Consider the following 43207-nt stretch of genomic DNA (forward strand, 5'->3'; position numbering starts at 1 on the left):
TCAGCACGTTCAACCACATGAATGAGTCATTCAGGGCTTGCGCCGTGGTGATCCACTATCAATACCGGGCGCTGCTCCGACCGCCGCACTCCGGGTGGCGCAGCGGGCGTTGCGACGGACGGCCCGAGTTGGCCGATCTCGCCCAGGAGAGCGTTTTCGCAGGTACCGTCCGCATGTGCGCCTCCCTTGGACCCGTGCGCCCCGCGCCGCGCTCGCGAGCGCCTCCACCGTGCTGGTGGCCGCGCTCGCCGGACTCGTGCTCTCGTTCGTGGTGACGGCGGCGATCAGCCACACCGTCGCGAGCGGCTCGGCGGCGGTCGCCTACCAGACCGGTCGGGGCTGCCCGATGATCGTCACGCCCACCGTCGACGGTGCCCGACTGCGCCCGGCCGAGGTCGAGCAGGCGGTGCGGACGAGCACGGAAGCCGCTGCGCGCAACGGTTTCGACGGTGCCCTCGCGGGTCGCTACGCGGCGGTGGCGCGGACGGACTTCAACGGCAGGACGCCGTGGCTGCGCCTCGGCCACCGCGAGGGCGCCGCCGACCACGTCAAGGTCATCGCCGGGGGCGAGCGCTCCGGGCTGTGGCTGCCGAGGAGCGTCGCGGAGGCGGGCGCGGTGAAGCTCGGCGACCGGGGGCGCGGCGGTCTGCTGCCCCCGGTGACGGCGATCTTCGAGGACATCGCGGCGCCGAGCGGGGACTGGTGGTGCAGCGAGGAGCGCTACGTCGTCGCCAATCCGCTCGCGGGCGAGGGCACGACGGCCCCGCTGGGCTTGCTGCCCGACCGCGCCGAGTTCGACCAGCTCATGGCGAAGCTCTCCACCAGCTACACGCTCACGCTGCGCTTCCCGCACCAGCTCCCGGCGACGCTGACCGAGGCGCACGAGCTGTCCGCGCGCTCGACCGCGCTGCTGAACGACTTGTCCGCGCTGGGCGGCAGGTTCACCAAGACCGACCTGCTGCGCCGGGGCATCGAGCTGGCGGAGCAGGCGAGGACCAGCGTGCTGCTCGCGGTGCTCCCGCTGACGGCCGTCACCGTGCTGGTGGGCATGGTCGCGGTCGGCGCGGTCGCGCTCCAGTGGTGCCAGCGCCGCCGCGCCGAGGTCCGCCTGCTGTGGGTGCGCGGCGTCTCCCCCGCTGCCTTGGGCGGCAAGGCCGTGCTGGAACTGGTCGTGCCGTTCGTGCTCGGCGGCGCGGCCGGGGTCGGCGTCGGCAGGCTCGCGCTGCCGCTGTTCGCACCGAGCACCGCGTTGGAGCCCGGCACGTTCGGCCTCGTCGCCGCCGTCGTCGCGGCGGTGCTCGCGGTCGCGCTGCTCGTGGTCGGCGCCACCGCGGCCGTGCACGTGCGCCACACCTACCAGTCCAAGCCGCGAGAACGCCGCGTGCTGCGCTGGATTCCTTGGGAGCTGGGCACTTCCGCGCTCGCCGTGTGGTCGTGGACGCGGCTGCTCGACGGCGCGCTGACCGTGCAGCGGGGGGAGGTGCTGCCGCGCATCGACCCGATCGCGCTGGCCTTCCCGCTGCTCGTGGTGCTGACGGCGGCCGGGCTGATCTCGCGGGTGCTCGGCGTGTCCCTCGGCGCTTCGCACCGGCTCGACGTCTGGTCCTGGCCAGCGGTGCAGCTCGCGGTGCGGCGACTGGCGATCTCCAGGACGACCGCGACCGGCGTGCTGACCGTCGCCGCGCTGGCGGTCGGCACGGTCGCGGTCGGCTACGGCGTCGCGAGCGCGCAGCAGAACGCCCTCGACGACAAGTCCGGCATGATCGTCGGCGCGAACACCGCCGTGCAGCTGCCGGTCGGGGTCGCCGAGGGCAAGATCAAGCTCCCTGCCGAGCTGAGCGCCACGACCACGCTCGTCGGTGACGCGCCCGGCCTGGTCAACGGCGAGCAGGTGAAAATCCTCGTGGTCGACCGCGCGAGCTTCGACCGCGTCGCGTGGTCGTTGTCGTCGGTCGACGCCAGCGAAGCGCTCGCCGAGCTCGGGCCGCGCGACGCCTCCGGCACAGCACCCGCGCTCCGCGTCGGCAAGTCACCCGACGGCCAGTTGGAGCCGGTGAACGGCGTGAAACTGCGCACCGTCGCATCCGTGCCGCAGTTCCCCGGCTTCGGCGTCGACCGGGGCTACGTGATCGCGCGCGAGGCCCTGCCGAACGCCTACGACGCGGCGGCGTGGCGGTTGTGGAGCACGTCCACCGACATCAACCAGCTCACCGCGCAGCTCACGGCGGGCGGGGTCCGCTACTTCAACCCGCAGAGCCGCACCAAGGTGATCGACGCGCTGCCGTTCTACGTCGTCAGCTGGACGTTCTCCTTCATCACCGCGCTCGGAGCGGTCCTCGCCGTGCTGGCGGCCTGCTCGCTGCTGCTCTCCGTCGAGGTGCGGCGGCGGCAGAACGCCTTGTTCAGCGCGCTGGCGACGCGCATGGGGCTGCGCCGGAGAACCCTGGTGTCCAGCCATCTCGTGGAGCTGGGCGTGATCGCGGCGCTGGCCACGGTGGTGGGAACGGCGACCGGTGTGGTCAGCGCGGCCCTGTCGGCGGCGCGGCTGGACCCCGCTCCCCGGCTGGCGCCCTTCCCCGCCGTCCCGAACCCGGCCTCGTTCGTGCTGCTGACCACGCTCGCCGCCGCGGTGGTCGTGGTGCTCGCGGGCGCGGTCGCGGTGCGGGCGGCCCGAACCGCACGAGCCGGGGAGCTGCTGCGTGGCTGAGACAGTTCTGGAACTGAGCGGCGTCCGGGTCGACTACCCGACACCGTCCGGCCCGGTGACCGCCGTGGCCGACGTCGACCTGGCGGTGCCCAAGCGCGGGCTGACCGTGCTCGCCGGGCCGTCCGGCTCCGGCAAGTCCACGTTGCTGCGGCTGCTCGGCATGGTGGAACAGCCGACCGAGGGCACGGTGTCCTTCGGCGGTGAGCCGGTGACCGGTCTCGCCCACCGCAGACTGCGCCAGCTGCGCCGCGACCGGGTGGTGATGATCTTCCAGAACCCGCCGGACAACCTGTTCGACTACCTGACGGTCGGCGAGAACCTGCGTGCGGCCGCCCAGCTGGCCGGACGTTCCTCGGCGCCGCCGGACCTGTTGGAGCGCCTGGGGTTGCCGGGCACCGAGGACTGGCGGATCAGCGCGCTCTCCGGCGGCCAGCAGCAGCGGCTGGCGTTCGCGTGCGCGCTGGCGACCGGTGCCGAGGTGGTGCTCGCCGACGAGCCGACCTCGCAGCTGGACGCGCGCTCGGCGACGCTGGTGCTGGAAACCCTCGCCGAGCTGGCAACCTGGGATGTGACCGTGGTGGCCGCTTCGCACGACGACCGCCTGATCGAGCTCGGCGAGCCGGTGGTGCGCCTGCGCGACGGAAGGGTCCAACGATGAGCGCGGTTCTCAGAGCGCACGCCGTTCGCCGGTCCTTCGGCGAGGTCGAGGTGCTGACCGGCGTGGACTTGGAGGTCCGCTCCGGTGAGTTCGTGACGCTGGCCGGCCCGTCCGGCTCCGGCAAGAGCGCGTTGTTCGCGGTGCTGAGCGGCTTCGACAGCGCGGACTCCGGCGAGGTGCTGCTGCTCGGCGAGCGGATGTCCACGCACCCCGCGTGGCAGGACTGCGCGGTGCTGCCGCAGGTGATGGGCCTCGCCGACGAGCTGACCGTCGCGGAGAACGTGGCGCTGCCGCTGCGCCTTCGCGGCGAGGAGCCGACCGCGCGCGTCCAGGAACTGCTCGACGAGCTCGGGATCGGCGCGCTGGGCGATCGCTACCCGACCGAGCTGTCCTTCGGGCAGCGGCAGCGCGCCGCGCTCGCCCGGGCCCTCGCGCCGCGCCCGCGCCTGCTGCTGGCCGACGAGCCGACCGCTCACCTCGACCACGCGACCGTGCCCGTGGTGCTCGGCCTGCTCAAGCGCGCGGCCGACGAGGGCACCGCGGTGCTGGTGGCCACCCACGACGACGAGGTCCACGAGGCGGCGCACCGGCGGCTCCGCCTGGTCGAGGGCCGCGTCCGCGCCGCGTGAGCGGACACCGCGGACACCGCGGGCGAACCGACCCGGAACGCCACCCCGGACGGCACCGACACCGGTACCGCCGGGCACCGGGACCCACCCCAACCTGTCCACAGTGGACGGTCTGGCCGCACCGGCCGTCCCCACTGCGAGGGACTTCCCGACGATCACAGCCAGTGATCACCCCGCGAATACCCGACGAACAATGCCGCTTCTCCGGAAACCTTTCCTCGCGGGCGCGGTCGAACAGCTTCGCGACCGTTCACCGAATAGGGCGACGCACGCCTCCGCGACCGCTCGTTCCCTTTCGCCAACCAACGTGAACCGCGCTCACGCTCGCGCTTCGACCGGGGCCGGTTCCGCACTGTGACCGGGATAACGCCCTTATCCGAAAGGTGGCCGGAGGCCGCGAAAAGGAATCGAAACGTTTCCCGGCGCGATTGCCCGGAACGGGGGACACACACGGCGTGGCGACGCCGTCACGGCCCGCCAACGCGCATTCGTGACGAAGATCGCATCGACATCAAGGACATGCGATCGCCGGAACTCTGCGTTAGCCTTCCCAGGTTCCGGTTAGACCAATAGGGGGACCCCATGGATCAGGCAGCAGCCACACCGATCTACGACGAGCTGGTCGACGAGATCTTCAAGGGCATCACCGAGACCGTCAGCACCGAGACCGCCGAGGCCACCGCCGCCGAGGACGAGGTCGAGTCCTCCGGGCACCGCCACCGCGAAGCGTCCTGACGCCTGCCTGAGAAGCACTCGAAACGCCCAGTCTCCGCGCCGCGCGCCTCGATAGAATCGACGTGATGCGCGCCCGAGACCGCTTCCGCCCGCTGCGGCTGGTCCTGTTCACGCTCGCGGTGCCGATCATCGGGGTGAGCGTGCTGCTGGCCGACGGCCGCGCCCCCACCGCCCCCGGTCCGCCCGCCGAGGCCCCGCACGCCGTGGTGGCACTCGGCGACAGCTCGATGTCCGGCGAGGGCGTCGGCGACTACGAGCCGGGCACCAACGGCGAGAACGGCAACTGGTGCCACCGCTCCAACCGGGCGCTGGTCCACCACACCGCCATGACCAGGGCGATCACCACCATCAACCTCGCCTGCTCCGGTGCCGTGGCGCGCGACGTCGGCCTGACCGACGCCACCCACCACACCGAGCGCTCCCAGGCGCGGCGCCTCGCCGAGCTGGCCCGCCGGTACCGGGTCACCACCGTGGTCGTGCAGATGGGCGCCAACGACGACCCCGGCTTCGCCCGCACCGTGACCGACTGCGCCGGGGCGTGGCTGCTCGGGCGCGTCACCGGGTGCGCGGCGAACCTCACCGAGGAGTGGCCCAGGCGGGTCGAGCGCATGGTGCCCAAGGTCAGCGCCGCGCTCGCCGACATCCGCACCGTGATGCGCGAGGCCGGTTACCGGGACTCCGCGTACTCGCTGGTCGTGCAGTCCTACGCCGCGCCGGTCGGCCCCGACGTGCAGACGAGCCTGCAGAGCCTCGCGGGCTGCCCGTTCCGCCTCGAAGACCTGACGTGGGTGCGCACCAAGGCCGTCCACCAGCTCTCCGACGGCCTGCGCCGCGCCGCCGACACCGCGGGCGCCCGCTTCCTCGACCTCGCCGGGGCGGGCACCGGCCACGAGGCGTGCACGTCGGCGGTGGAGGACCGCTCGGAGTGGTTCACCCGGTTGACGGTGAACTGGGGGGATCTGCGGCACGACGACCGCGCGCGGCACGCGATGCAGGAGTCCTTCCACCCCAACGGCAGCGGCCACGAGCAGATCGGCCGGTGTCTGGGCCGCTTCCTGAGGACGCCCGAGCGCTTCGGCGCGTGCGTGCCCACCGCCGCAGGGGACCTCGACCTCCTCACCGGCGCGGCCGCGCTCAAACCCCCCTCCCGCTGATCCCCGCCCCGTGCGTTTGCCTCACTGACGCCTCGCGCACGGGGTTCTGGCGCACCGCGGCCACGACTACGGTCATGATCATGGAGCCGTTGGTCAGCGTTGTGGTGCCGACGAAGGACCGCCCGGCGTGCCTGGCCGCGGCGCTGGAAAGCGTTGCGGCGCAGACGCTCTGCGATCCGGGCTCGGCGCACCGGGTCGAGGTCGTGGTGGTCAACGACGGCGGGGCGAGCGTCGAGGACGTCGTGGCCGACGCCGGGCTCGACGACGTCAGGCTGATCGAGTCGCCGACCTCGCACGGCCACGCCAGCGCGCGCAACACCGGCATCGAGGCCGCCACGGGCCGCTACCTGGCGTTCCTGGACGACGACGACCTCCACCTGCCGGAGCACCTGGAGTCCGCCGTCGCCGCGCTGAGCGGGGCCGGCGCCGACCTGGTCCACGCGCACTGCCTCACCAGCGAGCGCCGCCTCGAACCGGGCGAGGAACCCTTGCACGCCAAGGCTTTCTTCGACATGGAGTTCGACCCCGGCCTGCTGCTCGTCGGCAACTACATCCCGACGTCGACGATCGTGTGCCGCAACGACCTCGCGGCGCGCTTCGACCCGTCCATCCCGGTGCTCGTGGACTGGGAACTGTTGCTGCGCTTGGTGCACGGCCACGGTTGGCGGGCCTCGACGACCGGACGGCCCACCGTGGTCTACCACCGCGTCGCCGATCAGCGCAGCGACACCGTCGACGCCACGCGGATCGTCGACGGGTTCGACCGCTACCGCCACGGCTACCAGGCCCTCATCGAGCGGTGGCCGGTGCTCGACGACTCGCCGATCGCGGTACTGCGCAAGCACATGACGGACTTCAGCGACGTGTGCCACGAGCGCTTGGTGCGCGGTGACGGCCTGCCGCACCTGCTGTACGAGCGGGCCTTCCAGGTGCTGAGCGCCGCCCACGCGGGCCGGGTCGAGCTCGCCGAGGTCCCCGCGCTGCTCCACGGGACCCTCGCGAGCTGAGCTACACCGCTGGCGGGCGCGCCTCGTACGGGGTGGAGAGCACGACGGTGGTCTTGGTGGAGACGTTGGCCGACTCGCGGATGCGGCGCAGCAGGTCCTCCAGCGCCGTGGCGCGGGCGACGCGCACGAGCAGGATGTAGGAGTAGTCCCCAGCGACGGAGTAGCACGCCTCGATCTCGCGGAGGTGCTCCAGCCGCTGCGGGTAGTCATCCGGCGCCGAGGGGTCGATCGGCGTGACGGAGATGAAGGCCGTCAGCGGCAGCCCGACCTGCTCGTAGTCCAGCTGGCCCTGGTAGCCGCGCAGCACCCCGCGCTGCTCCAGCCGCCGCACGCGCTGGTGCACGGCGGAGACGCTCAGGCCCACGCGCTCGGCGAGGTCGGTGAAGCTGCACCGCCCGTCCTCGCTGAGCTCGCGCAGGATCGCCCGGTCGATGGCCTCCAACGAGCTGTTCACAGCACCACCAGTTCATGCGGCTGGTTGTTCAGCGAGCGGCGGCCGTCCTCGGTGACCACCACGATGTCCTCGATCCGCGCGCCCCACCGGCCCGGCAGGTAGATCCCCGGCTCCACGCTGAAGGCCATCCCCGGCTCCAGCGGGATGTCGTTGCCCGCCACCACGTACGGCTCCTCGTGCACGTCGAGCCCGATGCCGTGGCCGGTGCGGTGCACGAAGTGCTCGCCGAGCCCGGCGGCGGTGATCGCCGAGCGCGCGGCGTCGTCGACCGACTCGGCGGTGACTCCGGGGCGCACCGCGCGGACGGCGGCGTCCTGGGCGATCCGCAGGATCTCGTAGGCGTCCGCGACACCCGCGCCCGAGGGCTGGCCGATCGAGTAGGTCCTCGTGCAGTCGGAGTTGTAGCCGCTCGGCATCGGCCCACCGATGTCGACCACCACGACGTCGCCCCGCTCGATGACGCGATCGGAGACCTCGTGGTGCGGGCTGGCGCCGTTGGGGCCGGAGCCGACGATCACGAACTCGGCGGTGACGTGGCCCTCGGCGACGATCGCGGCCGCGATGTCCGCGCGAACCTCGGCCTCGGTGCGGCCCGCGCGCAGCCACTCGCCCATCCGCGCGTGCACGCGGTCGATCGCCGCGCCCGCCTCGGCCAGCGCCTCGATCTCGGCGGCGTCCTTGCGCATCCGCAGTTCCCGCACGATCGGCCCGGCCAGGTCCTGCCGCGCGTCGCCGAGCGCGTCGCGCAGCTGCAACGCGTGCAGCGCGGGCATCATGTCCGACACCGCGAACGCCGCCGCGCCGGAGAGGTGGTCGGCCGCCATCCGGAACGGGTCCTCGCCGTCCACCCACGTGCGCTGCTCGACGCCGAGCTCGGCCAGCGGCAGGTGCGCGTACCCGGGAGCCTCCAGCGCGGGCAGCAGCAACACCGGCACGCCGTCGGCGGGCAGCAGCAGGCAGCTCAGCCGCTCGTGCGAGCCGCCGCCGACGCCGAGCAGGTACCGCAGATCCGATCCGGGAGCGATCACCAGGGCGTCCACCCCGGCCTTCCCGGTGGCCTCCGCGGCACGGCCCAGGCGGGCGCGAAGCGCTGGGACGTCGAGCGTCCCGGTGTTCGTGGACATGCGTACCAGACTAGTCGAAGTCAACCAAAGTTGACGCGCCTTTCAAGTCAACCTAGATTGACGTCAGTGGAGCACGTAGGTTGAGCGGATGGAGGTCGACAGGTTGGCAACGCTGGTCGGGCAGGCGGGCGACGACGACCCGCTCAAGGCACTGCGCGCCGCCGCCGAGATCCGGCACGAGGCCGAGCGCATCGAGGCCGTCCAGGTGCGGCGCGCCCGCACCCGGGGCGTGCCGTGGGCGCTCATCGCCGAGTCGCTCGGCGTCTCCAAGCAGGCCGTGCACAAGAAGTACGGCGGCAGCCGCTTCAGCGCGCGCGGCTGACCACCGTCCTCTGTGGACACTCCCCCTCGGCCCGCGAAGCACTCCGCCCCCACGAACGCCCCGTTCGGTGCGTCCAACTCCCTGAATGACCCCTTCGGGTACTTCAACGCACCAAACGACCCGTTGAGTGCTACCAACGCACCAAACGGGTCGTTCAGGGCTTAAGCGGCGGAGTGGGGCGGAGTGCAGCTGAGCGGGGTGGTCAGCGGGCGTCCATCTGGCGCCAGATGGGGAAGATCAGCGGGCAGAGGGTGGCGCAGAGGTAGATGAGGCCGCCCGCCGCGAAGGTCAGGTGCACCTCCCAGGTCTCCACGGCCAGCCCGCCGAGCAGGGAGCCCAGCGGCATGCCGACGAGCGCGCACGCGCCGATCGCGCCGATCACGGTGCTGCGGATGTGCACGGGGATGCGGCCGTACTCCACCACCGCGAGCAGCGGGTTGATCGAGCCGGCGGCGAACCCGGCGACGGCGACCACCAGCAGGATCGCGGGCAGGCCGGGGTCGACGGTGTAGATCAGCAGGCGCACGGGGCCGACGAGGATGAAGGCCGTGGTGAACAGCAGCCTGCGCTGGTGGATGCGGTGCCCGATCCAGCCGTAGACCAGCGTCCCGGTCAGCGCGCACGCGCCGAAAACGCCGATGATCATGCCGAGGGCCACGCTGCTGTGCAGCACGTCGCGGGCGTAGGAGGGCATGAGCACGGTGATCGTGGCGCTGTCGAGCGCGTTGGTCACCGCGATCATCCCGGCGATGGCCGCGATCAGGCGGTCGGAGCGCAGGTACGCCAGGCCCTCGCGCAGCTCGGCGAAGTAGTGCCTGCGCGCGGGGCGCTCGGTGTCGAGGTCGCGCACGCCGACGGCGATCACCAAGGCGGAGAACAGGAAGGTCACCGCGTCGATCACCAGCACCTGCGGCGGCCCGGTCAGCGCGATCAGCGAACCGGCGAGCGGGCCGCCCAGCATCCTGGTCGCCCGGCCCGCGCCGTCGTAGCCGCTGGCGGCGCGCTCCATCGAGGTCCCGGCCAGCTCGGTCAGCCTGGGCAGCATGCTGTAGCGCGCGGTGTCACCGGGCGCGCGGCTGAGCCCGAGCACCATCGCGAGCACCACCAGCTGCCAGATCGGCAGGCCGTTGGCCGCGTGCAGCAGGGGGATCGACCCGACCGCGACGGCGGCGACGAGGTCGGAGGCCATGCTGACGCGCTTGGCGCCGAAGCGGCCGACCAGCGGGCCGCCGAGCACCGAGGACAGCACGAGGCCGACCGCCTCGATGGCCGCGACGAGGCCGGTCTGGGTGGCACTGCCGGTCGTCTGGAGCACGAACCACGGGATGGCCATCAGGGTCATGGTCGTCCCGCACCCGGAGACCGCGTTCGCGACGAGCACCGAGGCGAGCGGCCCTCGCGCGCGCTCGGGTGCCCGCGCCGGGAACGACCCGACTCCTGCGCGCGGTAGCGGGGCGGGTTCGGCAAGGGTCAAGGCTGCTGCTCCTCGTTGCGGGTGCGGGGGAATGCCTGCAACTGCACCCGGACCGCCTCGTCGCCCTCGGCGCCCGCGCGGCGGTAGCGCTCGACGACGGCGCCCAGCTCCTCGACGAGCCGGGCCAGCTCCGGGGCGGTGAGCCGCAGGTCCCAGTCGGACAGGGTCGAGGCGCACACCCACTCGCGGCGCCAGGACTCCACGGCGGCGACGAAGGCGACGGCGTGGCCGAAGTCGCGGTTGACCACCTCGTGCATCAGCACCCGCAACGCGCCCCACGAGTCGGGGTCGTCCAGGAACTGGGCCTTGTCGAAGGTGGTCACCTCGTGCCGGGCGCGCCACCAGCGGTCGCGCCGGTTGCCGCGATCCGGGTCCTCCTCGATGAACCCGTACTCGGCGAGCTGGCGCAGGTGCCAGCTGGTGCTGCCGGAGCTCTCACCGAGCAGGGCGGCGAGCCCGGAGGCGGTCGCCGGGCCGTCCGCGCGGAGCAGCCCGAGGATGCGCAGGCGCAGCGGGTGCGCCAGCCCCCGGAGGCTGCGGGCGTCCAGTGGCTGCCCTCGCCGCGTGGAGTCGGTCGTTGTCGGCACCCGCGGAAAGGTAGTTCGCCAAGGAGCCTTTGCAATGCGTTCTTGGCAAATCAGTTACCGAAAGCGATCGGTAGTCGTAACCGAAGTAATCCGATCAGAGTAGTTGCGAACCCGCCAGACGAGCCGCACTCACGTTTTGACTACGCAGAGCGGGCGCATCCACACGACCGAGTGGCCCAGTGCAGAGGACGCAACCGCCCCGGCCGAGGGCGACCGGGGCGGCGGACGAGCGGAGCGTCAGGAGCCGGAGAGCGAGACCTCGCGCTGACGGGGCTCGGGCTTGGGCTTGAAGGTGAACGACAGCGAGTAGACGCCGTCCACGACCAGCACGACGGTCCAGATCATCGCGACGTCGGCCAGCGCCTCCGCCCGGCCGAGGTCCCAGTCGGCCAGCCACAGGCCCCCGGCGAGCAGGCTGACGCCCAGCGCCCACGACGCGACGTGCCGGAACCAGCCGGAGCGCAGGTGCTGGGCGTGCGCGCGGCCGTGCTCCGGCTTGCGGACCGGCGGCGGCCCCCCGGCGAAGCGGTGGTTCATCCGCTGGTCGGCCCACTTGATCATCTTGTGCCCCCACACCACGGAGATGCCGAGGTAGAGGGCGGCGACCGCGTGGTGGAACTCCGCCTTGCCGCCGACGGAGAGGTCGTAGCCGGCGACCGCGAGCAGGAACACGTCGGTCAGCGGGGTGCAGATCAGGAAGACGACGCCGAGCTTGGGCATCTTCAGGACGTAGCGCGAGAACAGCCCCAGCGCGATGAACAACCAGAACCCGACCTCGGCTCCGATGATGGCCCAGTAGATCATGCGTTCTCCCCTGTGTCCGATGTCGTGAACACGCGCCCGAGCCGCGCGTCGACGGCGTCGACGACCCGCTCGGCGGTGATGTGCCCGGAGGCGAGCAGCGCCTGCTGCGCCAGCCCCTCGGCGAAGGCCAGCAGGTGCAGCGCCTCGGCCTCCAGGTCGAGCCCCGGCGCGATCTCCCCCGCCGCCCGCCCGCGCCGCAGCGCGTCGGTCATCTGCTCGACCCGGCGCAGCAGCGCGGTCTCGTAGACCTTGGCCAGCTGCGGGGTCGCGGCGCCGCGCGCGCAGAAGGCCAGCCAGACCCGCACCTCGTCGGCGCGCTCGTCGTCCAGCGGCATCAGCTGCGACAGGGCCTCGCGCACCAGCGAGCGCGCGGGGACCTCCGCCAGGTCCTGGCCGCTGTCCTCCAGCCACCGCCGCAGCCGCTCGTCGAAGCGCTCGTCAATGGTGTGGAAGGCCAGCAGCAGCATCTCGTCCTTGGTGGCGAAGTAGTGCTGCACCAGGCCGACCGAGACCCCGGCCGCCGCGGCCACCTTGGCGACGCTGACCTCGTCCAGCCCGCGCTCGGCGGTGAGCCGCAGCAGGGCGTGGACCACCTGCGCGCGCCGGAGCTCGGGGTCGATCACCTTGGGCATGTTTTTACAATATGAACATATTGCAAAACGCGCAAGGAGGTTCTCCGGCGAGAGTCAGGGGGCGGTGGCAGGCTGTGCCGGGTGAGGACTCCCCTGGTGCTGCTCGACTCCGCGAGCCTGTGGTTCCGTGCCTTCTACGCGCTGCCCGAGTCGATGACGGCGCCGGACGGCACCCCGGTCAACGCCGTGCGCGGCTTCGCCGACATGGTCGCCAAGATCATCACCGATCGGCGGCCGTCCCGGTTCGTCGCGTGCCTGGACGCCGACTGGCGGCCCGCCTTCCGCGTGGAGGCACTGCCCTCCTACAAGGCGCACCGCGTCGCCGAAGCGGAGGAGAACGCCGAAGAGGTGCCCGACACGCTCACCCCGCAGGTCCCGGTGATCCTGGAGCTGCTGGACGCGATGGGCATCGCCACGGCCGAGGCGGCGGGCTACGAGGCCGACGACGTGATCGGCGCCCTCGCCACGGCCGAGGACCGCGATCCGGTCGAGGTGGTCACCGGCGACCGCGACCTCTTCCAGCTCGTGCGCGAGGAGCCGACCCCGGTGCGCGTGATGTACACCGGCAAGGGCATCGCCAAGGCCGAGTTCTTCGGCCCCGAGGAGCTGGCCGCGCGCTACAACCTGCCGGTGGACCGCGCGGGCCCCGCCTACGCGGACATGGCGGCGCTGCGCGGAGATCCCTCCGACGGCCTGCCCGGCGTCGCGGGCATCGGCGAGAAGACCGCCGCGGGCCTGATCACCGCCGTGGGCTCGGTGGAGGACCTGCTCGCCGCGCTCGACGACCCGGCGGACACCCGCATCCCGACGCGTTCGCGGGGGAAGCTGGAGGCCGCCCGCGACTACCTCCTCGTGGCGCCGAAGGTGGTCCGCGTTGCCGTGGACGCCCCGGTCAGCCTGGACCGCGACGACGTGCTGCCGAGCGCCCCGGTCGACCTCGACCGCGTGCGCGCGTTGCAGGAGCAGTGGGGCCTCAGCCGCTCGGTCGACCGCCTGCTGGCCGCCCTCGGCTAGCGACTCAGCCCGTACCGCTCGGGCATCAAGGTGAAGTTCGCTCGCGATGATGGCGAAAGCGGGGTCAGCGCGAGCACCAGGTCGCTACGCTGCGCGCTCAGGGGGTCGGCAGGCACTGCCGACGAGGTCCGAGAGGACCGATCAGAGCAGCACCACGCATCCTGGGGGACGCCATGCGCAGGATCTCGCTCGTCGTCATGAGCACCACCGTGCTGGCGGCGCTGGCCGCCTGCACGACCACACCACCACCGGCACCGGCACCGCCCGCCCCACCCACGCTGACCAGCCCGGCCGCGCCCGCGCTCACGAAGCTGGGCAGCGCATCCGAGTTCGTCACCGCCGTCAACGAGGGCATGCGGGCGAAGAAGACCGCCACCGTCACCGCCGAAGCCCAAGCCGGCGAGGGCATCACCTCGACGCACGTCACCGGGCTGCTGCGCTTCGACGGCGGCGATCGGGTGTCCACCTCGACGGTCACCACCACTCCCGAGGGGCGCGCGACGGTCCTCATGCTGGCCGGGGAGAACTTCATGCAGAGCCTCAACACGGCCAAGCAGAACCCGGCCAAGCCCTGGAAGCGGCTCGCCCCGCCGGGCAAGTACGGCGACATGAGTTCGGACCTGTTGCTGTCCAAGAGCCTCGCGGAGGAGGTGCACCCGGTGTTGAAGATCGACTGGCTGCGCAGCTCCGGCACGCTGGAGGCGACCGCGGAGGAGTCCGTGGACGGGGTGCCCACGATCCGGTACACGATCACCGTGGACATGGCCAAGGTCCTCAAGAGCGTGGCCACGCAGAACAACCTCCAGCTCAACGCCCAGCTGGAGCACGACATCAGCGCCGGCAAGACCAGCGTCAAGCACGAGGTGTGGGTGGGGCAGGGCACCGTCCCGCTGCGCTGGCGGACCACCGCGCCGGGGCCGGACAAGAAGCCGCTGTCCACCACGACCACCTTCCAGGACTGGGGCAAGCCGGTCGAGCTCACCGCGCCCCCCGCCGACCAGACCATCACCGAGAAGCGCTAGGTCCGGGTGCGCGGCAGGCTGACCGTCGCGCGGAAGCCAGGACAGTCGCTGTCGCCCTGGTGGGAGCAGTCGCGGAGGTGGCGGAGGTAGTCGCGGGCGTCCTCCAGCCGGCGAATGCGGCCGTCGACGGCCTCGATGGCTCCGGTGATCACGCGGTGCCAGGTCGTCGCGTCGCGCCCAGCGGTGAGCAGTTCGCGGATCTGGTCGATGCCGAACAACGCCGTGTCCCGCCACCGCTTCACGACCGCGATCCGGTACAGCTGCTCGACGTCGTAGCAGCGCTGGTTGGCGCGGCGGTGCGAGCTGAGCAGGCCTTCGTGCTCCCAGAAGCGCAACGTGGACAGCGGCAGCTCGAAGTGCTCGGCGGCCTCGGTGATCGAAGTCCTGGCGATCGACGTCTGCTGGTCCATACCGACAGTTGACCTCAACCACACTTCAGCGGGCAAGGTGAGGCTTACCTAATAGTCACGCCGAACGCGAGGTGCCGACCATGAACAACGTCCTGGTGCTGGGCGCGACCGGGAAGGTCGGCCGGCACGTGGTCGGCCAGCTGCGCGAGCGGGGCCGCCGCGTGCGGGCGGTGTCCCGGTCCAGCCCGGACCGCTTCGACTGGGCGGACCGGGACACCTGGCGGCCCGTGCTCGCCGATGTGGACACCGTGTACCTCAACGTGTGGGGCGTGGTCGGGGTCGCCGACCCGGCGGAGTTCACCCAGCTGGCCGCGCGGTCGGGGGTCCGCCGGATCGTGGCGCTCTCCGGGCGGGGCGACGGCGGCGAGGACTTCCTGCTGACCACCCCGTACGGACCGTGGGCCAAGGCCGTCGCCGACGGCGAGCGCGCCGCCCAGGACAGCGGCACGGAGTGGACGGTCGTGCGGCCGTGCTGGTTCGCGCAGACCTTCGAGGAGGACCCGAAGCTGTCCGACGTGCGCGCGGGCGAGGTGCTGATCCCCGTCGGCGAGGGCACGGTGCCCTTCGTGGACGCCGTCGACATCGCCGCGGTCGCCATCGCCGCGCTCACCGAGGACGGCCACCAGGAGCAGGTCTACGAGGTGTCCGGGCCGAGGGCGATGACCTTCGCCGAAGCGGTGGCCGAGATCGCCGCGGCGACCGGCCGGGACATCACGTGCGTGCCGGTGCGGCTGGCCGAGTACGTCGAACACCTGGTGGACCGGGGGTACGACCGCGACGCGGCGCGGGCGCAGGCCGGGCCGTTCCAGTGGCTGCACCGCGGGAACACCGGCTTCCTCAGCGACGGGGTGCTGCGAGCGACCGGGCGCGAGCCCCGCGACTTCGCCGCCTACGCCCGGCGGGCGGCGGCCACCGGCGTGTGGTCGGCCTCGGGCGTCAGAAGAACGTCCCGGAGTGGGGTGAGCGGGCGGTGACGAAGAGCCGGTCGGCCCGCTCCAGCGCGGCGGGCTCGTGCGCGACGAGCCTGCCCGTCGCGGCCAGCTGCGACGCGGGCAGGTCGCCGAGGTAGAGCATGGCCAGCGCGTCCACCGGCAGTTCCAGGTCGGCCGGGGCGTCCGTGCGCTCAACGCCGTCCTGGCCGACGCGGTAGCGCCCGGAGTTCTCCGGCAGGAGCCGGTCGTGCACCTCCACGACCACCGGCTCGGCCGCGCCGTAGGACCGCGCGGCCAGCGCCGTCGGCACGTCGACCAGCCGCAGCCAGGTCTCCTCGTCCAGGTTCACGGTCCGGCAGTCGCCCCGGTTCGGCAGGATCAGCTCGACGGGCTCGTCCAGCGGCCTGCCCCACGCGCGCACCCAGCGGACCAGGTCGGCTCCGAGCAGGAAGCGCCACAGCGCGAGCACGACGCCGAGCGAGCTCCCGTGCATGTCGTGCACATCGATGCGGCGGTCCTGCCGGTCCGGCCCGGAATCCACCATGGTCGTCTCGTAGAGCGCGTACCCGTCGTCCCCGTCCGGTCCACTGTGGACGATCCCGACCAGCCGCTCCTTCAGCGCGAGCCTGCGCTCCAGCTGCATCAGCCACCAGCCGCGCGGGCGGCTCATCATGCCCGGCCGGTGCAAGCCGACCCGCTCGTAGATCCTGGGCAGCTCGGCGGCCAGCTCCTCGGTGTCCAAGATCCGGACCTCGCCGACGCCGGGCAACGGCGGGGCCGGACGTCCTCGCGCCGCCTCCACCTCCACGGTGCGGCCCCGGCAGGCCACGCCGTAGCCGAAGCGGCCGTAGATCACCGACTCCGTGGCGTGCAGCGAGGCCAGCGGCTCGCCCAGCTCGCGGATCTGCCGCAGCTGCGCGCTCATCAGCTCGGTCAGCACACCGCGGCGGGTGTGGTCGGCGCGCACGCCCACCCGGCTCACCGCGGCCAGCGGCAGCACCGCGCCACCGGGGACCGCCATGGTCGCACCGAAGGACTGGGCGCTGCCGACGATCCGGCCCGCGCGGAAGGCGCCGAAGCAGCGCTCAAGCGGATAGCCCCGCGAGCCGAACTCCCACGACTCGTCGGAGGTCGGGGCACTGTGCAGGCTGCCGAGGAACAGCGTGTGCGCCGCGCGCTTCTCGGACTCCTCCAGCAGACGGACCTGGTAGTCGCTCACGCCGCGATCCTCTCCGGAAAAGGCGAACGGGGCGACCGGATATCCGATCGCCCCGCTCCCGTCAGGTGTGCCGTGCTACTTCGGGTAGCCGACCTCGTAGCGGCCCTCCGCGGTCTTCACCGTGATCGGGATGACCTTGTCCTTGCCGTCGATCTTGGCCTTGCACTCGAAGGTGGCGTTGAGCGCGACCTTCTGGCTGGCCGGGCAGGTGACCGACTCGGTCTTGGTCTGGCCGTAGCGCTCGGTGAGCATCTTCTTCACGTCGTTCTGCATCGCCGTGTTGTCGAAGACCTTGCTCACGAAGAAGCCCGGGGTGATGAACCCGGTGACGCCGACTGCCGCCAGCACCACGATCGCCACGATGCCGATGATCAGCGGCATCTTGGACTTCTTCTTCTCCGGCTGCGCGCCGTAGGGGTTCTGGCCGAACTGCCCCGGCTGGCCCTGCTGCTGGCCCTGCTGACCGGGGTAGCCCTGCTGGCCCGGGTACTGGCCGGGCTGCTGCTGGCCGGGTTGCTGGCCGAACTGACCGGGCTGGCCGGGCTGCTGCTGGTGGCCGGGCGGCGGGTAGCCACCGGGCTGCTGCGGCTGCCCGAACTGGCCGGGCTGGCCCGGCTGCTGGCCGAACTGGCCCTGGTTCGGGTCGTACGGGGGCTGCTGGCCGGGCTGCTGGGGGAAACCGCCGGACGGAGTGCCCTGCTGGCCGTACCCCCCGCCGTAGGGCTGCTGACCCCACTGCTGCTGGTTGGGGTCGTTCCCTCCGGGCGGGCCGTAGGGGCTGGTCATTCTTCGTTCGCCTCCGGAATCGAGGTCGCGCCATGGACGACGGAACACCCCCGCGTGGGCAGGGAGGACGACATCCGGGCAAAGGGCAGTGCATCAGCCATTGGCGCGGTGTGCGTCGCTGCGCGCGATCCAACCACAGCTTCGGCCGTCTTTCGCAGCGGACCGGCGAATTGGGTCGCAGTGGTGTCCAGCGGGCCGCTCACAGGGTGCCCATCGCCACCACGCCGCGGCGCAGCGAGCTCGCCGCCTTGGCCGCGGTCGCCCCGACCGGATCGGCGCGCCCGACCACGTCCCTGACCTGCTCCAGCAGGTCGATCACCTGGCGGCACCACCGGACGAAGTCGCCCGCCGAGAGCTCCTGGCCGTTGACCTCGGCCGCGGTGAGCACCTTCTCCAGCGACTCGCCCCGCGCCCAGCGGAAGATCGGCCACGCGAAGCCGATGTCGGGCTCCCTGGTGCGGTTGTGCAGCCGGAACCGGCGCTCGTCGTCCTCCAGGTCCACCCACAGCCGCACGGTCGCGGCCAGCGCCTCGGTCACCGGGCCCGCGGGCACCCTCGGCGCGCCGAGCGGGTCCCTGCGCGCCTCGAAGACCAGCGCCGAGATGACCGCGGCCAGCTCGGGGGCGTCCAGCCCGCGCCACACGCCGTGCCGCAGGCACTCCGCCGCGAGCAGGTCGCACTCGCTGTAGAGCCGGGTCAGCCTGCGCCCGTGCTCGGTGACCTGCTCGTCGTTGCCCTCGCCGTCGAGGTAGCCGCGCTCGCGCAGCAGCGCCCTGATCCGGTCGAAGGCCCGCGCCAGCGAGTGCGTCGTCCCGGCGACCTTGCGCTCCAGCTGCTCGGTCTCGGTCTCCAGCCGCGAGTACCGCTCGCCCCAGCGGGCGTGGTCCTCGCGCTTGTCGCAGCCGTGGCAGGGGTGCGCGCGCAGCGCCCTGCGCAGTGCGGCCAGCTCGCCGTCCTCGTTCACGTCCGATCGCTTGCGGCCGCCCCGCGTCGGCACGCTGATCCCGCTGGCGCGCAACGTGGAGGCGAGGTCGCGGCGGGACTTGGGCGAGCGCACGTCGACCTGCTTGGGCAGCCGCACCTGGCCCAACGGCTCGACCGGGGCGGGGAAGTCGGCCGCGGAGAGCCGTCCGGCCCAGCGGTCCTCGTTGACCACCAGCGGCCGGGTCTCCCCGCGCTGGTCGAGCCCGGGGTCGATGACGATGGCCAGCCCGCTGCGCCGCCCGGTCGGCACGGCGATCACGTCACCCTTGTGCAGCCGCGCCAGCGAGGTCTCCACCTCGGCGCGCTTGGCCGAGCTGTTCTGCTTGGCCAGCGCCTTCTCCCTGGTGGAGATCTGCTTGCGCAGGCCCGCGTACTCGCCGAAGTCGCCGAGGTGGCAGCTCATCGACTCGGCGTAGCCCGCCAGCGCCTCGCGGTTGCGCTCGATCTTGCGCGCGACGCCCACCACCGAGCGGTCGGCCTGGAACTGCGCGAAGGACTGCTCCAGCATCTCCCTGGACTGCACCACGCCCAGGCGCTGCACCAGGTTCACGGCCATGTTGTAGGCGGGCCGGAACGAGGAGCGCAGCGGGTAGGTGCGGGTGGAGGCCAGGCCGCCGACCTGCTTGGGGTCGATGCCCGGCTGCCAGACCACGACCGCGTGGCCCTCGATGTCGATGCCCCGCCGCCCGGCGCGCCCGGTGAGCTGCGTGTACTCCCCCGGCGTCAGGTCGACGTGGGCCTCGCCGTTGTACTTGACCAGCTTCTCCAGCACCACCGTGCGCGCGGGCATGTTGATGCCCAGCGCCAGCGTCTCGGTGGCGAAGACCGCCTTGCACAGGCCGCGGACGAACAGCTCCTCCACGGTCTCCTTGAAGGCCGGCAGCATCCCGGCGTGGTGCGCGGCGATGCCCCGCTCGAGGGCCTCCCGCCACTCCCAGAAGCCGAGCACCGTCAGGTCGCCCTCGGGCAGGTCGGCGGTCTTCTCCTTGATGATCTCGCGGATCTGCTCGACCTCGGACTCCACCGTCAGCCGCACGCCCGCGCGCAGGCACTGGCGGACGGAGTCGTCGCAGCCCGCGCGGCTGAAGATGAACAGGATCGCGGGCAGCAGCCCGGCCCCGTCCAGCCGCTCCACCACGTCGGGGCGCGACGGCGGGCGGTAGCGCTGACCGCGTCCACCCCCGCGCGGCCCGCGCGCCCGGGAGAACGGGGTGTAGTGCCGGTCCAGCTCGCCGACCTGCCGCGCCAGCTCGGGGTTGATCCGGGTGTCACCGGAGTTCGCCGCGTCCTCCGCCGCGAACAGGTCGTACATCCGGTTGCCCACCAGCATGTGCTGCCACAGCGGCACCGGGCGGACCTCGTCGACGACGATGGTGGTGTCCCCGCGCACGGTCTTGAGCCACTCGCCGAACTCCTCGGCGTTGCTGACCGTCGCCGACAGGCTGACCAGCCGCACGTGGTCGGGGAGGCTGAGGATGACCTCCTCCCACACCGCGCCGCGGAAGCGGTCGGCGAGGTAGTGCACCTCGTCCATCACCACGTAGCCGAGGTTGTCCACAGTGGACGAACCCGCGTAGATCATGTTGCGCAGCACCTCGGTGGTCATCACCACCACGGGCGCGCCGCCGTTGACGGAGGTGTCCCCGGTCAGCAGGCCGACGTTCTCCGCGCCGTAGCGCGCGACCAGATCGGCGTGCTTCTGGTTGGACAGCGCCTTGATCGGCGTGGTGTAGAAGCACTTGCGGCCCTCGCCGAGCGCCATGTGCACGGCGAACTCGCCGACGACCGTCTTGCCCGCGCCGGTCGGGGCGCACACGAGCACGCCGTGCCCGTCCTCCAGCGCCTCGCAGGAGGAGCGCTGGAACGGGTCGAGCTCGAAGGAGACCAGCTGTTCGAAGTCGGTGAGCCGGGGGTGGGAGGCCCGCCGCTTCGCCGTCGAGTAGGCCTCTGCTGGAGAAGAGCCGCTAGCTGACACCCGACCAGGTTGTCACACACCACCGACAGCACGGCGGCGACAGCCGCAACGCCACGCAAACTTGATCATTCCGGCACCAGCACGCGCAGCGCGCCGGGCACCGAGGTCACGGTCAGCGGCAGCTCCGCCTGGCGCTCGCCGTCGGCGTAGGCCACCCAGTCGTTGTCCCCGCCCAGCCGCACCGAGCGCGCCCGCAGCGTCCGCACCTCGGGCAGCTCCACGTGCCTGCCGGAGCGCAGCCGGGGCAGCATCTTCACCATCAGCGCGCGCGGAGCCGCGGTCACCACGGTCAGGTCGAGCAGCCCGTCACCGGCGTCCGCGTCCGGGCAGACGGGGATTCCGCCGCCGTAGCACCGGGTGTTGCCGACCGCGACGAGCGTGGCGTCCAGTTCCAGGCGCTCGTGCTCGGTCTCCACGACCAGCGGCCGGGCGCGCAGGTGCGCCAGCTCGGCCAGGATCGCCAGGTCGTAGCGCTTGGGCCCGCGCGGCCAGCGCATCCGGTTGGCGCGCTCGTTGACCGCCGAGTCGAAGCCCGCGCAGAGCACCGTGGCGAACCACGCGCCGCCCTCCACCCGCCCCAGGTCCAAGCGCCCCCACGAGCCCCTGACCAGCGCGGAGGCAAAGGCGTCTGCCGCTGCGAGCGAGGTCTTCGGCCAGCCGAGCGCGGCGGCCAGGTCGTTGCCCGTGCCCGCCGGGATCACCGCGAACGCCGTCGCCGACTCGGCGCACGCCTGCAAGCCCGCGTGCGCGGCACCGTCACCGCCGAGCATGGCCAGCACGTCCACACCGGACTCCACCGCGCGGTGGGCCAATTCAATCGCGTGCTCGCCGCTGCGCGCGATTGACTGCACGAGTTCCCCGGCGGCGGGCCGAATCCGAGCCGCGACACCACCCGCGACCCGTGCCGCCGCGCCAGCCCCAGAAGCGGGGCTGACGACTAACGCGACCTTGGGCCCGCTGCTCACGTGGCGTCGTCGTAGCGGTTGCGCGGAAGCTCAGCGGAAGCGGCGGGCTCCGGCGTCGCGGTCTCCGGCACGCTCGGCGTCAGGTCCAGCGGCGCGGCCTCGTCGGGCGAGATGTTCGCCCACTTCGAGGTCTCGTCGCGCTTGGCCTTGCGCTTGTCGTGCACGCGGCACACCTGCAACGCGAACTCGAAGAGCACCGTCAGCGCGAGCGCCAGCACCACCATGCCGACCGGGTCGGTGCCCGGCGTGGCCACGGCCGCGAAGACGAACAGGCCGAAGATGATGCCCCGGCGCCACTTCTTCAGCTTCTCGTAGGTGACCGCGCCGATCCGGTTGAGCATCACGATGACCAACGGCATCTCGAAGCTCACGCCGAACACGATCAGCATCGTCAGCACGAAGCTCACGTAGGAGGAACCGCTGAGCGCCGTCACGTAGAACTCGCCCGCGAAGCCGACCAGCACCGACAGCCCCGCCGGGATCACCACGTAGGCGAGCACGGTGCCGACGATGAACAGGAAGCTGGCCGAGAAGACGAAGATCCGCGCGAACTTGCGCTCCTTGGCGTACAGGCCCGGGGTGATGAACGCCCACACCTGGTACAGCCACACCGGGCTGACCAGCGCGGCGCCCGCGCCGAGCCCGACCTTGAGCTGGATCATGAACGCCTCGAACGGCTGCTGCTGGATCAGCACGCACTGGTCGCTCGGGAAGCGCTGCGCCGCGGGAATCCCGCAGTAGGGCTCCCGGAGCAGCGTCTCCAGCGCGGGCAGCCCCGCGATGCGGGTGGTGAACCAGATCCAGCCGATGATGCCGCCGACGGTGAGCGCCAGCGAGATGATCGCCACCCGGTGCTTCAGCTCGCGCAGGTGATCCAGCAGCGTCATGGTGCCGTCCGGATTGTGCTTCCGGCTCCACGGCTTGCGCTTGCGCCCGCTCGGGATCAGGCGGCGCAGCGGATTGCTCGCCACCTCGTGGTCCCGGCCTCTCTCAGCGGTTGTCGGTGCGCGGCTGCTGCTGCTCCAGCGGCGGCGCCACCTGCGGGGCGGGCTGCTGCTGGACCGGCTGCGCCGGGGGCAGCGGAGCCGGGGCGGGCTGCTGGTACTGCTGCTGCGGCGCCTGCTGCTGGGCGGGAGCCTGGCCCTCGGGCTGGCCGTCCTTGTTCATGGCCTTGGTCTCGGCCTTGAAGATGCGCATCGACTGCCCGATGGATCGCGCCATCGTCGGCAGCTTGGCAGCGCCGAAGAGCAGCACCACCACGAGCGCGATGATGATGATCTCGAAGCCTCCGAGATTGGGCACGGTGTCCTCCTCGTCTCTCCCGCTAGATGGTACGTGCGGAAGAGTCGTCGCTGTCGTTGGCGGATCTGGTGGACCTGCGCTCCGCGATGGCCACCTTCAGGGCGGCGGTCCGGGCGCGGAGCAGGCCGGCGCGGTCGTCCACGTGCCCGCCGACGGCCGCCGCCGCCGCGCCGAAGCGGCTCAGCGAACGGAAGACCCTGACCGCGACGAACAGCAGGACCGCCAGTCCGACGAGGACCAGCAGCAGGCTCAGCAGGTACGGCACTGGCACACCGTAACCGCCGGGAGCCCCCGAGAGAACACCGGTCCTACCCGGTTGGCCCAAGGTTCGCCCCAGGTTGTCCGGCCTGCCGGAATTCCCGAGCTGATCTTCACCGGCACCTCACACGCGGGCCTGCGCGGCGGCCGCCCTGCGCAGCGCGGTGGCGGCCCGCTCGGCCACCAGGCGGGCCAGCGAGGCGGGTTCCTCCACGCTCACCCGCCCGCCCTGACCGAGCAGCAGCCGCACCATCCACGACTCGTCGCCGTAGCGCATCACGACCCGCATCCGCCCGTCCGGCAGGTCGGTGACCTCCTCGACGGGGTAGTACTCCGCGATCCAGCGCGCGTCCGGGTCCAGCAGCAGCACCGCCGTCCCCTGCCCGTCCCTGGCCCGGAACACGCCGTCGGAGACGTCGGTGGGGCGGGCGTGCGGCGGCAGGGCGGCGCGCTCCTCCAGCGCGGTCACCTCGTCGACGCGGTCCAGCCGGAACAGCCGCACGCCCTCGGCCCGGCGGCACCACGCCTCCAGGTAGCTGCGCCCGTCCACCAGCAGCAGCCGCATCGGGTCGACCACGCGCTCGGTGATCTCGTCGCGGGAGACCGTGTAGTAGCGGATGCGGATCGCCACGCCCCGGTGCAGCGCCTCCTGGATCGGCTCGCGCATCTCCGCCGTCGCCTGGTTCTCGCGCCCGGCGAGGCCGACCGCGACCCCGGCGGGCTTGGCGTTGCCCACCGCCGACTCGACCTTGGCCAGCGCCCGCTGCACCGCGTCGGTGTCGGCCACCCCCGGGGTCTCGCCCACCGCGCGCAGGGCCACCAGCAGCGCGGTCGCCTCCTCGGCGGTCAGCCGCAGCGGCCGCTGCATGCCGGCGTCGAAGGCGACGGTGATCGTCTCGCCCTCGAAGGAGATGTCGATCAGGTCGCCCGGCCCGTAGCCCGGCAGCCCGCACATCCACAGCAGCTCAAGATCGCGCCGCAGCTGCTTCTCGGTGACGCCGAAGTCGGCCGCCGCGTCCGCGACGAAGATCCCGGGCCTGGCCAGCAGGTACGGCACCAGCGCGAGCAGCCTCGGCAGCCGGTTCTGCGCGGAGTCCACTACACCGCCCCCTTCGCGAAACCGGACATCAGCATCTGGACGTGCGCGCGCAGCGAGTCCGGCTCCAGCACCACCACGTCGGGGCCGTACCCGGCGAGCCAGCTGGCCGCCGAGTCCGGGTAGATCAGGTCGATCTCCACCACCTCGCCCGGTTCGCCGTCCAGCGCCAGGTCCTCGATCGGCTTGGCCCGCCTGCGCAGCCCCTGCGCCCGGCCCGCCGCCACCCAGACCCGCGCGGTGGCCGAGGCGGGCGGGGCGTCGTTCTGCTTGGCCACCATGCCCAGCAGGTCCACCTCCGGCGGGCGCTGCACCACGCCGTCCTTGCCCGTGGCGCGGACCGCCCCGACGATCCGGGAGAGCCGGAAGCAGCGCGGCGCGTCCCGCATCCGGTCCTGGCCGACCAGGTACCACCGGCCGCGCCAGGACACCACGCCCCAGGGCTCCACCGTGCGGCGCGCCGGTCGCGGCGAGGACTGCTTGCGGTAGTCGAACTCCACCACGCGGCCCCGGTTCACCGCCGTGAGCAGCGGCGCGAACGCGGGCTCCGAGGTGCGGACCTTGGGCTCGACCACGGCGGGGGCGTCCGGGTCCACCTCGACCCCGGCCGCGCGCAGCTTGATCAGCGCCCCGTGCGCGGCCCCGGTCAGGTCCGGGGAGTCCCACAGCCGCACGGCCAGCGCCACGGCGGCGGCCTCGTCCGGCTCCAGGTCGATCTCGCCCAGCTCGTAGTCGCGGCGCGCGATCCGGTAGCCGTCCACGGCGTCGAACACGGAGTTGCGCCCGGTCTCCAGCGGGATGCCCAGGTCGCGCAGCTCCGCCTTGTCCCGCTCGAACATGCGGAAGAACGCGTCGTCGCTGGGCGCGTCGGTGTAGCCGGGGACGATCCCCCTGATCCGTTCAGCGGTGAGGTACTGGCGGGTGGCCAGCAGGCACAGCACCAGGTTCACCAGGCGTTCGGCACGTACGGTCGGCACGCCGGGAACCTTAGCCCCTCATCACCCTGCGTGTGTCGAACACCTGTGCTAACGATCTCCGCCCCAGGTCCGCCCCGCCCCGCTCGCCCGGTAGAGGTCGCGCAGCGTGGCCACCTCGGCCCCGTGGTGCACCACCTCCCGGTTGACGTGCAGCACGAGCGCGGCGAACGGCAGGTGCCCGTACGGCCCCTCCTTCGGCCCGCAGGGCCTGGCCAGAGCGTCCTCGTCGAGCGCGGCGACCCCGCTCGACCACGCGCGGTAGCCCTCGTCCAGGTACTCCAGCGCGGCCGAGGCACTCCCCGGCCAGGTGATCGTGTCCAGGCTGAACGAGCCGTCCCCGAAGTGGTTGGACGCCCGCATCGCCAGCACCACGCTGCCGATGTGCGCCAGCCGCCACGCGATCGTGGTGAACGGCGGCGGCTCCGGCGCGGGGAAGGCCCAGTCGCAGGTCAGCACGCCGTCCGGCCCCGGGCGCACCGACCAGCAGCCGGGAACGGGCTCCCAGAAGTACTCCTCGTCGGTCAACCCCTCCAGCCTCGGCCGGAGCATGTGCTTCCAGTACCAGTCGAGCTGCTCGCCGAGCTGGTCGTGCCACGTGGTTCCCATGATCCGAGCGTATGGTCGATTCCCGACACGCCGGGACGGGAATCACCGTGACGGGAATCGGGATGACCTACGAACAGGTGCACCTGGGCGCTCCGCTGGTCGAGCGGCAGCACCGGCTGATCGAGGAGCTGCGCGCGAGCGCCGCCCAACGCCTCTCCGGCGAGACCCTGGCCAGCCGACTCGGCGTCAGCGTGCGCACCGTCGAACGCGACGTGGCGCGCCTGGTCGAGGCCGGTGTGCCCATCAGCGTCCGTCGTGGCCCGCGCGGCGGCTACGCCTTCACCACCCGCGCCACCGTCGCCCCGGTACCGCTCACCCCGGGCGAGATCGCCGCCCTCGTCGCCGCCGTGGTCGCCGTCGGCCCCTACTCCTCCGCCTCCGCCCGCACAGCTCTCGACAAACTCCTCACCGCCCTCACCTGACCCAGCTCCGTCTCTCGCGTTTTGGCAACTCCTTGCGATAGTTGAACGTTCACATTCACATCACGTTGCCAAAACGCGAAAAGGGGCGCCGCGCGGGGACGCGGCGCCCTTTCGGAGTGCGGGTGTCAGAGGGAGGCGATGAGGCGTTCGACGCGTTCGTCGACCGCGCGGAAGGGGTCCTTGCAGAGCACGGTCCGCTGGGCCTGGTCGTTGAGCTTGAGGTGCACCCAGTCGACGGTGAAGTCGCGACCCGCCTCCTGCGCGGCGGCGATGAAGTCCCCGCGCAGCTTGGCCCTGGTGGTCTGCGGGGGCGTGTCCTTGGCAGCCTCGATCTCGCTGTCGTCGGTCACCCGCAGCACCTGGTCCTTGCGCTGCAACAGGTCGAAGATGCCGCGCCCGCGCCGGATGTCGTGGTAGGCGAGGTCCAGCTGCGCGACGCGGGGGCTGGAGAGCTCCATGTCGTGCTTGGCCCGGTACCGCTCGATCAGCCGGTGCTTGATCGCCCAGTCGATCTCGCGGTCGATCAGCGTCAGGTCCTGGCGCTGCACCGCGTCCAGGGTGCGGCCCCACAGCTCGATGACCTTGTCGGCCATCGGGTCGGGCTGCCGCTGCGCGACGTGCTCGACCGCCTTCTCGTAGTACTCCCGCTGGATGTCCAGCGCGGAGGCCTCGCGCCCGCCGGCCAGCCGCACCAGGCGGGTGCCGGTGAGGTCGTGGCTGATCTCGCGGATGGCCCGTATCGGGTTGTCCAGGGTGAAGTCCTTGAACTGCACCCCGGCCTCGATCATCTCCAGCACGAGGTTGGCGCTGCCCACCTTGAGCAGCGTGGTCACCTCGGACATGTTCGAGTCGCCGACGATCACGTGCAGGCGCCGGTAGCGCTCGGCGTCGGCGTGCGGCTCGTCGCGGGTGTTGATGATCGGGCGCGAGCGCGTGGTGGCGCTGGAGACGCCCTCCCAGATGTGCTCGGCCCGCTGCGACAGGCAGTACACCGCGCCGCGCGGGGTCTGGAGCACCTTGCCCGCGCCGCAGATCAGCTGCCGCGTCACCAGGAACGGCAGCAGCACGTCGGCGATCCTGGAGAACTCCCCGGCGCGCGCCACGAGGTAGTTCTCGTGGCAGCCGTAGGAGTTGCCCGCGGAGTCGGTGTTGTTCTTGAAGAGGAAGATGTCCCCGCCGATGCCCTCGTCGGCCAGCCGCCGCTCGGCGTCGATGAGCAGGTCCTCCAGGATCCGCTCCCCCGCCTTGTCGTGGGTGACCAGCTGGGCCAGGTCGTCGCACTCGGCCGTGGCGTACTCCGGATGCGAGCCCACATCCAGGTACAGCCGGGAGCCGTTGCGCAGGAACACGTTGGACGATCTGCCCCAGGACACCACACGACGGAAGAGGTAGCGCGCCACCTCATCCGGCGAGAGCCTGCGCTGCCCGTGGAAGGTGCAGGTCACCCCGAACTCAGTCTCGATGCCGAAGATCCGCCGCTGCATATGTCCACAGTAGGGGGTCTTCGGGCGATCACCTGTGCGCCGATCGGGGAGAGAAGATCCGCGTGTCCCAAACGTCATCCCCACGGCGCACAACCGGGGCCGGTGTGCGCGCACATGTGACATTGCATAGCGTCGTGCTGTGATCGAGAAGCTGCACGCGGCCACGGAAGCCGTCATCGAACTGGATCAGGCGCTGGTGCGGCGCAGCGCGAGCCTGCCGCGCAGCAAGGCCGACCGCGCGCTCAAGACGCTCTCCCGGGCCGCCAACCACGGTGTGCTCTGGTTCGCCGTCGCGGGCCTGCTCGCCGTCCGCAAGGGACCGACCCGACGGGCCGCCGCGCGGGGTGTCGCGGCGATCGCGGGCACCAGTCCCACCGTGAACCTGGCGATGAAGCTGCTGCTGCCGCGCAGGCGCCCGGCCGCCGAGCTGATGCCGCCGCGCCGCAGGCTCTCCAGCCCGCCGACGTCCTCCTCCTTCCCCTCCGGTCACGCCGCCTCCGCCGCCGCGTTCACCACGGCGGTCGCCATGGAGTCACCGCTGGTCGGCGCCGCGATCGCGCCGCTGGCCGCGGCCGTGGCGTACTCGCGGGTGCACACCGGCGTGCACTGGGGCAGCGATGTGATCGCGGGCGCCGCCGTCGGCACCGGCATCGCGCTGGCGACCCGGCGATGGTGGCCGGTGCACCCGGACGAGCCCGCCGAGGTCCGCCCCGACGTGGAGGCCGCCGCGCTGGACGAGGGCCGGGGGCTGTTGGTGCTGGTCAACCCGAACTCCGGGATCGACGGCGAGGACCCCTCCGAGCAGGTGCGCAGCGTCTGGCCGAACGCGCGGATCGTCAACCCAAAGGAGGGGATGGACCTCATCGAGCAGATCGACAAGGAGATCTCCGACTCCGTCGACGAGGTCAAGGCGCTCGGCGTGGCGGGCGGGGACGGTTCGGTCGCCGCGATGGCCTCGCTGGCCGCGCGCAAGAAGCTGCCGCTGGCGGTGATCCCGGCGGGCACGCTCAACCACTTCGCCCGCGACATCGGGATCGAGGGCATCCTCGACGTCGACGACGCGGTGCGCGAGGGCCACGCGGTCGGCGTCGACCTGGCCACGGTGAAGGTCGACGGCCAGCCCAAGCGCTGGTTCATCAACACCGCCAGCCTCGGCGGCTACCCGGACATGGTGTCGCTGCGCGAGAAGTGGCAGGGCAAGTGGGGCAAGTGGCCCGCGGCGGCGGTCGCGCTGGTCCGCGTGCTGCACCAGGCCCAGCCGTTGGAGGTGCGGATCAACGGCAAGAGGCACAAGGTGTGGTTGCTCTTCGTCGGCAACGGCCCCTACCGGCCGCGCGGGTTCGCGCCCACGCGCAGGCCGCGCCTGGACGACGGGCTGCTGGACATCCGCTACGTGCGCGCGGACATCAAGTGGTCGCGCATCCGGTTCGTGGCCTCCGCGCTGGCCGGGGCGCTGCACCGCAGCCGCACCTACGTGCAGCAGGAGCGGCCGAACCTGGTGGTCGAGGTCCTGGGCTCGCCCGTGGCCATCGCCACCGACGGCGAGGTCGGGCCGGAGGGCAACCGGTTCCGCTTCGCCGCGCACGAGGCGGCGCTGCACGCCTACCGCGAGGAGCACGGCCGCAACAACCTCACCTGAGCCACCCGGGCGGCGGCGTGACGACCGGTGAACCCGGCCGCGCCGCCGCACCCCCCGTTCAGTGGATTGCGGCCGGGCGTTCACGTGTTCGCAGGGTGATGTTCGGCCGCGACGAGGGAAATGCCGTCACGCGCACGGGCAATACCGTGACCGGGGTCACCGATCTACGTTGAGCGGGTGGCGATGAATCCCGGAGTTGTCTCCCGTTGTTCCGATCCGATCGTCCGTCCCTACACGGAGCGTTGCGCCGATCTGCTCAGCACCGGCGAGCACGCTCTGCTGGGGATCAGCTCGTTCAACAGCTACTACACCGACGAGCGCGTCGATCAGCTGCTGAGCTGGGCCTTCTGCGAGTTCTCCCGCGTCAACGTGCTGCTGCCGGGTGCCGAGGCGAGCTGGATCCCCAGCATGCGCGGCGCCGACCCCGGCCGGGCCAAGAAGCGGGCGCGGCAGGAGGTGGCGCGACTGCGCAGGCGGGTGCAGCGGACGCTGGAGGACCTCGGCGTCGACGACCCGGACGCGGTCACCTTCACCTGGACCGAGGTGGCCGACAACGCCCACTACGACCGGCTCCTGGAGCAGGCGTGGGCCGGCTACCAGGACAACGAGGAGTTCCGCGAGGCGTGCGAGGCGATCTCCACGCGCGTGCTCCAGACGAACTTCGGCTCGGCCAACCCCGACCCGTGGACCCGTGAGTCGCTGATCGGCTACCTCTTCGCCGAGCTGCCGTTCCTGGTCGACACCCCGCGCATCCTCGGCGTGCCCAACTCGGTGTTCTGCTACCACCGGGAGAGCCCGCTGGTGGAACTGCTCTCGCGCAGCTCCTTCTCCCCCAGGATCAGCCCGGACCAGGGTCACGTCGTCGTCTCGATCGAGTCCGAGCCGATCGTGCCCGCGCCGCGAGCCGCCGCAGACGACCACGCCCGGGAGGGTCTTTCGGTGCGATGACCGCACCGTCACCGTCGGCCGCCCCGTCGTCCCCACCGGCGTGGCCGAGGGTGGACTACCCGTTCGCCAGGGACCCGCACGGCGGACCGCCGCCGGTCTTCGACGAGCTGCGCCAGCGGTGGCCGGTGTGCCCGATGCGGATGCCCGACGGTGAGCGGGTCTGGCTGGTCACCCGCTACCGCGACGTGGCCACCGTGCTCTCCGATCCACGCTTCTCCCGCGCCCTGACCTGCACCGGAGACGCGAAGCTGTTGCGCGTCGGGGTGTTCGGGGACCCGGCGAACATGTTCAACATGGACGCGCCCGACCACACCAGGCTGCGCCGCATCCTGGCCCCCGTCTTCGCCCCGGGGGCCGTGCGCGGCCTGCGGCCCTTCGTCGAGCGCTCGATCGGCGCGCTGGTCGAGCACCTCGCCCAGCTGACGCCGCCGGTGGACCTGATGACGCAGCTGGCGATCCCGCTGCCGATCTCGGTGAACTGCGACCTGTTCGGCATCGCGGCGAAGGACTGGGCCGAGGCCGCGATGCTGGCCTCCGGGTTCAACGCCACCACGACGGCTCCCGGCGACCTGCGGCGGCAGTACCGGCGGCTGCTGGCGCTGCTGGAGCGACTCGTCGCCGAGCAGCGCGCGCGGCCGGGGATCGGCGTGCTGTCGATGATGATCGCAGCCCGCGACGAGGAGGACCGGCTCAGCGACGACGAACTGCTGGCCACGGCGGCGGTGCTGCTGGTCGGCGGCACCGAGACGGTGTCCTCGGTCGTCGGCCTGGGCGTGCAGTCGCTGCTCAACCACCCCGAGCAGCTGGCGGCCTGCACCGCCAACCCCCGGCTGTGGAAGACCGCGGTCGAGGAGGTCATGCGCTACCGCCCGGGCTTCGACCTGAGCGCGCTGCGCGTCGCCCGCGAGCCGGTCGAGCTGTCCGGCACGGTGATCCCGCAGGGGGCCTCGGTGTGCGCTCCGGTGCTCGCGGCGGCCTACGACCCGTCGGTGTTCCCGGACCCGCACCGCTTCGACATCCACCGCGACAACGCCTCACCCATCCACTTCGGGCACGGTCCGCACTACTGCATCGGCGCGGGGCTGTCCCGGCTCGAACTGGAGGTGACGTTCTCGAAGCTGTTCCAGCGCCTGCCCGGGCTGCGCTTGGCCACCAGCCCGGAGCGCATCCCGTTCCAGCGCGGCTCGGCGCACATGCGGCCCACCCGGCTGATGGTCACCTGGTGACGCGCGACCGCCCCCTGGCCAGTGAGGCCAAGGGGCGGTCGGAGACCTTCGCGGAGGGGGTTCGCCGGTCCTGAAGACCGGGGAACCTCGCGGCGGTCAGGACTTGTCGGGGTCGGCAGGCTTGTCGGTCTCCGCCTTGTCCGGGGCGGGAGTGTCCGCGGTGTCTGCCGCGGGGGCGGGGAGCAGCGCCTCCAGTTCGGCCCCGGTGATCCGGCGGAACGCCCGCTGCGGACGGGCGCGGTCCAGGATCGCGACCTCCAGCTTGCCGCCGGAGCCGCCCTGGGCCGGGACCGCCGCCGCGGCGGTGGCCTGCTTGGCGCTGGCGGAGGCGCCAGGGGCGCTCGCGCTCAGCGCCGCCGCCGCGACCTGGAGGGCGTCGGAGAGCCCCATGTCCTCCCGGTAGGACGCCTTGAGGGCGCTGCTGATCGCCTCCGCGTGCCCGCCCATGACCACGAACTGCGGCTCGTCGAAGATCGAGCCGTCGTAGGTGAGCCGGTAGAGCTGGTCCTCGGCGGAGGAGGCGCCGACCTCGGCGATGCAGATCTCCACCTCGAAGGGCTTGAGCTGCTCGGTGAAGATCGAGCCCAGGCTCTGCGCGAAAACGTTTGCCAGCGCCCGGGCGTTGACATCGCGCGGGTGGTAGGAGTAGCCGCGCACGTCCACCCAGCGGATGCCCGCGGTGCGCAGGTTCTCGAACTCGCTGTAGCGGCCGACGGCGGCGAAGCCGATCCGGTCGTAGATCTCGGAGACCTTGTGCAGCGTGGTGGACATGTTCTCGGCGACGAAGAGCACGCCGCCGGCGTAGGTGAGCACGACGACGCTGCGGCCCTTGGCGATGCCCTTGCGGGCCAGCTCCGAGCGGTCCCGCATCACCTGTTCGGCGGATGCGTACAACGGCATGGTCATGGCGAGCTCCAGGCGTGAAGAGTGCGGTCAGGGGCCGGGGTGGGACGGCGCGGTCTCAGCCGCCGGGGCGTTCGTGGCGCCCGCGCACCACGGCCTCGGCGACCTCGGCCACCTCGTCCGCGCCGAGCCGGACCGAGCCGCTCTCCTCGACGGTGGCCACGATCGGGTAGATCCGCCTGGTCAGGTCGGGCCCGCTGGTGGCGGAGTCGTCGTCGGCGGCGTCGTAGAGCGCTTCGACGGCGTTGCGCACGGCCGTGTCCCGGTCCGCGCTCACCTCGTGCCGCTTCTTCAGCGCGCCCTTGGCGAACACCGAGCCGGAGCCCACCGCGTGGTAGCCGCCGTGCTCGTCGTAGCGGCCGCCGGTGACGTCGTAGGAGACGATCCGGCCCCTGCGCTCGTCGAGGTCGTAGCCGACGAACAGCGGCAGCACCGCCAGGCCCGCCATGGCCGCGTCGAGGTTGCCGCGCAGCATCGTGGCCAGCTTGTTCGCCTTGCCGTCCAGCGACAGCGGCACGCCTTCGAGCTTCTCGTAGTGCCGCAGCTCGACGGTGAACAGCCGGACCATCTCCACCGCGAGCCCCGCGGCGCCGGCGATGCCGACCGCGGAGTACTCGTCGGTGAGGAAGACCTTCTCCATGTCGCGCTGGGCGATCACGTTGCCCATGGTGGCCCTGCGGTCACCGGCGATCAGCACGCCGCCGTCGTAGACCAGCGCGACGATCGTGGTGCCGTGCGGGGCGCGCGCCTCGCTCCCGTGCCCACCGCCGTGGCTCCCGTGGAGTGCGCCGCCGGGGGCGTGTCTGCGCCCCGGCAGCAGGTCGGGCGCGGCGGCCTGCAAGAACTCGCTGAACGACGACACGCCCGGGGTGAAGAAGGCGGACGGCAGGGCTGCGCCCGGGTAGGACCGGGCCGAGGGGTTGTCCATCGGCTTTGTCTCCAAGGGTTTCTCGGCTGGGACGGGAGCGGGGCGGACCCGCTGCGGCTACTCGCCGCCCTTCTGCACGTAGGCCCGGACGAAGTCCTCGGCGTTCTCCTCGAGGACGTCGTCGATCTCGTCGAGGATCGAGTCGACGTCCTCGCCCATCTTCTCCCGGCGTTCCTGTCCGGCCGCCGCCGCGTCGTCCGACCCGTCGTCGCCGTCGCCGCCGCCCTGCCGCTGCTTCTGCTCCTGTGCCATCTCGCCCTCCGGTTCGATAGGCGCCTGTGTCCAAACAGTACCGATCGGGACCGACACTCGTCCCGCACCGGGCGTTGCTCCGTCTGATCGATCTTGTTACGGATCAGCGTCGGGTCAGGGTCGCCACCAGCTGTTCGGCGGTTTCGGAGTCCTGCAGCAGCTGTTCCACGTGCGCCTTGGTGCCGCGCAGCGGCTCCAGCGTGGGGATGCGCACCAGCGACTCCCGGCCCAGGTCGAAGATCACCGAGTCCCAGGACGCCGCGGCCACCTCGCCGGGGTAGCGGGACAGACAGCGGCCGCGGAAGTAGGCCCTGGTGTCCTGCGGCGGCTCCTTGATCGCCTCGCGGACCTCCTCCTCGGTGACCAGCCTGCGCATCGAGCCGCGCGCCACCAGCCGGTTGTACAGGCCCTTGTCCAGCCGCACGTCGGAGTACTGCAGGTCGACCAGCTGGAGCCGGGGCGAGGCCCAGGTCAGGCCGTCGCGGGCGCGGTAGCCCTCCAGCAGCCGCAGCTTGGCGGGCCAGTCGAGGCGGTCGGCGCACTCCATCGGGTCCCTGGCCAGCGCGTCGAGCACCTCGCCCCACACCCGCAGCACGTCCAGGGTGGACTGCGCGGCGCCGTGGCGGTGGTAGAACTCCACGGCGCGGTCGTGGTACGCGCGCTGGATGTCCAGCCCGGTGTACTTGCGCCCGCCGACGAGGTCGACGCGGACCTTCAGCGAGGGGTCGCGGCTGATCGTGTGCACCGCGCGGACCGGGTCGGACAGCCGCAGGTCGTCGAAGCGCATGCCGGACTCGATCATGTCGAGCACGATCGCGGCGGTGCCCACCTTGAGGTAGGTGGAGTACTCGGCGAGGTTGGCGTCGCCGATGATCACGTGCAGCCTGCGGTACTTGTCCGCGTCGGCGTGCGGCTCGTCGCGGGTGTTGATGATGCCGCGCTTGAGCGTGGTCTCCAGGCCGACCTCGACCTCGATGTAGTCCGAGCGCTGGGAGAGCTGGTAGCCCGCGTCCTCGCTGGCGGTGCCGAGGCCGACCCGGCCGGAGCCGACCACGACCTGGCGGGAGGCGAAGAACGGGGTCAGGCCCGCGATCACCGCGGTGAACGGGGTGGAGCGCGACATCAGGTAGTTCTCGTGGGTGCCGTAGCTGGCGCCCTTGCCGTCGATGTTGTTCTTGTAGAGCTGGATCTTGGGCTGGCCGGGCACGCTCGCCGAGCGCAGCGCGGCCTCCTCCATGATCCGCTCACCGGCCTTGTCCCAGATCACCACGTCCCTGGCGTTGGTCAGCTCGGGGGTGGAGTACTCCGGGTGCGCGTGGTCGACGTACAGGCGCGCGCCGTTGGTGAGGATGACGTTGGCCGCGCCCAGGTCCTCGACGTCCGGGTCGGTCGGGGGCAGCCCGGGCGCGCCCAGGTCGAAGCCCCGCGCGTCCCGCAACGGTGACTCCACCTCGTAGTCCCAGCGCGCGCGTCGCGCCCTGGGGATCTCGGCCGCCGCCGCGTAGGCGAGGACGACCTGGGTGGAAGTGAGCACCGGGTTGGCCGCAGGGTCGCCCGGCACTGAGATGCCGTACTCCACCTCGGTTCCCATGATCCGCCGCATGTGGTGCACCTTACGGCCTCCGTGTGACGATCAGGGGGTGGCGGTGATCGACGAGTTGGTTGCGATCTTCGACGCGCACGGTGACAGGGTCGGCTCAAGGCCGCGTTCGGTGATGCGCGCCCAGGGTCTGTGGCACGCGTCGACGGCGGTCCTGGTGCGCTCCGGCGACGGGACGCGGGTGTACGTGCACAAGCGCAGCGACTCCAAGGACTTCGCGCCGGGGATGCACGACTGCTGGGCGGGCGGGGTGCTCGGCGCCGACGAGGACCCGGCCTCGTGCGCCGAGCGCGAGCTGGCCGAGGAGCTGGGGATCTCCGGCGTGCCGGTGCGGCCCCTGTTCACCGCCACCTACCTCCAGCCACCCGTGCGCGCCCACATGTTCGCCTTCGAGGCGCGGTGGGACGGCCCCGTGGTGTGGCAGCCGGAGGAGGTCGTCGCGGGCGGTTGGATGTCCCTGCCCGACCTGCGCGCCCGCCTCGCCGACCCCACCTGGCCCTTCGTCCCCGACGGCCGCCAACTCATCGACCACTGGCTCACCCACCACCGCCCCACCGACGCTTAAGCCCTGAATGACTCCTTCAGGTGGTTGGACGTGCTGAATGACTCGTTCAGCACTTCTAACCACCTCAATGACTCGTTCATGTGGTTGAGCGTGCTGAACGAGTCATTCAGGTGGTGTCAGGGCGATTGGGGTCAGGTGGCGATGAGGAGGGCGGCGAGGGTGAGCGCGCCGGGGATGACCTGGACGAAGAGGATGCGCTTGGTGGCGGTGGCCGCGCCGTAGACGCCCGCGACGATGACGCAGACGGTGAAGAAGACCTTGAACTGGAAGCCGACGTCGCCGCCCACGATCAGGCCCCACGCCAGGCCCGCAGCGAGGAAGCCGTTGTAGAGGCCCTGGTTGGCCGCGAGCGGGGCGGAGGCGGCGGCGAACTCCGGGTCGGTGCCGAAGGCGGCCCGCGCTCGGGGTGTCTGCCAGAGGAACATTTCCAGCACCAGGATGTAGGCGTGCAGGACGGCGAGGACGCCGACCAGGAAGTTCGCCAGGAGCTGCATCGGGGCAGCCTCCTTCAGGGGTCGGGATGGTTTCGCTACGGGATCGTAGCGCAGCGGGCGGTGCCCACTGGACGGTGCCCACTGGGCGGAGCCCGCGCGCAGCGAACCAAAACCGGCCCCGGCCTGCCACAGGAGTCATCCGATCAGTGTCAGCCGGAGGACGCCGCAACCTGTGACCACAGTGGACGAACGTTCACCGGAGTCCCGGCGGCACAACGGAAGGCGCCCCACCATCCACAGTGGACAGCGGGGCGCCCCGTCATCGGCTCAGTCCGTGGCCAGCGCCTGCAACGGGCTGGTCCGCGCCGAGCGCCGGGCCGGGCCGACGGCCGCGACCAGGGTCAGCAGCAGCAGGCCGCCGCCGACGACGGCCAGCTGGCCGTAGGGGATGCTGATGATGTCGAACTCGCCGAGCGAGCGGACCCCGAGCGAGCCGTAGAGCGAGCCGAGCAGCAATCCGAGCACCGCCGCGCAGGCGCCGAAGACCACCGCCTCCCACGCCAGCGTCGCCCGCATACCGCCCCTGGTCAGGCCGAGCGCGCGGAGCAGGCCGTTCTCCTGGGTCCGCTCCACCACCGACAGCGACAGCGTCACCGCGACGCCGACCACCGCGACGAGCACGGTCATCCCGACCAGGCCGAGCGCGATCAGCGTCATGGTGCTGAACATCTTCTCCATCTCGGCCTTCTCCTCCCCCGGCGCCATCACCGACAGGGTCGTGTCGTTGCCGAGCGCGGTGCGCACCGCCGACTTGAGCTTGTCCTTGTCCACCCCCGCGGCCGGGTCGACGAGCATGATCTTGGGCTTGTCGGCGGGCCGCACCTTGGCGAAGTCGCCGGGGTGCAGCACTGCGGAGCCCAGCGCGGCGTTGCCCCGGTAGACCGCGATCACCTTGGCCTGCACCGGTTGCCCGCCTGTCCCGGTGATCGCGACGGTCTGGCCGAACTTCACGCCGAACTTCTCCGCGTAGGTGCGCGAGACCGCGACGGTGCCGGGGGCGAGGTCCTTCAGCGAGCCCTCGTCGGCGTTGGTCCGCGCGACCGGCGGGTAGGCGGCCACGTCCATGCCCGCGACGTGGACCTCCGAGCTGCCGATCTTCACCTCGCCCCGGGACACCAGGGAGAACGTGCCGGTCTCGGGGAGCGTGCGGACCTTCTCGGCGAGCTTCGGGTCGATCCCGGAACCGCTCTCCGAGGAGCCGGAGGAGCTGACCTGCACCACGGCCGGGTAGCGCGAGGACAGCCGGTCGGCGCTGCTGGCCTGGATCGAGCTCATCCCGACCAGCACGGCGCTCACCAGCACCACGCCGAGGGTGAGCACGGTGGTGGTGTTCGCGGTGCGCTTGGGCACCCGCAGCGCGTTGCCGACGGCGAGCCGGCCGGGCGTGCCGCCGACCAGCCGGACCAGGCCGCCGAGCAGCTTCGCCAGCAGCGGCATGATCACCGGCCCGGCCGCGATCAGCGCGAAGAAGGCCATCAGCCCCGAGCCCGCGACGGCGACGAGCGCGATCATCGGCTCCTTGCCCACCGGGAGCAGCAGCAGCCCGACCGCCGCGGCCGTGAACAGCGCCGCGAAGATCATCCGCCGGGTGAACCGCGCCTGGCCGGCGTCGGTGACCTTGGCGGCGCCGAGCGCGGCGATCGGCGGCACCCTGGTCCCGCCGACGGCAGGAGCCAGCGCGGCGATCACCGTGACCACCGTCGCGAGCAGCACGCACAGCAGCAGCGAAGTGACCGAGACCTGCAACGGCGGCAACGGCTCCTCGGTGAAGTTCCCGGCGACGGCCAGGCCCGCGTAGCCGAGGCCGACCGCCGCCAGAACGCCGACCACACCGGCCGCGATCCCGGACAGCCCGGCCTCGAACAGCAGCGACCGCAGCACCTGTCCCCTGGTCGCGCCGACGCAGCGCATCAGCGCGGTGCGGCGACGGCGCTGGGCCACCACGATCCGGAACGTCGAGGCCACCACGAGCGCGGCCGCGACCAGCGCGACACCGGTGAACACCGACAGGATCGCGAAGAGCGCGTCGACCACGCGGAGCGCGGACTTCACCTCGGCGGCACGCGCTTCGGCACCGGACCGCACCGAGACCTCGGTGCCCGCGGCCGAACGCACGGCGCTGAGCACAGTGCTCTCCGAGCCGGGGGCGGCGGCGATGTCGACCTGCTCCCAGGTGGTCTGCGGGCCGAGGACCGCCTTCACCGTGTCCGGCGTGCCGACGAGCGTGGAACCGCGGTCCCCCTTGCCCTTGACGACACCGGTCACGGTGACGTCGGTGGCCTGCTTCTTGCCCCACGCGGAGAGCGACAGCTTCGCCCCGACGGTCAGGCCGGTGGCCTTCGCGGTGTTCTCGGTGACCGCGACCTGGCCGGGGCCGGACGGGGTGGCGCCGGTGACGACGGAGTAGCGCGAGAGCGGGCCCTTGCCGCTGTCGGAGTTGATGTCCCAGTAGCCCGGTTCGGCCGTGCCACCGGGCTTGGCGACGGTGACCGAACGCCTGGCCACCGGTGTGGCCTCAGCGACGCCGGGGACGGCGCGGAGCTGGGTGAGCAGGTCCTCGTCGACGGGCTTGCCCTGGCTCTCCACGACCACGGCCGCGCCCTGCGGCGTCACGGCGGCCTGGAGCTCCAGGCCCTTGCGCATGGTGTCGGCGAACATGAACGTGCCCGCCGTGAACAGGGTCGCCACGACGACCGCGAGACCGGTCAGCAGCAGCCGGGTCGGGCGTTGCCGTGCTTCGGCGAGCACGGCGGAGGTGAGTGGGGAACGAGCCACCGCCGCCTCACACTCCCAGGCGGCGCAGCGCGTCGAGCACGCTGTCCTGGGTCGGGCGGAAGATCTCCCCCGCGAGCTTGCCGTCGGCCAGCAGCACCACGCGGTCGGCGAAGGTCGCCGCGACCGGGTCGTGGGTCACCATGACCACGGTCTGACCGAACTCGTGCACCGAGCGGCGCAGCAGGTTCAGCAGCTCGTGCCCGCTGCGCGAGTCCAGGTTGCCGGTCGGCTCGTCGGCGAAGACCACCTCGGGCCGGGTGACCAGGGCGCGCGCCACCGCCACGCGCTGCTGCTGGCCGCCGGAGAGCTCCGAGGGCCGGTGCCCGAGCCGCTGGCCGAGGCCGAGCACGCCGACGAGCATGTCCAGCCACTGCTTGTCCGGCTGCCTGCCCGCCAGCTCCAGCGGCAGCAGGATGTTCTGCAGCGCGGTCAGCTGCGGGAGCAGGTTGAAGGACTGGAAGACGAAGCCGATCCGGTCCCGGCGCAGGGTGGTCAGGTCCCGGTCGGAGAGCGTGGTCAGGTCGGTCGTGCCGAGCAGGACACCGCCGCCGCTGGCCGCGTCGAGCCCGGCGAGGCAGTGCATCATCGTCGACTTGCCGGAGCCCGAGGGCCCCATGATCGCGGTGAACTTGCCCGCGTGGATGTCCAGGTCCACCCCGTCCAGCGCCCGCACCGCCGCTTCGCCGCTGCCGTAGACCTTGACGAGGCCGACCGTGCGCGCCGCGACGCGGAGCTCGGTCCGGCCGCCCACCGGCGGAGCTGAAGTCACTGGGATTCTCCTTGCGTTGACACCGTGTTCGACTGTCCACTTCGGACCACGCCGAAGTGTTGGCGCAGGTCCGCCGCACAGTCTCCGGACGCTAGCTGAAGGAGTCCTCAGGTGCTTCCCCGAGACAGACCCGGAGTTCGCCCGCGCTGCCCCCTTACAACCCCGGCCCGCGTACGCCCGGAGCGCAGCAGCAGCGCGCCCGCGGACATGGCCAGCGCCAGCGCGCCCACCCCTGTCAACCCGACCCTGAGGTCGCTGGCCTCGGCCACCACGCCGATCAGCACGGGACCGAGCAGCAGGCCCGTGTAGCCGAGCGCGCCGACCTGGGCGATGGCCGCTCCGGAATGCCGCCGCGGCACCACGGACCCGGCGAGGGAGAACGTCAGCGGCACCGCGACGCACACCGCCGCCCCGACCACGGCGAAGCCCAGCAGCACCAGCACCGCCGACTCCGCGAGCACCACGAGCACGAAGGCCGCCGCCGTGGCGGTCCCCGACCACACCAGCAGCCGCCGCGCGCCGAAGCGGGCACTGGCCCGGTCCCCGGCCAACCGCCCGGCGAGCATCGCCACCTCGAAGGCCGGATACCCCAGTGCCGCAAGGGAATCGCCCGCGCCGAGCGCGTCGCGCAGGTACAACCCGCTCCAGTCGGCGACCGAGCCCTCGATCAGGAAGGCCACGAAGCACAGCGCTCCGACGAGGTAGACGACCTTGGGCAGCCGAACCCCGCCGGAGGTCGACTCCGCGCCCTCGGAGGAGGTCGGATCGCACAGGTAGTCGCGGCCGAGCACCAGTGCGACCGGAACGGCCAGCGCCCCGGCGAGCGCGAGGGTCGGCGTGAACCCCAGGCCCAGCGCGGCGGCTCCGGCACCGGCGAGCCCTCCGGAGACGGCGCCCGCGCTCCAGCCCGCGTGCATCCCGCTCATCACGGGCCTGCCCATCGCGAGCTCCACAGTGGACGCCTGCGCGTTCATCGCGATGTCGGTGAGCCCGAAGGCCATCCCGAACACCACGACGGCGGCGAGCAGCACCGGGTAGGAGCCCGCGACCGACACCGCGAGCACGCCGAGCCCGACCGCGGGCGCGGCCAGCCGGAGCACGGTGCGACTGCCCACAGTGGACAGCACGGTCCGGGAGAGCTGCATGCACACCAGCGCGCCGGTCCCCCACGCGAAGACGGTGAGCCCGACCGCGCCCTCACCGAGGCCGAGCCGATCGGCCAGCGCGGGAATGCGCACGGTCCAGACGCCGAAGACGAACCCCACGAGTGCGAACGTGGCGATCGTGGACCGCCGTGCGCGCCGAACCCCGGTGGTGGCCACCTCCGCGTCACCCTTTCCCGGGGTGAGCGCCGCTGACTGGGGACACACGAGAAGAACACCACGGTGAACGGGAATTCGCGCCGTGGAATTGACCGGACAACGCGAAAGAGTCCATTCCGGACACGGTGCGCTCTCGTCGAGCGGCGCTGTCACCCCATAGCTCGACACCCCGTGTTCGCAGATTCCCAGGGGGCCACGGTAACGGAACGGCCCCCCGACCGGCGGGTCGGGGGGCCGTTCCTGGAACTGCGTCGCGCGCTTTTCGGTTACAGGTACTGACCGGTGTTGTTGGCGTTGTCGATCGCCCGGCCCGTCTCCTGGTTCTTGCCCGTGATCAGGGTCCGGATGTAGACGATGCGCTCGCCCTTCTTGCCGGAGATCCTGGCCCAGTCGTCCGGGTTGGTCGTGTTGGGCAGGTCCTCGTTCTCGGCGAACTCGTCGACGATCGCGTCCAGCAGGTGCTGCACGCGCAGACCGATCTGCTGGTGGTCGAGCACCGACTTGATCGCGTACTTCTTCGCCCGGTCCACGATGTTCTGGATCATCGCGCCGGAGTTGAAGTCCCGGAAGAACAGGACCTCCTTGTCACCGTTGGCGTAGGTGACCTCCAGGAAACGATTGTCCTCCGACTCCTCGTACATGCGCTCCACCGTGCGCTGCACCATCGCGTCGATGCAGGCGCGCTTGTCCCCGTGGAACTCGGCGAGGTCGTCCTCGTGGATGGGCAGGTTGTCGGTCAGGTACTTGGAGAAGATGTCGGTGGCCGCCTCGGCGTCCGGCCGCTCGATCTTGATCTTCACGTCGAGCCTGCCGGGTCGCAGGATCGCCGGGTCGATCATGTCCTCGCGGTTGGAGGCGCCGATGACGATGACGTTCTCCAGGCCCTCGACACCGTCGATCTCGCTGAGCAGCTGCGGCACGATCGTGGTCTCCACGTCCGAGCTGACGCCGCTGCCCCGGGTCCGGAAGATCGAGTCCATCTCGTCGAAGAACACGATCACCGGGGTGCCCTCGGAGGCCTTCTCCCGGGCCCGCTGGAAGATCAGCCGGATGTGCCGCTCGGTCTCGCCGACGAACTTGTTGAGCAGCTCCGGGCCCTTGATGTTGAGGAAGAACGACTTCGCCTGGTCGTGGTTGGCGTCGCCGCGCGCCTTGGCGACCTTCTTCGCCAGGGAGTTGGCAACGGCCTTGGCGATGAGCGTCTTGCCGCACCCGGGCGGGCCGTAGAGCAGCACGCCCTTGGGGGGCCGCAGCTCGTACTCGCGGAAGAGGTCCCCGTGCAGGAACGGCAGCTCCACCGCGTCGCGGATCTGCTCGATCTGCCGGAACAGGCCACCGATGTCCTCGTACTGGACGTCGGGCACCTCCTCCAGCACCAGGTCCTCGACCTCGGCCTTGGGCACCCGCTCGTAGGCGTAGCCCGCCTTGCTGTCCACGAGCAGGGAGTCACCGGGCTTGAGCGGCGCGTCCAGCAGCGGGGCCGCCAGCAGCACCACCCGCTCCTCGTCGGCGTGCCCGACCACCAGTGCCCTGGTGACGCCTTGCACGTCGGACTCGGTGTTGAGCAGCTCGCGCAGGGTGCAGACCTCGCCGATGCGCTCGAAGTCGCCGCCCTCCACCACGGTGAGCGCCTCGTTGAGCCGGACCGACTGCCCCTGCTGGAGCGAGTCGGTCTCCACCGCCGGGGACACCGCGACGCGCATGCGCCGCCCCGAGGTGAACACGTCCACGGTGTTGTCGGGATGCCTGGCCAGGAACACGCCGTAGCCGCTGGGCGGCTGGGCGAGCCGGTCCACCTCCTCTCGCAGGGCGAGGAGCTGACCCCGGGCCTCCTTGAGCGTCTCCACGAGCTTGGTGTTGCGCTCGGTGAGCTGGCTCACCCGGTTGGACGCCTCGGCCAGCCGCTGTTCCAGCAGCCGGACGTGCCGGGGCGATTCGGTCAGTTTGCGGCGCAACAGCGCCACTTCGTCCTCAAGAAATCGGATCTGCGCGCTCAACTCGGCCGCGCTGCCGCCACTCTTCCGCTCGCCGCCCTGCTCAGGGCGGC

42 protein-coding genes are annotated in these 43207 nt (G+C 71.8%); 15 read left to right on the plus strand and 27 right to left on the minus strand.

The genetic code is table 11. The features are described 5' to 3' along the window. Window positions 1-175: 175 nt before the first annotated feature. From CCN37_RS24480 to CCN37_RS24500, 6 genes are all read left to right on the plus strand, one after another. Window positions 176-2707: an FtsX-like permease family protein gene (locus CCN37_RS24480; RefSeq protein ID WP_086825087.1), complete on the plus strand. Its 2532-nt coding sequence runs from the start codon at window positions 176-178 to the stop codon at window positions 2705-2707. Continuing rightward, window positions 2700-3365, plus strand: a complete 666-nt coding sequence (locus tag CCN37_RS24485; RefSeq protein ID WP_086825089.1) for an ABC transporter ATP-binding protein — start codon at window positions 2700-2702, stop codon at window positions 3363-3365. Before CCN37_RS24480 ends, CCN37_RS24485 begins: the two co-directional genes overlap by 8 nt. Continuing rightward, window positions 3362-3994, plus strand: a complete 633-nt coding sequence (locus CCN37_RS24490; RefSeq protein ID WP_086825091.1) for an ABC transporter ATP-binding protein — start codon at window positions 3362-3364, stop codon at window positions 3992-3994. Before CCN37_RS24485 ends, CCN37_RS24490 begins: the two co-directional genes overlap by 4 nt. 582 nt (window positions 3995-4576) lie before the next feature. Then, window positions 4577-4729 (plus strand): hypothetical protein, encoded by a 153-nt coding sequence (locus CCN37_RS40110; protein ID WP_168200837.1) that lies wholly within the window; start codon window positions 4577-4579, stop codon window positions 4727-4729. Between the two features lie 65 nt (window positions 4730-4794). Next, window positions 4795-5883 carry a GDSL-type esterase/lipase family protein gene (locus CCN37_RS24495; protein ID WP_086825160.1) on the plus strand — a complete coding sequence of 363 codons (1089 nt, stop codon included), beginning with the start codon at window positions 4795-4797 and terminating at the stop codon, window positions 5881-5883. A gap of 80 nt (window positions 5884-5963) precedes the next feature. Next, window positions 5964-6890, plus strand: coding sequence for a glycosyltransferase family 2 protein (locus CCN37_RS24500; protein WP_168200838.1), 927 nt, complete (start codon window positions 5964-5966; stop codon window positions 6888-6890). A gap of 1 nt (window position 6891) precedes the next feature. On the opposite strand, the gene CCN37_RS24505 is transcribed toward CCN37_RS24500, so the two are convergent. Together CCN37_RS24505 and CCN37_RS24510 are read right to left on the minus strand one after the other, a co-directional pair. Continuing rightward, window positions 6892-7344: an Lrp/AsnC family transcriptional regulator gene (locus CCN37_RS24505; RefSeq protein WP_168200839.1), complete on the minus strand. Its 453-nt coding sequence runs from the start codon at window positions 7342-7344 to the stop codon at window positions 6892-6894. Further along, entirely contained in the window at window positions 7341-8477 is a 1137-nt protein-coding gene (locus CCN37_RS24510) for a M24 family metallopeptidase (RefSeq protein WP_371504912.1), read from the minus strand. The genes CCN37_RS24505 and CCN37_RS24510 overlap by 4 nt, the downstream gene beginning before the upstream one ends. Before the next feature lie 79 nt (window positions 8478-8556). Between CCN37_RS24510 and CCN37_RS24515 the strand changes: the two genes are divergently transcribed. Continuing rightward, window positions 8557-8790, plus strand: a complete 234-nt coding sequence (locus tag CCN37_RS24515) for a hypothetical protein (RefSeq protein ID WP_086825097.1) — start codon at window positions 8557-8559, stop codon at window positions 8788-8790. A gap of 202 nt (window positions 8791-8992) precedes the next feature. Here CCN37_RS24515 and CCN37_RS24520 read toward each other — a convergent pair whose 3' ends face one another. The 4 genes from CCN37_RS24520 to CCN37_RS24535 form a co-directional block, all read right to left on the minus strand. After that, entirely contained in the window at window positions 8993-10264 is a 1272-nt protein-coding gene (locus tag CCN37_RS24520) for an MFS transporter (protein WP_143261785.1), read from the minus strand. After that, window positions 10261-10851, minus strand: a complete 591-nt coding sequence (locus CCN37_RS24525; protein WP_210408183.1) for a helix-turn-helix domain-containing protein — start codon at window positions 10849-10851, stop codon at window positions 10261-10263. The genes CCN37_RS24520 and CCN37_RS24525 overlap by 4 nt, the downstream gene beginning before the upstream one ends. A gap of 237 nt (window positions 10852-11088) precedes the next feature. Beyond that, window positions 11089-11655 carry a hypothetical protein gene (locus CCN37_RS24530; protein WP_086825101.1) on the minus strand — a complete coding sequence of 189 codons (567 nt, stop codon included), beginning with the start codon at window positions 11653-11655 and terminating at the stop codon, window positions 11089-11091. Further along, complete coding sequence (locus CCN37_RS24535) at window positions 11652-12287, minus strand: TetR family transcriptional regulator C-terminal domain-containing protein (protein WP_086825104.1); 636 nt, start codon at window positions 12285-12287, stop codon at window positions 11652-11654. Before CCN37_RS24535 ends, CCN37_RS24530 begins: the two co-directional genes overlap by 4 nt. Window positions 12288-12368: 81 nt before the next feature. Between CCN37_RS24535 and CCN37_RS24540 the strand changes: the two genes are divergently transcribed. Then, the gene (locus tag CCN37_RS24540) at window positions 12369-13301 is read left to right on the plus strand and encodes a 5'-3' exonuclease (RefSeq protein ID WP_086825106.1); all 933 of its coding nucleotides are present in this window, start codon (window positions 12369-12371) and stop codon (window positions 13299-13301) included. Between the two features lie 173 nt (window positions 13302-13474). Then, window positions 13475-14323 (plus strand): hypothetical protein, encoded by an 849-nt coding sequence (locus tag CCN37_RS24545; RefSeq protein ID WP_086825108.1) that lies wholly within the window; start codon window positions 13475-13477, stop codon window positions 14321-14323. Here CCN37_RS24545 and CCN37_RS24550 read toward each other — a convergent pair. Beyond that, window positions 14320-14733 (minus strand): MerR family transcriptional regulator, encoded by a 414-nt coding sequence (locus tag CCN37_RS24550; protein WP_086825110.1) that lies wholly within the window; start codon window positions 14731-14733, stop codon window positions 14320-14322. The genes CCN37_RS24545 and CCN37_RS24550 overlap by 4 nt on opposite strands. Before the next feature lie 80 nt (window positions 14734-14813). On the opposite strand from CCN37_RS24550, the gene CCN37_RS24555 reads away from it, so the two are divergent. Further along, window positions 14814-15707: an NAD(P)H-binding protein gene (locus CCN37_RS24555; RefSeq protein WP_086825113.1), complete on the plus strand. Its 894-nt coding sequence runs from the start codon at window positions 14814-14816 to the stop codon at window positions 15705-15707. On the opposite strand, the gene CCN37_RS24560 is transcribed toward CCN37_RS24555, so the two are convergent. The 10 genes from CCN37_RS24560 to CCN37_RS24605 form a co-directional block, all read right to left on the minus strand. Further along, window positions 15670-16884 (minus strand): GNAT family N-acetyltransferase, encoded by a 1215-nt coding sequence (locus tag CCN37_RS24560; RefSeq protein WP_086825115.1) that lies wholly within the window; start codon window positions 16882-16884, stop codon window positions 15670-15672. The genes CCN37_RS24555 and CCN37_RS24560 overlap by 38 nt on opposite strands. 75 nt (window positions 16885-16959) lie before the next feature. After that, window positions 16960-17670, minus strand: a complete 711-nt coding sequence (locus tag CCN37_RS24565) for a DUF4333 domain-containing protein (RefSeq protein WP_086825117.1) — start codon at window positions 17668-17670, stop codon at window positions 16960-16962. Window positions 17671-17869: 199 nt separating this feature from the next. Next, the gene (locus CCN37_RS24570) at window positions 17870-20629 is read right to left on the minus strand and encodes an RNA helicase (RefSeq protein WP_086825119.1); all 2760 of its coding nucleotides are present in this window, start codon (window positions 20627-20629) and stop codon (window positions 17870-17872) included. Between the two features lie 65 nt (window positions 20630-20694). Beyond that, window positions 20695-21594, minus strand: coding sequence for a diacylglycerol kinase family protein (locus CCN37_RS24575; protein ID WP_086825120.1), 900 nt, complete (start codon window positions 21592-21594; stop codon window positions 20695-20697). Continuing rightward, window positions 21591-22565, minus strand: coding sequence for a twin-arginine translocase subunit TatC (gene tatC / locus CCN37_RS24580; protein ID WP_246843273.1), 975 nt, complete (start codon window positions 22563-22565; stop codon window positions 21591-21593). Before tatC ends, CCN37_RS24575 begins: the two co-directional genes overlap by 4 nt. A gap of 19 nt (window positions 22566-22584) precedes the next feature. After that, window positions 22585-22896 carry a Sec-independent protein translocase subunit TatA gene (tatA, locus tag CCN37_RS24585; protein WP_086825122.1) on the minus strand — a complete coding sequence of 104 codons (312 nt, stop codon included), beginning with the start codon at window positions 22894-22896 and terminating at the stop codon, window positions 22585-22587. Window positions 22897-22918: 22 nt separating this feature from the next. Next, the gene (locus tag CCN37_RS24590; RefSeq protein WP_086825124.1) at window positions 22919-23161 is read right to left on the minus strand and encodes a bacteriophage holin; all 243 of its coding nucleotides are present in this window, start codon (window positions 23159-23161) and stop codon (window positions 22919-22921) included. Window positions 23162-23278: 117 nt separating this feature from the next. Further along, on the minus strand, window positions 23279-24253 hold the full coding sequence (locus CCN37_RS24595; RefSeq protein ID WP_086825126.1) for a YafY family protein: 975 nt from the start codon (window positions 24251-24253) through the stop codon (window positions 23279-23281). After that, window positions 24253-25227 (minus strand): YafY family protein, encoded by a 975-nt coding sequence (locus CCN37_RS24600; protein WP_086825128.1) that lies wholly within the window; start codon window positions 25225-25227, stop codon window positions 24253-24255. Before CCN37_RS24600 ends, CCN37_RS24595 begins: the two co-directional genes overlap by 1 nt. 48 nt (window positions 25228-25275) lie before the next feature. After that, window positions 25276-25833 (minus strand): DinB family protein, encoded by a 558-nt coding sequence (locus CCN37_RS24605; RefSeq protein ID WP_086825130.1) that lies wholly within the window; start codon window positions 25831-25833, stop codon window positions 25276-25278. Window positions 25834-25895: 62 nt separating this feature from the next. Between CCN37_RS24605 and CCN37_RS24610 the strand changes: the two genes are divergently transcribed. Beyond that, window positions 25896-26255 carry a YafY family protein gene (locus CCN37_RS24610; protein ID WP_246843274.1) on the plus strand — a complete coding sequence of 120 codons (360 nt, stop codon included), beginning with the start codon at window positions 25896-25898 and terminating at the stop codon, window positions 26253-26255. 125 nt (window positions 26256-26380) lie between these two features. Here the strand turns inward: CCN37_RS24610 and pafA are convergent, their stop codons facing one another. Continuing rightward, window positions 26381-27739, minus strand: coding sequence for a Pup--protein ligase (gene pafA / locus CCN37_RS24615; protein ID WP_086825134.1), 1359 nt, complete (start codon window positions 27737-27739; stop codon window positions 26381-26383). 139 nt (window positions 27740-27878) lie between these two features. Here pafA and CCN37_RS24620 point away from each other — a divergent pair, with 139 nt between their 5' ends. The 3 genes from CCN37_RS24620 (at window position 27879) to CCN37_RS24630 (ending at window position 31552) form a co-directional block, all read left to right on the plus strand. Next, window positions 27879-29378 carry a bifunctional phosphatase PAP2/diacylglycerol kinase family protein gene (locus tag CCN37_RS24620; RefSeq protein WP_086825136.1) on the plus strand — a complete coding sequence of 500 codons (1500 nt, stop codon included), beginning with the start codon at window positions 27879-27881 and terminating at the stop codon, window positions 29376-29378. Between the two features lie 183 nt (window positions 29379-29561). Beyond that, the gene (locus tag CCN37_RS24625) at window positions 29562-30326 is read left to right on the plus strand and encodes a tRNA-dependent cyclodipeptide synthase (RefSeq protein ID WP_246843277.1); all 765 of its coding nucleotides are present in this window, start codon (window positions 29562-29564) and stop codon (window positions 30324-30326) included. Further along, a complete protein-coding gene (locus CCN37_RS24630) occupies window positions 30323-31552 on the plus strand; it encodes a cytochrome P450 (protein ID WP_086825141.1) in 1230 nt (409 codons plus the stop codon). Before CCN37_RS24625 ends, CCN37_RS24630 begins: the two co-directional genes overlap by 4 nt. Window positions 31553-31648: 96 nt before the next feature. Here the strand turns inward: CCN37_RS24630 and prcA are convergent, their stop codons facing one another. The 4 genes from prcA to dop all read right to left on the minus strand — a co-directional run bounded on the left by prcA (window position 31649) and on the right by dop (window position 35238). After that, window positions 31649-32458, minus strand: a complete 810-nt coding sequence (gene prcA / locus CCN37_RS24635) for a proteasome subunit alpha (RefSeq protein ID WP_086825143.1) — start codon at window positions 32456-32458, stop codon at window positions 31649-31651. Between the two features lie 55 nt (window positions 32459-32513). Next, the gene (gene prcB / locus CCN37_RS24640) at window positions 32514-33383 is read right to left on the minus strand and encodes a proteasome subunit beta (protein WP_086825145.1); all 870 of its coding nucleotides are present in this window, start codon (window positions 33381-33383) and stop codon (window positions 32514-32516) included. 57 nt (window positions 33384-33440) lie between these two features. Further along, on the minus strand, window positions 33441-33635 hold the full coding sequence (locus tag CCN37_RS24645) for a ubiquitin-like protein Pup (RefSeq protein ID WP_086825147.1): 195 nt from the start codon (window positions 33633-33635) through the stop codon (window positions 33441-33443). A gap of 103 nt (window positions 33636-33738) precedes the next feature. After that, window positions 33739-35238, minus strand: coding sequence for a depupylase/deamidase Dop (dop, locus tag CCN37_RS24650; protein WP_086825149.1), 1500 nt, complete (start codon window positions 35236-35238; stop codon window positions 33739-33741). A 43-nt stretch (window positions 35239-35281) separates the two neighbouring features. On the opposite strand from dop, the gene CCN37_RS24655 reads away from it, so the two are divergent. Then, window positions 35282-35800 (plus strand): NUDIX hydrolase, encoded by a 519-nt coding sequence (locus CCN37_RS24655; protein ID WP_371504908.1) that lies wholly within the window; start codon window positions 35282-35284, stop codon window positions 35798-35800. Window positions 35801-35931: 131 nt separating this feature from the next. Here CCN37_RS24655 and CCN37_RS24660 read toward each other — a convergent pair whose 3' ends face one another. The 5 genes from CCN37_RS24660 to arc all read right to left on the minus strand — a co-directional run. Next, on the minus strand, window positions 35932-36294 hold the full coding sequence (locus CCN37_RS24660; protein ID WP_086825151.1) for a DUF1304 domain-containing protein: 363 nt from the start codon (window positions 36292-36294) through the stop codon (window positions 35932-35934). A gap of 267 nt (window positions 36295-36561) precedes the next feature. Continuing rightward, window positions 36562-39069, minus strand: a complete 2508-nt coding sequence (locus tag CCN37_RS24665) for an ABC transporter permease (RefSeq protein WP_143261786.1) — start codon at window positions 39067-39069, stop codon at window positions 36562-36564. Window positions 39070-39076: 7 nt separating this feature from the next. Then, complete coding sequence (locus tag CCN37_RS24670; RefSeq protein ID WP_246843276.1) at window positions 39077-39838, minus strand: ABC transporter ATP-binding protein; 762 nt, start codon at window positions 39836-39838, stop codon at window positions 39077-39079. Between the two features lie 107 nt (window positions 39839-39945). Then, window positions 39946-41160 carry an MFS transporter gene (locus CCN37_RS24675; RefSeq protein ID WP_086825156.1) on the minus strand — a complete coding sequence of 405 codons (1215 nt, stop codon included), beginning with the start codon at window positions 41158-41160 and terminating at the stop codon, window positions 39946-39948. A 266-nt stretch (window positions 41161-41426) separates the two neighbouring features. Then, the coding region (arc, locus tag CCN37_RS24680) for a proteasome ATPase (protein WP_143261787.1) at window positions 41427-43207 on the minus strand (1781 nt) is incomplete at its 5' end.

Origin of the sequence: Allokutzneria sp. NRRL B-24872 (genome assembly GCF_002155965.1) — a bacterium.
In the GTDB taxonomy this organism is placed as follows: Bacteria; Actinomycetota; Actinomycetes; order Mycobacteriales; family Pseudonocardiaceae; genus Allokutzneria.

What these genes read in the sequence shown, in the direction of transcription:
- CCN37_RS24490 (WP_086825091.1), top strand. Translation starts at nt 3,362, where the DNA reads ATGAGCGCGGTTCTCAGAGCGCACGCCGTTCGCCGGTCCTTCGGCGAG.
- CCN37_RS40110 (WP_168200837.1), top strand. Translation starts at nt 4,577, where the DNA reads ATGGATCAGGCAGCAGCCACACCGATCTACGACGAGCTGGTCGACGAG.
- CCN37_RS24495 (WP_086825160.1), top strand. Translation starts at nt 4,795, where the DNA reads ATGCGCGCCCGAGACCGCTTCCGCCCGCTGCGGCTGGTCCTGTTCACG.
- CCN37_RS24500 (WP_168200838.1), top strand. Translation starts at nt 5,964, where the DNA reads ATGGAGCCGTTGGTCAGCGTTGTGGTGCCGACGAAGGACCGCCCGGCG.
- CCN37_RS24515 (WP_086825097.1), top strand. Translation starts at nt 8,557, where the DNA reads ATGGAGGTCGACAGGTTGGCAACGCTGGTCGGGCAGGCGGGCGACGAC.
- CCN37_RS24530 (WP_086825101.1), bottom strand. Translation starts at nt 11,655, where the DNA reads ATGATCTACTGGGCCATCATCGGAGCCGAGGTCGGGTTCTGGTTGTTC.
- CCN37_RS24535 (WP_086825104.1), bottom strand. Translation starts at nt 12,287, where the DNA reads ATGCCCAAGGTGATCGACCCCGAGCTCCGGCGCGCGCAGGTGGTCCAC.
- CCN37_RS24545 (WP_086825108.1), top strand. Translation starts at nt 13,475, where the DNA reads ATGCGCAGGATCTCGCTCGTCGTCATGAGCACCACCGTGCTGGCGGCG.
- CCN37_RS24550 (WP_086825110.1), bottom strand. Translation starts at nt 14,733, where the DNA reads ATGGACCAGCAGACGTCGATCGCCAGGACTTCGATCACCGAGGCCGCC.
- CCN37_RS24555 (WP_086825113.1), top strand. Translation starts at nt 14,814, where the DNA reads ATGAACAACGTCCTGGTGCTGGGCGCGACCGGGAAGGTCGGCCGGCAC.
- CCN37_RS24565 (WP_086825117.1), bottom strand. Translation starts at nt 17,670, where the DNA reads ATGACCAGCCCCTACGGCCCGCCCGGAGGGAACGACCCCAACCAGCAG.
- CCN37_RS24605 (WP_086825130.1), bottom strand. Translation starts at nt 25,833, where the DNA reads ATGGGAACCACGTGGCACGACCAGCTCGGCGAGCAGCTCGACTGGTAC.
- CCN37_RS24610 (WP_246843274.1), top strand. Translation starts at nt 25,896, where the DNA reads ATGACCTACGAACAGGTGCACCTGGGCGCTCCGCTGGTCGAGCGGCAG.
- pafA (WP_086825134.1), bottom strand. Translation starts at nt 27,739, where the DNA reads ATGCAGCGGCGGATCTTCGGCATCGAGACTGAGTTCGGGGTGACCTGC.
- CCN37_RS24625 (WP_246843277.1), top strand. Translation starts at nt 29,562, where the DNA reads ATGAATCCCGGAGTTGTCTCCCGTTGTTCCGATCCGATCGTCCGTCCC.
- CCN37_RS24630 (WP_086825141.1), top strand. Translation starts at nt 30,323, where the DNA reads ATGACCGCACCGTCACCGTCGGCCGCCCCGTCGTCCCCACCGGCGTGG.
- prcA (WP_086825143.1), bottom strand. Translation starts at nt 32,458, where the DNA reads ATGACCATGCCGTTGTACGCATCCGCCGAACAGGTGATGCGGGACCGC.
- prcB (WP_086825145.1), bottom strand. Translation starts at nt 33,383, where the DNA reads ATGGACAACCCCTCGGCCCGGTCCTACCCGGGCGCAGCCCTGCCGTCC.
- CCN37_RS24645 (WP_086825147.1), bottom strand. Translation starts at nt 33,635, where the DNA reads ATGGCACAGGAGCAGAAGCAGCGGCAGGGCGGCGGCGACGGCGACGAC.
- dop (WP_086825149.1), bottom strand. Translation starts at nt 35,238, where the DNA reads ATGCGGCGGATCATGGGAACCGAGGTGGAGTACGGCATCTCAGTGCCG.
- CCN37_RS24660 (WP_086825151.1), bottom strand. Translation starts at nt 36,294, where the DNA reads ATGCAGCTCCTGGCGAACTTCCTGGTCGGCGTCCTCGCCGTCCTGCAC.